This window comes from Variovorax sp. V116 (genome assembly GCF_041154435.1).
GTDB classification, from domain to species: Bacteria; Pseudomonadota; Gammaproteobacteria; order Burkholderiales; family Burkholderiaceae_C; genus Variovorax; species Variovorax paradoxus.
The window spans coordinates 4,465,941-4,519,678 of record NZ_AP028661.1; the positions used below are offsets into that span (position 1 = coordinate 4,465,941).

A 53,738-nucleotide genomic window follows, 5' to 3' on the forward strand; every position below is an offset into this window, starting at 1 on the left:
GCGCATCGCCCACGGCCTGAAGCGGTACGTGCTCGACAACGCAGACCCTTTCATCGTCCCGGTGACGCACTCGGGCAGCGTTCGGGTGCACGACATCCGCGAACCGTTGCGCACCGTGACCACCGCCCAGCGCGGCGAGTTCATGCTCGCGACGCCCGTCATGATCCAAGCCGGCCACGGCGAGGGCAAGCCCGGCGCCAGGCGCTGGAGCTACGGGGCCAAGGACATCCGCGACCCCGTGGGCACCGTCACCGCCAGCGGCGGCGGCCAGGCCATGGCCATCGGCACGCTGGTGCAAACCGGCTACGGCGAGCGCGCCGGCCAGGCGCCGCGCGCGCTCGACATCTCCAAGCCGCTCGGGACCGTGGTCGCTGGCGCCGCAAAGCACGCGCTCGTGACAGCGTTCGTTGAACAGGCGAACGGCGGGCACAACACCACGCCAGCCCGCAGCGCGAACGACCCGCTTTCGACCGTGACCACTGCCGGCAGCCAGCAGCGGCTTGTGACCGCGCACCTTGCGCACCTGCGCGGCAACTGCGACGCGCGCCCGTTGGACGAACCGCTGCGCACGGTCAGCGCCGGCGGCCAGCACCACGGCCTTGTCGAGTACCACCTCGCGCCCGAAGCCGAGGCCGGCGCACTGCGCTGCGCCGCTTTCCTGATCCGCTACTACGGCGAGGGAGGCCAATGGGGCGACGTGCGCGACCCCATGCACACGATCACCACGAAAGACCGCCTTGCGCTGGTCACGGTGTGGCTGCAAGGCGAGCCGTGGGTCATCGTGGACATCTGCCTGCGCATGCTGGTGCCGCGCGAGCTGGCGAACGCCACGGGCTTCCCGCGGCAGTACGTCATCGACCGCGGGCACGACGGCCGCATGTTCACGAAGACGCAGCAGGTCGCCATGATCGGCAACGCGGTTCCGCCAGGGCTGCAGCGCGCCGTCACGGCCGCGAACTACCGCGAGACGTGGCAGGAAAGGGCAGCAGCATGAGCGATGCCTTCACCCTTCACCGCGGCCATTGCGTCGAAATCATGCGCTCGATGCCGGATGCGAGCGTCGATGCGGTCGTGACCGACCCGCCTTATGAACTCGGCTTCATGGGCAAATCGTGGGACGCGAGCGGCATCGCCTACAGCGCCGCGATGTGGGCCGAAGTACTTCGCGTTCTGAAGCCCGGCGGCTACATGCTGGCCTTCAGCGGGTCGCGCACCTATCACCGGATGGTGTGCGCCATCGAAGACGCCAAGTTTGAAATCCGCGATCAGCTGATGTGGATCTACGGCTCGGGATTTCCGAAGGGCACTGACCGCAAAAAGGTACCCGTTGACTGGGCGGGCTGGAATACCGCACTGAAGCCGGCGCACGAGCCCATCGCGCTTGCGCGCAAGGCGCCCGTTGGCCCGCTCTCCCTCAACCTTCAGACGCACGGCACTGGCGCGCTCAATATCGACGCCTGCCGCGTGGGCACCGACGCGCGCACTGCACGCCCTACGGACTTCACGCCCATGCGTGGAAACCGCTTCGGCGATCCCACCGTTTCCGAGAAGCGCGAAGCCCTCGAAGAACGCGTCTATGTCGGCCGCCATCCGGCAAACGTCTTGCACGACGGCAGCGCGGAGGTCCTGGCGGCATTCCCGGACGCGCCAGGTCAGCAAGGTGACATCAGCACCGACACGGAAGCCAGGAAGACGCAGAACACCTACGGCGCGATGCGTCGAGGTCGCGGCGACGAGCCCAGCGCCGACAACGAGAACGGCGGCACGGTCGGCTTCAAGATGCGCCCCGGCGCCCGCCGGCTTGACGAAGGCAGCGCTGCCCGATTCTTCTATTGCGCCAAGGCGAGTGCCGAAGACCGGCACGAAGGACTGCCCGATCCCGGCCCACAGTTCAAGCAGGGCAGCACCCTTCGCGATGCAGAGCGCGTCGGCGCCAGCCGCGGCGGCAACTTCCATCCCACGGTGAAGCCCACCGCGCTCATGCGGTACCTGTGCCGCCTTGTCACTCCCCCCCAAGGGCTGCTTCTCGACCCCTTCATGGGCTCCGGCAGCACCGGCAAGGCCGCAGTGCTGGAAGGCTTTCGCTTCATCGGCATCGAGCGCGACGAAGACGAACAGGGCAACCCACTAGGGTATTTCGAACTCGCCCGCGCGCGCATCGAATTCGCCGCGCGGATGGGCCATCAACCATCACTACTGGAGGCCGCATGAAGCGCCGACTCCCCCGTTCCAACGTCAACCCTGCGACCTGGGCAATGGTCATCGCCGCGCGCCAGGACACACACTCAGGCACTGCAGATGAGGTGATGTTGAAGCTGCACGATGCGTTCTGCCAGCTCAAGGCCGGCACGACCGATGACGACATGTTCGACCGCCTCGCATCGTGCATCAACGTCGGCCTCATTCGCGCCGAGCAGATCGACCCGGTATGCGTCGCGCCCATGGTCGCTGCTCGCGATGCGCTGATCCGCTGCGACGGCATCCGTGGGCGCCATGGACGCTACGGGTTCGACGGCCCCGGCCTGCATGCCATCGTCGCCGGCCTCGAGATCTACGAAGAAATGCTGCGCAACAGCACGCCGCAGCAGATGGCCGAGGCCGCCGCCACCTCCTACCACCTCACGCTGCGCCAGGCCGCAGCAGAACAGCGGGCGACAGCATGAGCAGCAGAACCGCCCTTTGGCGCGTGGTGAAGCGCCTTGCCCCCGAGCTGGCGCCCGCCCGACGCGTGGAGCTAGTCGAGGCGATTCTCGCCACCACCGACGCAATGGCTGCAACAGAGATTGCATGCGCCGGCCCGCTCGTTTCCGTGGCTGGCGTTGATGTCACCGCCAGCCGGATGACTGTCGAGTTCCACAACCCGCATGACCTGCACACGCTGCAGGACGCTGCGCGCCTCGTTCGCCGGTCGGGCTATCCGCTGAGCGCCGAGGCGCTCGAAGGATTACATGCTCGACTTGATGCCGCCGCCGCGCTGCAGCTGCGCCTCCGCCGGATGCTGCAGAAGGAGCCAGCATGATGCCGCCCGAGTTCGTCTGCGCCAGCCACGTGCCGGTCGCCCAGTTCCCGAAAGAGAAGCCCATTCTCTACGCGGGCCCCATGGTGCGCGCCGTACTGCGCGACGCGGACCCGAAGAAGCAAACACGCCGCGAGATCGCGCGCTTGGCTGGTTTTGGCGCCGTGACCGAGTTCGACCGCAGCGACTCGCTCGGCTACGACTGGCACTTTCGGGACTCTGCGATGCGGTGGCACGACATCAGCCACGCACGGCTAATGGAGTGCTGCCCTTACGGTCAGTCAGGCGATCGGCTTTGGGTGCGCGAGACCACCCTGCGCGTCGAAGACCATGGCTACGTTGGGCCGGTGTATGTCGAATCAGACAAAGGGCGGGCATGCCTGGAAGGCGGCTTGGCGCCCTCGGAAGACGACTGCACCGAAGTCGAGCCCTACGAGATCAAGAAGCGCCCGGCCATTCATATGCCCCGCGCTATGAGCCGCATCGACCTCGAAATCAACAGCGTGCGAGTCGAGCGCCTGCAGGACATTGGCGAAGCCGAATCCATCGCAGAGGGCATCGAAAAGACACCGAGCGGCCTGTGGAGTCTGTACGGTCAAGCAGAGGTGGACGGCACTTACTCGCCTCGCGCCTCTTTCCGAGCGCTGTGGGAATCGATTCATGGCCCCGGCAGTTGGACGGCCAATCCATGGGTATGGGTCGTGTCGTTTCGGAGGCTCACGCTGTGACCGTCTACGTCGACAACATGCGCGCCAAGTTTGGCCGGATGGTGATGTGCCACATGCTGGCCGACACCGACGACGAACTACACACGATGGCCGCGAGCATTGGCATTGACCGTAAATGGTGGCAATCGCCAGCCGCCACAAGCGGAAGCCATTACGACATCGCGCTCTCGAAACGCGTGCTCGCGGTAGCCGCTGGCGCCGTCGAAATCACATGGCGCCAGGCCGGCGCCATGAACACCCGCCGCCGGGTCACCGGCGCCCTCGGTCCCGCCGCCGACGCCGAGCAATGGCTAAGCACCCACCGTGCCGCACGAGCCTCCGCACACAACATTCAAGGAACGCCATGAGCGAAAAACTTCTAGTCCCCGCGGCCGAGGCTGCCGCAATGCTCTCGATGGGTCGCTCGACGTTCTGGAACAAGGTCAAGCTGGAAGAGCTTCCGCAGCCCGTCAAGATTGCCGGCCTCACTCGCTGGCGCGTTTCGGACCTTCGTCGTTGCGTTGAGCCGCCTCAAGCCAGTCCGACCACCACTGCATCAGCTCACGTCGCTGCGTGAGGTATTCCGCGCGGTTATATGCCGCGCGGACTGCATCGGTTTCCTTGTGCGCGAGCTGCCGCTCGATCACATCGTGAGCGAAGCCCGAGCGCTCATTGAGCACCGTCGATGCCAACGCCCGGAAGCCGTGCGCGGTCATGCGACCGCGGTAGCCCAGGCGGTACAAGGCAAACAGAAATGTGTTCTCCGATAGCGGGTGTCCGGGACGAATCGGAGAGTCGAGAACCAGCGAGCCGTCGCCGCTCATCTTTCGCAGCGTCGCAAGAATCGCCTGCGCTTGCCGTGACAAAGGCACTACATGGGGAATGCGCATCTTCATGCGCGCTTCAGGCACCACCCACACCGCGCCCTTTTCCTTCAGCTCCCCCCACAGCATGCCGCGCAGCTCGCCCACGCGGACGAACGTGTGAGCCAGCAGCTGCAGGCCGAGCCGAGTCACCGAGTCTTCATAGCCATCAATGGCGCGCATCAGCTCACCGGCCTCTTCCGCCGGAATGCTCGCCATCGGCTTCTTTGTCTTTCTCGCGATGAGCACGCGCGTTAGCCCTGCCGCACCATGCTGCTGAAGCAAGCCCGTATCCTGCGCGAAGTCGAAGACAGCCGAGATGCGACTCGCCACACGATGTCCCGTCTCGATCTTGCCGCCAGCTTGCGCCGCTCGCACCACCGTGACCAACTCCGAGCGCGGGATGGCATTGATCGGCCGCGATCCGAGCAGCGGGAAGGCATACCGCTCCAGCGTGTTCTCGACCTGAATTTGATGCTTGCCGTTGGATAGCGTTGGCAGCTTCGCCTTGAGCCAGTCGCGCGCCACGGTCTCGAAGGTGGGCGCCGCCACCTCGGCCTGCGGCGCCTCACGAGCAGCCGCATGAGCTTTTCGGGCATCCGCCAGGCTCACGGGAGGGTAGAGGCCATACGTCTTTGTCTTTTGCTTTCCGCCCGCGGTGTAGTTCGCACGCCAGCTCTTCGCGCCAGTGGGCGAGACGAACAAATATAGGCCGTGCGCGTCGGTCAGCTTGTAGGCCTTCTCGCGCGGTTTGGCCGCATCAACAGCTTTAACAGTGAGGGTCATGGTATCGGCTCGAAAATACCATGACTGATGCCATGTTTGGTAGCTGGCTAGGGGCGGCCTATCGCAGATTGCGCCGGACTCAAAAGGACGCATCCCCCAATGAAAAAGTCCCGTCGCATGGACTGCACGGGACTTTCAAAAACTGCCAAGGATCGATTCTGGCGGAGAGTGTGAGATTCGAACTCACGGACGCTTTCACGTCGGCAGTTTTCAAGACTGCTGGTTTAAACCACTCACCCAACTCTCCGGAACCGTCGATTTTATGCTGACGCCGGCCCGTTACTCGTCGGGCAGGAAGAGCGACTGCAGGTCGCTCAGGAAGTCCAGCCCGCGCTCGGTGGGCCACACGCGATGCAGGTCGCGCGCGATGAGGCCCTTGCGCTCGGCTTCCTCCAGGCCCTTTTGAATGCTGGTCATGGCCAGCCCGGTGCGTTCGCTGAACTGGGGCAGCGTGAAGCCCTCCTTCAGGCGCAGCGCGTTGAGCATGAACTCGAACGGCAAGTCGGCCAGCGCCACTTCGTCACTTTGCGCCACGGCGGCGCCGGTGCGGGCGTTGTTCATGTACAGGCGCGGCTCGCGAAAGCGTACCTGGCGCACGATGCGGTGCGCGAAGCTCAGCTTGCTGTGTGCGCCGGCGCCAATGCCCAGGTAGTCGCCGAACTGCCAGTAGTTGAGGTTGTGCGCGCAGGCGTGGCCGCTGCGCGCATAGGCCGACACTTCGTAGCGCGACATGCCGCTGGCGGCGGTTCGCTCGGCGATGCGGTCGAGCATGGCGTAGGCCAGGTCGTCTTCGGGCAGCGCCGGCGGAAACTTGGCGAACCAGGTGTTGGGTTCGATGGTGAGGTGGTACACCGAGATGTGCGGCGGCGCGAGCGCCAGCGCCTGGGTCAGGTCGGCGTCCAGCCCCTCGAGCGTCTGGCCCGGCAGCGCATATATCAGGTCGAGGTTGAAGGTGTCGAACGCGCTCGCGGCTTCTTCCATGGCGGCAATGGCCTGGGCGCGGTCGTGCACGCGGCCGAGCGCCTTCAGGTGCTCGTCGTTGAAGCTCTGCACGCCCACCGAAAGCCGCGTGACGCCCGCGCTGCGGTAGGCGCGGAAGCGGTTGCGCTCGAAGGTGCCGGGGTTGGCTTCGAGCGTGATCTCGCATTCGGGCGCCAGCTTGAGGCGGGCGCGCACATCGCCGAGCAGGCGGTCGATGGCCTGCGGCGAAAAAAGGCTTGGCGTTCCGCCGCCGATGAAGATGGTGTGGACGGTGCGGCCCCAGATGAGCGGCAGCGCAGCGTCCAGGTCGGCAATGAGCGCGTCGAGGTACGCCGGCTCGGGAATGCCCTCGGCCTCGGCCTCGTTGGTGGCGCGCCACTCGTGCGAGTTGAAGTCGCAGTAGGGGCACTTGCGCAGGCACCAGGGCAGATGGATGTAGAGCGAGAGCGGCGGCAGCGCCGCGAGCTGCAGCGGGCCGGGCCGCATCCAGTGCAGCACGTCGTTGGCCTGCGGTGCGCCCGCGGGCTGTACGGGCTGGATGGGAACGACAGAGGCCATCGCTCAGAACCAGCGTTCGCGCATCAGCGCCAGCATGGCCTTGGCCGCCTGGCCCCTGTGGCTGTTGGCGTTTTTTACCTCGGGCGGCAGCTGGGCAAAGGTCTTGCCGAAGCCGGGCAGGTACATGACAGGATCGAAGCCGAAGCCGTTGTCGCCGATGGGCGCCTTCGTGATTTCACCGACGACCCGACCGACTGCGATGAGCGGCTCGGGGTCGTCGTGCCCGCGCAGCGCAACCAGCGTGCTGACAAGCGCGGCGCGCCGGTTGGCCACGCCGTCGAGCTGCTCGAGCAGCGCCTTGACGTTGTTGGCGTCGCCCTTGGCATAGCCGAACTGCGTGGCATAGAACGCGGTGTCCACGCCCGGCAGGCCGCCGAAGGCGTCGACGCAAATGCCTGCGTCGTCGGCAATGGCCGGCAGGCCGGTCGCGGCGCTGGCATGGCGCGCCTTGGCCAGCGCGTTTTCGACGAAAGTGCGAAACGGCTCCTCGGCCTCGCCCACGCCCAACGCCGACTGGGGCACGAGCGTCACGGCCAGCTCCGCAAACAATTGCTGGAGTTCGGCAAGCTTGCCGGCGTTGTTGGAGGCCAGGACCAGTTTCATCGCCATCGACCGATCGATCACTTCGAAACGAGGGACTGCTGCTGCAGCACGATCAGTTCGCCAATGCCCTTTTCGGCCAGGCCGAGCAGCAGGTTCATCTCCTCGCGCGAGAAGGCCGCGCCCTCGGCGGTGCCCTGCACTTCGACGAAGTGGCCGGCGCCGGTCATCACGACGTTCATGTCGGTATCGCAGGCGGAGTCTTCGGTGTATTCGAGGTCGAGCAGCGGCGTACCGGCAACGATGCCGACCGAAATGGCCGCGACATGGCCCCTGATGGGCGACGCGGGGATCGTGCCGGCGGCCAGCAGCTTGTTGACGGCGTCCTGCGCGGCGACGAAGGCGCCGGTGATGGCCGCCGTGCGGGTGCCGCCATCGGCCTGCAGCACGTCGCAGTCGAGGTGGATGGTGCGCTCGCCCAGCGCGGCCAGGTCGAACACGGCGCGCATCGAGCGGCCGATGAGGCGCTGGATTTCCTGCGTGCGGCCGCTTTGCTTGCCGCGGGCGGCTTCGCGGTCGCTGCGCGTGTGGGTGGCGCGCGGCAGCATGCCGTATTCGGCCGTGACCCAGCCTTCACCGCTGCCGCGCTTGTGCGGCGGCACGCGCTCTTCGACCGAGGCGGTGCACAGCACGCGGGTCTGGCCGAATTCGATGAGCACCGAGCCCTCGGCGTGGATGGTGAAACCGCGGGTGATGCGCACCGGGCGCAGCTGGTCGGCGGCACGGCCGCCGCTTCGTGTGAAAGCAGTCATTTTTTTGTGAGAGGTATGTGGAACAAAAAGCGCAGACGGCCCGCAAGCCGAAGCAGCCAGGCGATCAGGTTTTCTTGGCTGCCGAACGGCGAATGGCTTCGTTGATTTCGGCAATCGAGCGCTCGATGGCGTCTTCGTCGAGGTCGTCGAGCGCGTCGAGTTCGCCGTCCGCGGGCATGCCGGCCTGGATGGTGGAAGCAAAGACGCCGTCGTCGATGGTCTCGGTGGAAACGCCGCGGTCTTCGCCCGTCGAATCGGGCATTTCCCATTCGAGGGCGATGAGCGTGACGTTGTCGCTGTGCGCGCCGCCCTTGCGCAGCGCCATTTCGGCCAGGTCGGGCGCGGCGTCGGACACCGGCTTGTCGGAGGACAGCGTGTGCACGATGACGGCGTCGTCGAGCACGCCCCAGACGCCGTCGGAGCACAGCATGATGCGGTCGCCGCGCTGCAGCTGCAGCGGGGCCGAAATGTCGAACAGCGGCGTGGTCGGCGAGCCCAGGCAGGTGAGCAGCAGGTTGCGGTTGACCGGCATGTCCGCGCCATGCGGACGCGGGCGCTCGGCATGCGAATGGTCGCGCGTGCGGGTCAGCAGGCGGCCGTCGCGCACCACGTAGAGGCGCGAGTCGCCGCAGTGCATCCAGGTGGCCGTGGTGCCCTGGAGCAGCGCCGCGACGACGGTGGTGCGCGGCGTGTCGAGCATGGCCTTGTGGCTCGCGTACCGCATGATCTGCTGGTGCGCCGCCATGGCCGATTCGGCCAGGAAGGCCTTGACGTCCTTGACGGTGGGGCGCGCTTCGCGCTGGTAGAGGGCCGCGATGGTCTGCAGCGCCAGCTGGGCCGCAACCTCGCCCTCGGGGTGGCCGCCCATGCCGTCGGCCAGCACGAAAAGGCCCGACTCCCGCGTGTAGCAGTAGCCCATGCGGTCTTCGTTCTTGAGACGGCCGCCCTTGCGGCTGACCTGGAATACCGAGAATTTCATGCCGGGCGCGTGGTAGGTGCCGCCGCCCTAGGCAGGGCCTTCTTGTCGAAGGAGCGGATGTTGTCAAATGAAAGCCGCACCTTTTCGCCGACGGTGAGCTTGGTATAGCGGCGCTCGCCTTCGCGGCTGAGCTCCTTTTGCAGCGCAAAGACCGACTGCGGACGCGAGAGCGGATCGAGCGACATGCACCATTCGACCACCTCGATGAGATTGTCGGAGTACACGCCGCGCAGGCGCGACAGCGACAGGCTGAGCCGGTCTTTCTCGATGCGGCGCGGGGCGTCGTTGGGCGGATAGCCCTGCATGCAGGCATAGATGCAGGCACCGATGGCGTAGATGTCGGTCCAGGGACCCATCGACGAGTCGCGCCGGTACATCTCGGGCGCGGCAAAGCCGGGGGTGTACATCGGCCGGATGAAGATGCCCTCCTTGCTGAGCACCTCGCGCGCGGCGCCGAAGTCGATCAGCACCGCCCGGTCGTCGTCGGTGACGAAGATGTTGGCGGGCTTGATGTCCAGGTGCAGCATCTTGTACTGGTGCACGATGCGAAGGCCGCGCAGGATCTCGTCGAACAGCGACCGGATGGTCGATTCGCGGAAGACCTTGGGCCTTTTCAGGTCGCGCGCGGTCACCACGAAGTCCTGCAGGGTGGCGCCCTCCAGGTAGTTCATGACCATGTAGACGGTTTCGTTCTCGCGAAAGAAGTTGAGAACGCTGACCACCGAGGCGTGCGAAATCTGCGCGAGCGAGCGCCCTTCCTCGAAAAAGCTCTTGAGGCCGAGCCGGTAGAGCGAGAGCTTTTCGGGCGCCACTTCGGGCGTCAGCTCGCCCGGCCCGCGCGTGGCGAGCGAAGATGGCAGGTATTCCTTGATGGCAACCTGCTGTCCGCTGGGGTCTATGGCGAGGTAGACAACGCCAAAACCGCCTGCGGAAAGCCGGCGAACGATGCGGTAACCGCCAATGACCGTATCGGGCAGCAGGGGCGAAGGCTTGACCTTTGACATAATCCGGGAGTTTCGCCCGAAGGCGATGGTGCGGCAAGCGAACGCCATGCCGACGCCTCGGTGCTTGCAAGCAAAACCATAGTGAGGCGCAATGCCAGTTTACAGCATGACCGGCTATGCCAGTGGCCAGAACGGCCCCGCCGGCAGCCACTCCGAAGCCGAGGCACGGCCTGCCGCCGCGGGCCGTCTCGGGGTCGAAATCCGCTCGGTCAACAGCCGCTTCCTCGACCTCACCTTCAAGTTGCCGGAGGAACTGCGCCAGCATGAAACCGCGCTGCGCGAGCTGCTCACGGGCAAGCTCAAGCGCGGCAAGGTGGAGGTGCGCGCCGCCATCGAGAACACCGCCCAGGCGGGCGTCGTCGAGCCCTCCGTCAAGCTGCTGCAGCGGCTCAACGGCGTGCAGGACGGCATCAAGGCCTGGCTGCCGGGCGCCCGCGAACTGAGCGTGGCCGACGTGCTGCGCCTGGCCGGCGGCGACAGCGCCGCCCGCGGCGACTGGGGCGGCGACCTGCTCGAGGTGGCCGGCAAGGCGCTGGATGCGCTGATGTCGGCCCGCCAGCGCGAAGGCGCGCGGCTCGCCAAGATGCTGGAGGCCCACCTCGCCCAGCTGCGCGCGCTGGTCGAACAGGCCGGTCCGCTGATTCCGCAGCTGGTCGAGCAGCAGCGCGCTCGTTTCCTGGAGCGCTGGCAGGAAGCCATGGGCCTGACCGGCGGCACCCTGCCCGAGGCCGCCCAGGACCGCGCGCTGACCGAGGCCACCGCCTTTGCCATCCGCATCGACGTGGCGGAAGAGCTCACGCGGCTGAATTCGCACCTCGACGAGATCGAGCGGCTGCTCAAGAAGGGCGGCGAAATCGGCAAGCGGCTGGACTTCCTGATCCAGGAGCTGCATCGCGAGGCCAATACACTGGGCTCCAAGTCGGCCGCGCTGGAGCTCACCCGCATCGGCGTGGACATGAAGGTGCTGATCGAGCAGATGCGCGAACAGGTACAGAACATCGAATGAGCGAGCGAATGGACTATCCAGGCAACATCTTTGTCGTGGCGGCACCCAGCGGTGCCGGCAAATCGAGCCTGGTCAAGGCGCTCATGGAGCTGGACACAGCCGTCCAGCCCTCGGTTTCCCACACCACCCGGCCACCGCGCGGGCAGGAAAAGCACGGCCGGGAGTATTTCTTTACCTCGCCCTCCGAATTCGACGCCATGATCGCGGCGGATGGGTTCGTGGAGTGGGCCCACGTGCACGGGCACCGCTACGGCACCTCCAAGAAAGCCATCGAGGAGCGCATCGCCCAGGGGGCCGACGTCATCCTGGAAATCGACTTCCAGGGCGCCATCCAGATCCGCAAGACCTTCGCCAACGCCGTGATGATCTTCATCCTGCCGCCCAGCTGGGAAGAACTGCGCTCCCGGCTGGAGCGGCGCGGCGAAGACAGCGCGGCCGTCATCGAGCTGCGCCTCAAGAATGCCGCCGAAGAGATGGCCCGGGCGGGGGAATTCGACTTCGTTATAATCAACGAGTTATTTGAGCGCGCGCTTTTCGATCTCAAGGCGATCGTCCACGCTCAGCGGCTTCGGTATTCTGCACAGCGCCGCGCACGTGCCGACACATTCGCCGCCCTGAACATCCCCTGATTTCCTGCTCACCGACCGAAAGACTCCATCATGGCCCGCATCACCGTCGAAGATTGCCTGCTTCAGATCCCCAACCGCTTCCAGCTGGTCCTGGCCGCCACCTACCGTGCGCGCATGCTGAGCCAGGGCCATGCACCCAAGATCGAGAGCAAGAACAAGCCCGCCGTCACGGCCCTGCGCGAAATCGCCGAAGGCAAGATCGGCCTGGAAATGCTCAAGAAGGTGCCGGGCTGATCGTTGTTTCTGACGCAGCCCTGCAACGAAAAGGCACCGCAAAGCGGTGCTTTTTTTACGTCTGGACGCGTCCATAGAGCGGTCACGCTAAAGTGGTAGCCATGAGCGCGGTTGCCAAACATCAGTCCCATGCCCCCACGGGGGGCACGCCCAAGCCGAGCCCGGCGGCGCTGAATGCGGCTGCCGCGAGCTTTGCCGCGCTGACCGCCAGGCTCGACTACCTGAGCCCCGAAGACACCGAGCTGGTGCGCCGCGCCTACCGCTTTGCCGACGAAGCCCACCTGGGCCAGCTGCGCAACAGCGGCGAGCCCTACATCACCCACCCCATTGCCGTAGCGGCGCAATGCGCCGAATGGAAGCTCGACGCACAGGCGCTGATGGCCGCCCTGCTGCACGATGCCATCGAGGACTGCGGGGTCACCAAGCCCGAGCTGATCGAGCGCTTCGGCGCGCCGGTGGCCGAGCTGGTCGACGGGCTCACCAAGCTGGACAAGCTGCAGTTCAACACCCGCGAGGAAAACCAGGCCGAGTCGTTCCGCAAGATGCTGCTGGCCATGGCGCGCGACGTGCGCGTGATCCTGGTCAAGCTGGCCGACCGCACGCACAACATGCGCACGCTCGACGATGCGCCGCGCGAGAAATGGGCCCGGATCTCACGCGAAACGCTCGAAATCTACGCGCCCATCGCGCACCGGCTGGGCCTGAACCAAACGTACCGCGAACTGCAGGAACTGTCGTTCCGCCATCTGAAACCGTGGCGCTATGCCACCCTGTCCAAGGCCGTGGCCAAGGCGCGCGGGCGCCGCCGCGACCTGATCCAGAAGGTGCAGCGCGAGGTCGAGACCGCCTTTGCCAACGCCAACATGACGCTGCGCATCGCGGGACGCGAGAAAACGCTCTATTCGATCTACCGCAAGATGGAGGAAAAGCACCTGAGCTTCGCCCAGGTGACCGACATCTACGGCTTTCGCCTGATCGTGCCGAACGTGATCGCCTGCTACACCGGCCTTGGCATCCTGCACCAGATGTACAAGCCGCTGCCGGGCAAGTTCAAGGACCACATCGCGATCGCCAAGCTCAACGGCTACCAGTCGCTGCACACCACGCTGGTGGGTCCGGCCGGCGTGAACGTGGAGTTCCAGCTGCGCACCGAGGCCATGCACGTGGTGGCCGAATCGGGCGTGGCGGCGCACTGGCTCTACAAGGCGGCCGAGCCGAACGCGGCCAGCAACGACCGGCTCGGCACCAAGTGGCTGCAGTCGCTGCTCGACATCCAGGACGAAACCCGCGACGCCGCCGAGTTCTGGGACCACGTCAAGGTCGACCTGTTCCCGGATGCGGTCTACGTCTTCACGCCGAAGAGCCAGATCCTCGCGCTGCCGCGCGGCGCCACGGTGGTCGACTTTGCCTACGCCATCCACAGCAACATCGGCGACCACACCTCCGCGGCACGCATCAACGGCGACCAGGTGCCGCTGCGCACGGAGCTCAAGAACGGGGACGTGGTCGAGGTCATCACCGCGCCCGTGTCCACGCCCAATCCCGCGTGGCTCGGCTTCGTGCGAACCGGCCGGGCGCGCTCCAAGATCCGCCACTACCTGAAGACCCTGGCCCATGCCGAGTCCGAAGGCCTGGGCGAGAAGCTGCTGGCCCAGGCACTGCGCGCCGAAGGCCTCAGCAAGCTGCCGGCCGAGGACGCCGAGCACCAGGCGCTGTGGGAAAAGCTGCTGCGCTTCACCGGCAACCGCACGCGCGCCGAGCTGCTGACCGACATTGGCCTGGGCAAGCGGATTGCCAGCATCGTGGCAAAGCGGCTGGTGGCCATGCTGTCCGAACTCGGCGAGCGGCCCGATGCGCTGCTGCTGAGCCGCGAGCGCTTCATCTCGCACGAGACCATTTCCCAGGGCGCCGTCACGCTGGATGGCAGCGAGAACTCGTCGGTCCGCTTTGCGCTGTGCTGCCGGCCGATTCCGGGCGACGAGATCGTGGGCTATCTCGGCCATGGCGAAGGGCTGGTCGTGCACACCGAGTCCTGCGGCGTGGGCCAGCGCCTGCGCCACAAGGACAGCGAGCGTTTCTTCGCGGTCGAATGGGCGGACGAGCCGACCCGCACCTTCGAAACCGGCGTGGTCATCACGGTGCGCAACGACAAGGGCGTGCTCGCGCGCGTGGCCGCGACCCTGGCCGACGCCGAAGCCGACATCACGCACGTCGAAATGGCCGACGAGACGCCGCAGGATTCGACCGACCTGCGCTTCGTGATTGCGGTGCGCGACCGCACCCACCTGGACAGCGTGCTGCGTGCCGCGCGGCGCACGGCCTCTGTGCTGACCGCCGCAAGGACGGTTCCCGCGCCCTGACCGGCGGGCAGGAAGGCTAGCGCGCCGTGCCCGGCGCCGGATAGCTGACCGACAGCAGCTCGACCTCATGGGCGCCGCCCGGCGTCACGAGCTTCACCACGTCGCCTTCGCGCGACTTGAGCAGCGCGCGGGCAATCGGGGAGATCCAGCTGACCTGCGACTGGGCGCTGTCCGCCTCGTCGATGCCCAGGATCGTCACGCTGCGCTCGTCGCCCGTTTCGTCCACATAGCGCACTGTTGCGCCGAAGAACACCTGGTCGCTGCCGTGATGGACCGACGGATCGGTCACTTCGGCGATTTCGAGCCGCTTGGTGAGAAAGCGGATGCGCCGATCGATTTCCCGCAGCCGCTTCTTGCCGTAGAGATAGTCGCCATTCTCGGAGCGGTCGCCGTTCTTGGCGGCCCAGTGCACGGCTTCGACGACCTTCGGGCGCTCTTCGTCCATCAGCTGAAGCAGTTCGTCGCGCAGGCGGGCATAGCCGGCCGGCGTCATGTAGTTCTTGCTGCCGCTCGGCAGTGCGGGCGCGGTGCTTTCACCGCCGTCGTCGTCACCGTCGCTCTCGGTTTCCTTGGTGAATGCTTTGCTCAACTTGGTAGAACCTCTGGTCTCAAGGAAGGGATGGGCTTTTCACCGTATTTTCAACATTCGCGACAGGGTGCGCAGCGGCGCCGTCACGCGCCACGAGTTCGAGGCCCGAAGTGCCGTGCATTGCGCTTCCAGGTGCGAGGTGCGCAATCTCGCGCGCTCCAGGTCCTGCGCGAGAACGGCCTGGCTGCGCTGGCATTCGGCGAGTTCATGTTGGCGCGCATCGCGTTCGGCGATTGCCTCGCTCAAATGCTGCTGGCAGGCCGTGCGGCCGGCAATGGCTTCGTCCAGTTCGCGCTGCTGCTCAGCGCGGCAAGCCATTGCCTCGTCGAGTTTCCGCTGGAGCACCGCGCACTCGGACACGGCCTTGTCCAGCTCACGCTTGATCGCCACGCGGTCCAGGGTGGCCTGGGAAGGAAATTCGATGCTGCCCGGCGCCTGCGCGGTGTGGGCAGCAAGCTCCCTGCCCACGCGGACCTTCGACGGCACCGCCGTCTCCCGATGGGCCGACAGCGCCCGCTCCCTGTCGAGCTTCGCACCCAGGACCGGATGCAGCTTGTCGTAGAGATACGCCGGGTCCTCCACGAGACGCGGAAAGTCGAGCATCACCAGCGGCACGTCGTGCTTGACCAGCGTGTGCATCAACTCATGAAAGCCCAGCGCAAGAAGGCGTGCTTCGTCGATCGGGTTGAGCGAATAGACGATGCCGCCCGGCGTGGTCCCCCACGACTCCCAGAGCCGGCAATCGTCCGGCAGGCCCTCCATGGCATACCGTGCGCGCAGCTCGTTGACCACGCGGCTGGTGGAGGCTTCCACGATGCTGCGCATCGGAAAGATCACCGCATCGAGCGCGATGGACGGGTCCGCGAGCAGGCGCGTGGCATAGGCATGCAGCCAGGGCGACTTGATGACGTAGGGCAGATCGGGGTTGTCGAAGGGCAGGTCCTCGAGGCCCGCGTTGGCGTCCCCGTTGTAGGTGCTCGCGTCCGGATGCCTTGCAAGATGCGTGTCCAGCCCGCAAGCCGCCAGGTACTGGACGAGGAAGGTCGTGCCGGCGCGCCCCGTGCCGGCAATCATCAGGTGGTTTTTTCTTGCGGGCGTCATTGATGCAGCGTCCGGGTTGGCGCCGTTCCCTCCAGCGAAGCCATGATCTGCTGCACCGCAGCCGAGACATCGCAGCTGGAAGTGTCGACTGTGAGCGCGGGGTTTGCCGGGGCTTCGAAGATGTCGGACACGCCGGTGAAGCGCGCGATCGCGCCCTGCCGCGCTCGCGCATACATCCCCTTGGGGTCGCGCCGCTCGCAGACTTCCAGGGGCGCGTGCACGAAGACCTCGTGGTACGAAGGGCCGACGATCGAGCGCGCGAGATCCCGGAGCGCCTGCAGCGGTGAAACGACGGCAACGATTGCCACCATGCCCTGCTCGTTCAACAGCCGAGCGATGTGGGCAATGCGGCGGATGTTCTCGTGGCGGTCTTCCGCGCTGAAGCCGAGCCCGTGGTTCAGTCCCTTGCGGACCTCGTCGCCATCCAGCCGCACGGCACCCACGCCCCTGGCGCGCAGCAAGGGCTGCAAGGCGGCGGCGATGGTGGACTTTCCCGCGCCGGACAGCCCCGTGAGCCAAATGACGGGCGGCGGCCGCAGTGTTGTTGTCGAAGCAGGACGATCGGCGTCTGGTTTCTGCAACTGTTCTGGCATCGAAAAACAGGTCTGGCCGGGCGCGGCGCCTCAAGGCAGCGGCTCACCCGGCGTGAAGGAAGACGAAGGTTCTCAAGCGGCTCGTTTTCTTCCGGCTCCTCCGGTGAACAACAAGAATGCCTCAACAGCACCCGAAGGTCGAGGGCGATCCGGCGCAGGATCGATTGCATTGAATGGAGCCCGGAGCGGGAACATTGCCCGTGATCTCGTTGAACGGAAAAATATTCCGCAGAGAGCCGCGCAAAAGAAAAAGGGTTAGGACACGTAATGTCCTAACCCTTCAAAGAGTGGTGCGGCTGGCAGGAATTGAACCCACGACCCCTTGGTTCGTAGCCAAGTACTCTATCCAACTGAGCTACAGCCGCACAGCTATCGATTATAGCATCCATTTTTGGCCCCTGGCGGACCAAGCTCAGAAATGAATGCAATTGGTAGGCCGTGATGGGCTTGAACCATCGACCAACGGATTATGAGTCCGCTGCTCTAACCAACTGAGCTAACGGCCCACGAGAGGCCACGATTCTATTCGCGGCGTCGCTCACTTGCGGTGGCTCAACGCATTGCTGACCAGCCGCGAGGTGATGTCCACGATCTGGATCATTCGCTCGTACGGCATGCGGGTGGGGCCGATCACGCCCAGCGTGCCCACCACCTGCCCGTCGACTTCATAGTTGGCGCTGACGATGGAAAGCTCCTCGATCGGCACCACCTGGCTTTCGCCGCCGATGAAGATGCGCACGCCCTCTGCCTTGCTCGACACGTCGAGCAGCCGCATCAGCTGCGCCTTCTGCTCGAACAGCTCGAAGGCACGGCGCAGCTGCCCCATGTCGCTCGAAAAATCGGTGACGGAAAGCAGGTTGCGCTCGCCGGAGATCACCACGTCGTCTTCCTGCGCCTCGGTGAGCACCTCGGAGCTGACCTTGACCGCCGCCTGCATCAGCGCGGCAATTTCGCCGCGCAGTTTTTCGACCTCGGACTGCAGGCGGTCGCGCACCTGCTCGATGGTCAGGCCCGCGTAGTGGGCATTGATGTAGTTCGATGCTTCCACCAGCTGCGACTGCGTGTAATCGGCTTCCGGAAAGATCACGCGGTTCTGCACGTCGCCGTCGGGCGAGACGATGATCACCAGCAGCCGCCGGTCCGAGAGCCGCAGGAACTCGATCTGCTTGAAGACCGAGGCGCGCCGCGGCGTCATGACCACGCCGACGAACTGCGACAGGTTGGACAGCAGGTTGGCCGCGTTGGCAATCACCTTCTGCGGCTGGTCAGGGGGCAGGTGGCTCGGCGCGTTCATGTGCTCGCGCTGGGCGGTGAGCATGGTGTCGACGAACAGCCGGTAGCCGCGCGCGGTGGGAATGCGTCCGGCCGAGGTGTGTGGGCTGGTGATCAGCCCCAAACCCTCGAGGTCGGACATGACGTTTCGGATGGTCGCGGGAGACAGGTCAAGGCCCGGGGCGCGCGACAAAGTCCGCGACCCGACCGGTTGGCCTTCGGCGATATAACGCTCGACCAGCGTCTTGAGGAGCAACTTGGCACGGTCGTCCAGCATTGCAAGATTTTAGTGTTGTACGTTAAAAATTTCGGTCAGCGGCGGAAGGCAATCTCCCGCCGAACCGCGTCCCTAGCGGCGGTGTAGCTCACACCAAGCAACCCGCCAATCTCCTTGAAACTCAAATTCCCTCGGGTGTAAAGCTCAAAGGCCAATCGGTCTTCAGTCTTGGAAAACATCCGCTGTCGCCCGAATCTAACCCCCCTTGCCCTCGCGGCGACCCGGCCGGCCTCGCAGCGCTCCCGGATGATCGACCGCTCAAACTGGGCAACAGCTCCCAGAATTTGCAGCACCAATTCGCCCATCGCTGACGACGTGTCAACCGGCTCGGTCAGCGATCGCAACGATGCCCCGCCTGAACGCAAACGCTCGAGCAGATGCAAGAGGTCCTTGAGACTCCGAGCGAGCCGATCCACTTTGTAGACCACCAGCGTGTAGCCAGGTCGCAACGCACTTAGCGCCCGGTGCAGCTCTGGCCGAGGGCCAATCCCACTCGTCTTCTCCGCGTAGATCGTGCGGACTCCTGCCGCCTTCAATGCGTCCAACTGGAGCTGCGTTTCCTGTTCATTCGTGGACACCCTCGCATAGCCAACCAACATCAGCCCGCCTCACTAAGCGCTATTGTTTTCATAGCATAGTACATTTGGCAACAACACGTTGAGGAGCGGGAATGGATAGGCATCTTCAGGAACTTCAAAACGCCATGTGGCAAGGTCTGATCTTTCAGGCCGTGATCGGTGCAGTGATCACCACGGCCCTGTTTTATGCGCTGTATCTCGTGGTCAGAACCGCAGTGCGAGACGGAGTCAGAGAAGGCATGGCACAAGGCCGAACCAACGGGAGAAGAGAGCCAGGCAAGGCACCAACGGAAAACCTTCCAGACATGCGGGCAGATTGATCACAGCGACGAATTGCCGGGTACAGGGTGCGCGAGGGTCTTTCCCCCGCAAGCGGGTCCCCGAACTTCCGGCTTAGCAATAAAGGGGCAGGTTCAAGGGGGCGACGAACTGGACCACGGGTGGCGACGGCGGCGCTTGACCGTCCGCCCCGCTAGCGCAGGGCTACCGGCCGGCGCTTGCCCTCGCATATCGAGCCATCACGCCAAGCCGCTCGGCGGGTGGCAACTGACGGCACAGGCTGACGACGCGTGCCCACCCCGGGTCAAAGGTCCTGGGCGCCCGTTTGGCGGGCTTTTGCGGTTTGGTCAAGGCCAACCATGCCTGCGCCCAGAAACCGAGCTTCTCTGGCGCGAGAAAGCGGCCCTCGACATGCCAGGGCGAGAGAACCGAGTGCGTGCCGTGCGGATAGTCGTGCTTGAAGACCTGGCGCGTGTCGTAGCACTTCTCAATGTCCTTGCCGGTGTAGGTCGCGCGGTCCGCGGCCATTTCCTGCGGGTTGGTGCCCATGCGAGCCACAGCCAGGTGGAAGCGCGGGAGATAGCCGGCCTTGTCGCCGAACAGCAGCGCGAGCAGCCAGCCAATGAAGGGCACGCGGACCTTATCGAATCGGGTATGGCGCACGGTCTGCTCAATAAATGCCTCACGCAGCTGTTTGTCGACCTGAAGCACGTTTTGCATGATGTAGTAGGTGTCCCATCCGTGCTTGCGCGCATGCGCGAAGAAATCGAGGGTGGCAGCGCGTTCCTTGTCGGCAAAGGTGCGGGTGTTGAGCCAGGTTCCCATTTCATCGAGAAAGAGCCCGCCGTTGAGATCTTCATCGTAGCTCTCGGGATTGCCATGACCGGCCGCGAGCAGATCGAACGCGGTGGGCTTGTCGGGCACACGCACGTAAGTTTGCTTCGAGTGCACACCGAACATGGCCTTGAGGTCGATGTCGAGATTGGTGGCGCATCGACGCTTGCGCTTGAGGTAACGATCGCGGAACAGCCGGACGGCGTTTTTGCTCTTGCCGGTGCCCTTCTTCCCGGTCAATGCGTAGTCGGTCATTTCGAGAAGTTCTCAATACCGATGCGCTGAATCTTCCAGACGCTGGAAGCGATCCAGACCGAGGCCACGCAGGCCATGACGGCACCGGCGTTCTGCGGGATGAACATGCCGAGGCCCATCCACAAATAGCGGGTCCAGCCTGCGCCACCGCTCACGCTGCCGAGCATGCCGTAGAGCGCCGAACAGCAGACGAAAACGGAGGCGATGAAGACGCCCGCGACGGTAATCCAAGTGACATAGGCCGCGAGCTTGAGCGCAGTGGTGTACGCCATCTGCGTGGCGAACAGCGTAGCCAGGCCACTGGCCAAGGAGCCGATGAAAGCAGCGAGCAAAGGCATGTCAGAAACTCCTCTTGATCATTCCGAGACACAGGAACAAGCCACCACCGGCCCAGACCAGGGCCATCGCCATGCGAACGCCGTCCACCACACCGCAGGGATCGAGCTTCAGACTGCCGACCTGTTGCGGAAGGTCGAAGGTTTCACACGCGGCAACGGGTGGCGCCCAGAACATCGAGCGGACCGGTTCGAAGAAACCCTTGTCACCAGTGCCTGCAGCCTTGGTCAACTGTTCGTCGTTCTTGGTCTTGGTTTCATCGATCTTGGCCTTGGCCGAGTCATAGGTGGTGCCTACGCCCTCGGGTGTGCCTTTCTCGTTGACCTTCACCGCGCATTCCGCCTGCCCAGGTGCACCGCAGGGCGTCGGCGTCTCGCCCGTACCAGTACCACCCGCAGAAGACGACGCCGTGCCCCCAGCACCACCGCCCTTGCCACCCACACCAGCACCGCTAGGACCTCCCCTCGCGTCCCCAGAACCCGTACCAGGCGTGCGCCCTGCACTACCTGTACCCGAACCATCACCACTCGCCGGCTTGCCACCAGCTGGCGGATTGCCGGCATTTGGAGCAGCACCCGGCGCAGCACCCAAAGGAGTAGGCGCTATAGGCTTCGCAGCTGTACCCACGCATGCAGGCTTGCCACCCACCTCACCAACCGAACCAGGGCAATCCGGAGGCGGTGTCTCTTTCTTCGCACCAGCATCAGCTGTACCCATCGTGCACTCTTTGCCAAGACCAAGACTCGGGTAATCCACTGAACGCCGATAGAGGCCGTTAGCCGTAGGCGACTGACTCACATAAGGTTGAACGCCCGGCCCGCTGGTCTGCAAAGAAACGGCGCAACCACCATCGCAAACTTCCCCACTCGACGGCGGCGACATGACCGGACCTACCGCCTGTCGATCACCCTCATCAGGTGTTCGCGTATAGCCCTCCGTCCAATTCAGTATGCTCACAACTCCAGTTTTCGCAGTGCACTGATTCGTGTGCGGCACACACTGCCCACCGCTCTCGTCGTAGCCGGTGTTGCATTGACAACCACCCGTCACTGGTGAGCTATTCAAAGGGCAGCTTGCAGTTCCACTCTTATTGACTTGTCGCAAATAGGTCGATCCCACCCCCCAACGGGTACCCGAATAAAAGCAGTTGTACGTCCAGTTATCCACCTTGCTTGAGCCAACATATGCAGCATTCGGATACTCCGATTGCTTTTCCATCAACCAAAGCTGTGCACTGCACGCGGCATCAGGCGTCGAGAAAACAAACCCGCTACCCGGATACGTTCCGTTCGCACCGCCATTGCCCGGATAGCCCCACAGATAGGCATCCGCGGGAAGCACTGCATGCGCACTTGGCAGGCACGCAAGCAATGTGAGCAAAGCCGTCAATGCGACAGCAAGTAGCCTCACCACACCTGACTCCCGCAAGGCCCAATGACGGTTCCGCATGCACGAATGCGGTCCTTGAATGCGTCGTCGCGACGGTTGGTGGCAGCACAGGCCACGAGGGCGAGAGCGAGAAAGAGAAGCGCGATGCGATCCATGGTTGCTCCAGACGTTTACCAGTGAACACCCGCGAGGGTGCCCACCAGAAAAAGCCCGAGGCTTAAGCGGCGCCGCGAGCGCGCTTGATCCACTTCACGCCGATCATGATCCCGACGACTGTGACGGCCAGGCCGAACATCACGGGGCCGTAGCCGGTGCTGGAACCGGACAGGCTCGAAACCGCCTCCAGGCCGGTGGCCGGATCGACCGCGAAGGCCGACACGGAACCGGCCAGACCGGCTGCACCGGCCGCGATTTGTGCGAAACGCTTGTTCATAGAAAACACTCCTGAAAGAACACGCCAGTAGCCGACTGGCAGCGGTTTGCCGGACGGCAATTTCTAGGCGGCAGCGAGCGTGATGCGGATCATCTTGAGCTTGAAGCCGAGGACGTAGCCGAAGGCCCATGCACTGAGGTACGCAGCAACAAGGGCGGTCATTTCTTGCAGTCCTCTCCGCACTGCGGCATGGAGGGCATCACCGCAGTGACAGGCATGGCGACCTTGCCCCAGGGGTTGTCCCACTTCGATGCAAACGAGTAGCCCGCATACGCCAGGCCCAGGACGATGACCCACGCAACGATTCGCGCTTTCATTGCTGGCCTCCGATGAAGCCGAGCGCGAACAGCAGGACCGCAAGCCCGGCGTTGATGTGCCCAATAAGGTCGGTGAATTGATCGACGGTCATGGCTTGCTCTCAATGCAACGTAGGCTTGTCATCGGGTCGTGCCCACCACGAAAACGGGCCTGACGCATCGACAGTCCGTGGGGTAGTCCGCACTCGGATAAAGCTAGAAAAACCGCCGCCTGTTGGTGCGAACTCAGACGCGAGAAACTCGCCGGTCTGAGCATTGAGGTAGCCGCCTCCCGTCGCAGGGCGGAAGCGGTCGTTGACCGAAGCATTGCCCTGCACATAAGCAGGCCAAAGAACCCAGCGCTTGAAAGCAGCGCCAGGAGCGTCCAAGCCTCCGACGCCGTAAATACGTGAGCCACGTGGAAACCCTCCGATGGTTTTGCTCTCGACCTTGCTGGCGTACTTCATGAGGTACGCCACGGGTGCCGTGGCCTTGAGCGTGTTGGTCATCCCGTGGGGCCACCAGCCTTTGCGATCGGCCTGGGGCATGCGCACCCCCGCGGGGAGGAAAAAGACGGCGTGGTAGTGGATGACGCCACGCTGTTGTAGTTCGGCGACCCAGACGTAGCGCAGGCGTTCACCGGGACAGCGGTCCTTGAACCACTCGCGGACCTTGCGGATGTAGTCGGAGACGTGGCGCGGCTTCCAGTCGCTGTTGTCGCCCCTGTACGTGAGCGTAACCATCACGTTGTTTTCGCAGGGACCTTCGCCGAGGTTCAAAAGCGCTTTCGCGCCGACACCAACACCCTTGCGCAGCCGCGTGACGCGGGACTGGTGGCGATCGATGGTGATGCACTGCTCTGCCCACCGCATGGCGGTTGGGAGAGCAGCAAAACCACTTGTTGATACTGAGACAAGCCCGCGCGCTGCGCGCGCTTCTGCGGTCTGCATATCGCGCGCGGTCTGACGCTGCGAGAACGCGCGGAGCGCTTCCATGGAGGATGCGCGCGCGGCATTGACCGAGGCTTGATGTGCGCCGAGATAGCTCATGCAGGGCACCCCACCAGAACGAGCCCGCGTGCCAACCACATACCGGCCCAAAGGAACGTGCAGCCCGCCGCGAAAATCGCAGCAAGCCCGCAGAACATTGCGATAGCTTCGCCTACCCTTTTCACAGCGCCGCCTCGATCAGCCATGCGGCCTCAGAGCGCAGGCGGTCGGCCATGCGCTGCTCGTAGGGAGAGAGGGAACGATGCTCGGCACCGTCGAGGCCTTCGAGCCAGAAGCGAAGGCGGAGGAAGTTGCGGGCGAAGCTGCTCACCGCGCGCACCCCTGCGTGATGTAGGTCACTTCGTCCACGCCATCGCAAATGTGCTGGCACGACGCGACGGCGAGCGATACGCCGCCAGCGAACACGGCGACGCCGAGCCAGCCCCACCACTTCACAGCGACTCTCCCGAGAGGGAAACGCCGTTGGCCGTATAGGTCACGTCGATCACGACTTGGCCGTCATCGGCCGAGGCTTCGACGCTGATGCCGTCGAGGCCGTCTTCTTGGGCGGCACGCAGGAGGCCGAGCAAAGCGCCCTCCAACGTGGCAAGGTGCGCCGCCTGCATCGCTTCACGCGAGTGCGACATGGTGCACCCCTTCAGCTATTCGACTTGGGGGCCGGTGCGACTGCTCGCGCCAGCCTCGGAGCCACCGAGAGCTTTCCCTTGCTGTCGACGTAGATGCTGGAGGGGTGCAGGAGGTACTCGCCCGGCGCGTAGAACAGCGCCGCGCCGTCCTTGTCCTTGGGCAGCGAGATTTCGACTTTCGTCGGATGAGGGTCGGGGTTGCCCTCGCGGTCGGAGAGGAACATCCACACGTCTTGGAAAGACATGTCGTAGGGCTTGCCGGTGGCTTTGGCGTTGCCCTGCATACGGCGCACCGAAGTGCTCGTGACGGAAACTTTGATCATTGGTGGCTCCTGTTAACGTTACTCAATGTGAATAACGTTGCAGAGCCTACCTTTTCTACACCTTGTATAACAAGCCTGAGCCTATACTTTCCTCACGTTGTGTAACAGTTATACAACATGAGGAATTCACCAGTATGCAAAGCACTCTGCACCTGCTAGACGCCGCGATCAAAGTCCAAGGTCTGTCCGACTGGGCGGCAAAACTGGGCCTTTCGAAGCGCGCCCTTTACACCGCCCGTGATCGCGGGCACCTGTCCCCTGCCATCGCCGGAGCCCTCGCCGAAGAACTCGGCCAGGACGCAAAAGAGTGGATCGTGGTCGCCGCGCTTGAGTCAGAAAGAGACAGCGCATGCAAAACCCGCATGGTCAAGCGAATGGGAAAGGTTTTGATGTTGTAATTTGTAGATGACTTCCCGCTTTCGTCACGTCGCGCTGATCGGCAAATACCAGGCTTCAGGCGCCCGGGCGCAGGCCGATGCCCGCGACGGCGTGATGGAAGATATCGGCGCCTTCCTGGAATCGCAAGGGTGCGAGGTGTTCGTCGAAAAATCGGCGGCCGAGGAGGCCGATGCGGACGCCAGCGTCGGCGGCCGTTACCAGCCGCTCCGCGTCGAGGAAATCGGCCAGCGCTGCGATCTGGGCCTGGTGGTGGGTGGCGACGGAACCATGCTGGGCATCGGCCGGCAACTCGCCTGCTACGGGATTCCGCTGATCGGCATCAACCGCGGCCGGCTCGGTTTCATCACCGACATTCCGCTGGACAACTACCAGGCCACGCTGATTCCCATGCTGGCCGGCGAATACGAGGAAGACCACCGCAGCCTCATGCATGCGCAGGTCATGCGCGACGGCGCCTCGGTCTTCGATGCGCTGGCAATGAACGACGTGGTGGTCAATCGCGGCGCCACCTCGGGCATGGTCGAGCTGCGCGTTTCGGTGGGCCGGCATTTCGTGGCCAACCAGCGCGCCGACGGCCTGATCATCGCTTCGCCCACGGGTTCGACGGCCTATGCGCTCTCGGCCGGCGGGCCGCTGCTGCATCCGGCGGTGCCGGGCTGGGTGCTGGTGCCCATTGCACCGCACACGCTGTCGAACCGCCCCGTGCTGCTGCCCGATGCCGACGAGATCGTGATCGAACTGGTGGCGGGGCGCGACGCCAGCGCCAATTTCGACATGCAGTCGCTGGCCTCGCTCGCGATCGGCGATCGCGTGGTGGTGCGCCGCTCCGACTTCCGCGTGCGCTTCCTGCACCCGCGCGGCTGGAGCTATTTCGACACGCTGCGCAAGAAACTTCACTGGAACGAAGGGGGCTCCTGAAATGGCGCTGCGACGCATCGCATTGCGCGACTTCGTGATCGTGCGATCACTCGAACTCGACCTGTCGGCAGGCTTCACGGTATTGACCGGCGAGACCGGCGCGGGCAAGTCGATACTGATCGATGCGCTCCAGCTGGCGCTCGGCAACCGGGCCGACGCGGGCGCGGTGCGCGAAGGCGCCGAACGGCTCGACGTCAGCGCCGAATTCGACGCCGACCCGGCACTCGCGGCCTGGCTCGACGAGGGCGGCTTCGAAAACGGCGACGCCCTGCTGCTGCGCCGCACCGTCGACCTGCAGGGCCGCAGCCGCGGCTGGATCAACGGCAGCCCGGCCACCGCCACCCAGCTGCGCGAACTCGGCGACCGCCTGCTCGACATCCACGGCCAGCATGCGTGGCAGAGCCTCACGCGCCCCGAGGCCGTGCGCGGCCTGCTCGACGCCTACGCCGGCGTGCGCACCGATGCGCTGGACGCGGCCTGGCAGCACTGGCGCCAAGCGCTTTCCGCGCTCGACCATGCGCGCTCGGCGCAAGACTCGCTGCTGCGCGAACGCGAGCGGCTGCAGTGGCAGATCGCCGAAGTCATGAAGCTGGCGCCGGCCGAAGGCGAGTGGGAAGAGCTTTCGACCCAGCACGCGCGAGTCTCCAATGCGCAGGCACTCATCGATGCGGCGCAGGGCGCGAGCCAGGCGCTCGAAGACGACGACAGCGGCGCGCTCGCCGCCCTGTCGCGCGCCGTCACCCTGCTGCAGAACTGCGAGCACATCGAGCCCGAATTCCGCGCCCTCGGCGAAGTGCTGGCCTCCAGTGTCGCCCAGGCTTCCGATGCCGCCCACACGCTGCACGGCTACCTGCGCGACGCCGAGGCCGATCCGCAGCGGCTGGCCGAACTCGACGAGCGCATGGGGCTGTGGATGTCGCTCGCGCGCCGCTACAAGCGCACGCCGGACGACCTGCCGGCGCTCTTGGCCGGCTGGCAGGCCGAGCTGCAGGCGCTCGATGCGCAGAGCGATCTCGCAGGCCTGGAGCGCGCCGAACAAGGCGCGCAGCAGGCCTACATGAAGGAAGCCAAGGCGCTCGCCAAGGCGCGTAAGCTGGCCGCCCCGCGGCTGGCCGAGGCGGTCACGCAGGCGATGCAGGGGCTCGGCATGCAGGGCGGGCGCTTCGAGGTCGAGCTGCTGCCGCTGGCGCAGCCGGGCCGCGCGGGTCTCGAAGACGTCGCCTTTCTCGTGAGCGGCCATCCCGGAAGCACGCCGCGCCCCATCGGCAAGGTGGCTTCGGGCGGCGAGCTCTCGCGCATCGCACTGGCCATTGCGGTCACCACCAGCCAGCTCGGCGCCGCGCAGACGCTGATCTTCGACGAGGTCGATGCCGGCGTCGGCGGGGCCGTGGCCGAGACCGTGGGCCGGCTCATGAAGCAGCTCGGGCGCGATCGCCAGGTGCTGGCGGTCACCCACCTGCCGCAGGTCGCGGCCTGCGCCGACCACCACCTGGTGGTGGCCAAGCGCCAGACGGCGGCAGCCGGCCAGGACGGCCCGCGCACCGAAAGCGGCGTCTCGCGGCTCGACGACGACACCCGCGCCCGCGAAATCGCCCGCATGCTCGGCGGCGAGAAGCTTTCGCAGACTTCGCTGGCGCACGCCCGCGAAATGCTGGGCCACAAGACTTCGGCGGCGCTGTGATGGACCTCGACCTGGTGCTCATCACCGGCATGTCGGGTTCGGGCAAGTCGGTGGCGCTGCATGCGCTGGAAGACGCCGGCTACTACTGCGTCGACAACCTGCCGCCCGAACTGCTGACGGCCTTCATCGCGCTGCAGCACGAGCAGCAGGCCACGCGCGTGGCCATTGCGATGGACGTGCGCAGCGGCGTGTCGCTGCCAATCGTTCCGCAGCAGCTCGAAGCCCTGCGGCAGGACGGCGTTTCGCTGCGCTCGCTTTTCCTCGACGCGACCACCGACGCACTGCTGCGGCGCTATTCGGAAACCCGCCGGCGCCATCCGCTGTCGCGCCAGGAGGGCCGCAACGACGTGCCCGAACAGGAGCGCGTGCTGGTGCAGGCCATCGAGCTCGAGCGCGAGCTGCTGGCCGACCTGCGCGACGGCGCCGACGTGATCGACACCAGCCTCATTCGGCCGGCCCAGCTGCAGAGCTACATCAAGGCGCTGATCTCGGCGCCGCAGAGCAGCGCATTGACGCTGGTGTTCGAGTCCTTCGCCTTCAAGCGCGGCGTGCCGCTGGATGCCGACTACGTGTTCGATGTGCGCATGCTGCCCAATCCGCACTACGTGCCCGCGCTGCGGCCGCTCACGGGCCGCGATGCGCCGGTGGTCGAATGGCTGCGCGAGCACGACGACGTTGCGCGCATGTACGACGACATCGAGCAGTTCCTCTCGCGCTGGCTCGACGCGCTGGCGCGGGACCATCGCAGCTACGTGACCGTGGCCATCGGCTGCACGGGCGGCCAGCACCGCTCGGTGTTCCTGGTCGAGCAGCTCGCGCGCGCGTTCGGAACGCGCTGGGTCGCGCTCAAGCGGCACCGCGAGCTCGACGCAGGCTGAGTTCGCTCCGTCCGGCTAACCCGCGCTGCTCTCGAGCAGCTTGCGCATCGGCGCCGGCAATCCCAGCCGACCCCACTCCTGCGCATCCACCCAGCGCGCCGCATCGCCTTGCGGCTGGCTGCCCTGCAGCAGCACCGGGTGCAGGTGCAGGTCCTTGTGGGTCAGCACATGCACGAAAGGCGGCAGGTCCTGCACGCCCGCCAGCGCCGCCGGCGGCAGCGCGGCCAGCAACTCTTCTCGGCTATCGAACACGGGCAGGCAGTAGAGCCCGGCCCAGATGCCCTTGGCCGGCCGCTTCTCGAGCCAGACGCGGCCTTGCGCATCGCGCGCGAGCAGCGCCCAGAGCGACTGGGCGCTGCGCTTGAGCTTGCGCGTCTTGATCGGATAGCGCTCGGGCTGGCCCTCGCGCAGCCCCACGCATGTCTTGTTCAGCGGACAGATCATGCAGCTCGGCTTGCGCGGCAGGCAGACCGTGGCGCCCAGGTCCATCACGCCTTGCGTGTAGCTCGCGATCGCTTCCTTCTGCTCGGCCGGCGGCAGCAGCTGGGTGGCCTGGTCCCACAGTGCGCGTTCCTGCGCCGACGAAGACATGTCGCCGCCAAATCCGAGCACGCGCGTCAGCACGCGCTTGACGTTGCCGTCGAGAATCGCGACCCGCTCTCCGAAGCAGAAGGCCGCGATCGCCGCCGAGGTGGAGCGGCCGATGCCGGGCAGGGTCTCGAGCTCGGCGGCCGTGCGCGGAAACTCGCCGCCGAAGCGCGCCACCACCTCCTGCGCGCAGCGGTGCATGTTGCGGGCGCGGCTGTAGTAGCCCAGGCCGCTCCAGAGCCCGAAGACCTCGTCCTCGGTGCCGTCGGCCAGCGCCCGCACGGTCGGAAAGCGTTCGAGAAAGCGCGCGAAGTACCCGAGCACGGTCGAGACCTGGGTCTGTTGGAGCATGACTTCCGACAGCCACACGCGGTACGGATCCCGCGTGTTCTGCCACGGCAGCGCGCTGCGCCCGTGGCTGCGCTGCCAGGCCACGACGCGCTCGGCAAAATCGGCCGGCGCCTGCGGCTGCACGGCCGCAGTCGGCACCGGACGATCAGGCCGCCGCACGCAGCTCGCCGACGGCGGCAGCGGCTGCCGGCCTTCCCTGTTGCGCGATGGCCGAGGTGAATTCATGGAGCCGAAGATGCAGCTCGGCCAGGCTGCTTTCCTGCTGGGCCAGCTCGAGCAGGCGTTCGTCGAGGTTGCCTGCCGCATTCTGGATGCGCTCGATCGCCTCGATGCGCTTGCTGAAATTGCGGCGCCGCTCCTTGAGCTGCGCATCGATCTGGGCGCTGGCACCCTTGCTCCAGCGTTCGACCTCGGTCATGGCCGCTTCGTTGACCAGCCGCAGGCGGCTTGCGAGCGCGCGCACCAGCTTGTCGCAGAAGTCCGCCTGCGCGAGCTTCAGCAGGTTGCCCACGCCCAGGTAGTGGATGTGGCTGCGCTCGATCTGGCTGAGCTCCTGCTCGAAGCTCGTCAGGTCGGGCTCGGCGGGCGCCTGAAGCGTGAAGCCCTGCTCCGCGTTGAGCTGGCGGAAGGTGGCGTGCAGCATCGACTGGATCTCGGCCGTCGTGGCCTGCACTTCACGCAGGTTGTTGCGCAGCGAGTCGAAGGTCTCGCCGTACACCTTGCGCACGTTGAACTTGACGCCCGGGCGCTTGAGCGCGGCCGAAAGCCGCACCATGTCTTCCTTGAGCGCGGTGCGGCCGAGCACGGCATACACCTCGCGCAGCAGCTTGCCCTGCACCGAACGCAGCGCGAGGATGCGCGTGTTGCTGCCCTCGAACTCGGTCTGTTCCTGGTCGATGCGCGCGCGCATGTGCCGAATGACCGACACGTTCTTGCCGCGCAATCCCTGCAGCTCGAGCGCCTGCTCCGACAGGTCGCGCTGGCGCACTTTCAGGATGCGCTCGGCCTCGGTGCGCAACGCGACCATGCCGGCGTCCACCGCGAGCCGCAGCATGGTTTCGCGCTTGCCGAGCACGCCTTCGGCGAGCAGCGCCTCGAAAGCCGGCAGCCGGCTGGCGTCGAGCAGCCGCGCATCGCGCTGGATCTTTGCCTGCAGGCCCTTCTGCGCCGACACCGGCAGCACCTGCACCAGCGGCACCTCGAGGAACTTGGCCGCAACCTCGCGCTGGCGTTCGATCTGGAGCTCGATCTGCGCGGGCGTGCTCAGCGAGTCCCACATGGTGTCGATCTTGTTGAGCACCACGAAGCGCGTGTCGCTGCCTTCGCTTTCGGTGACCAGGTGCTCGCGCCAGATCGACAGATCTGAACGCGTCACGCCCGTTTCTGCGCCCAGGATGAAGACCACGGCATGCGCCTGCGGGATCAGGCTCACCGTGAGCTCGGGCTCGGCGCCGATGGCGTTCAGGCCCGGGGTATCGAGGATCACCAGCCCCTGCTCCAGCAGCGGATGCGGCATGTTCAGGATGGCATGGCGCCAGCGCGGAATCTCGACCCGGCCTTCGGCGTCCTGCACGGGGTTGTCGTCGGGCGTCTCCTCGTTCCAGAAGCCCAGCGCGTGCGCCTCGTCCTTGCTGACCCAGCGCACTTCGGCCACCTTGCTCATGGCCTGCGCCAGCTGGTCGGCATCGGCCACGTCGATCGCAATTTCGGTCCAGCGCCCGGCCTTTTCGCGCCAGTGCGTGAGCGAATGGGGTTCCAGGCGGGTCTCGATCGGCAGCAGCCGCAGCTTCGGCGACAGCGCGGCGTCGTAGCCCAGCTCGGTCGGGCACATCGTGGTGCGCCCGGCGCTGGCCGGCATGATGCGCCGACCGTAGGCCGCGAAGAAGATCGCGTTGATGAGCTCCGACTTGCCGCGCGAGAACTCCGCCACGAAGGCCACCATGACCTTGCTGGTGCGGATCTGCAGCTCGAGGCCGCGCAGGCGCTCGGCCACCGCCTGGTCGAGCAGCTCGTTCTCGGTCAGCCAGCGGGACAGCCACTGCAGGCGGTGCGCGAAATTGCTCCGCCAGGCACCGTGCTGATCGAGTTGTTGATTGAAAGAGCGGCTCAAGGGGAATATGTAAGAAATAACTTACAAATATAGCATTGCAAACTGGGAAGCAGGCGATTGCAGGATATGCCAACCCGGCGGCTAAGACACTATTTTTGACAATTGGGGCAATAGTAAGTGGAACGCTGCCCTTGGCGCAGCAGCCGGATCGGCGTTGCGCAGACCCGACAGGGCTCGCCGGCCCGTCCGTAGACCGTGGCTTCGAGCTGGAAATAGCCGTTCTGCCCATCCACGTTGGAAAAGTCGCGCAGCGTGCTGCCGCCCTTCTCGACCGCCCGGGTCAGGATTTCGCGCACGGCCGCATGGAGCCGGGCTGCCCTCGGCCGGCTGATGCGCGCAGCCGAAAGCGTCGGCCGGATGCCGGCCAGGAACAACGCCTCCGACGCATAGATGTTTCCAACGCCGACCACCACGTCGCCCGCGAGCAGCACCTGCTTCACCGCCGCCTTGCGCTTGCGAAGGCCGGCGTGGAACGCGTCCAGGTCGAAGCCGTCGCCCAGCGGCTCCATGCCGAGGCCGCCGAGCAGCTTGATGGCCCAGGGCGCCGCCTCGTCCTCCACGTAGACCACGGCGCCGAAGCGGCGCGGATCGTTCAGCCGCAGCGTGCCGAGTTCGGTCACCAGATCGAAGTGGTCGTGAACGCCCGGCGCAGGCAGCGCCGCATCGAAGCGCAGGCTGCCCGACATGCCCAGGTGCAGCAGCAGGAGGCCGCGGTCCAGGTCGATCAGCAGGTACTTTCCGCGCCGGCGTACCTGCAGCACGCGGCGACCGACCAGCGCCTCGGGCATCACCATGAGTGCCCAGCGCAAGGGTTTGCCGATGCGGACCGCATCGATGCGTGCACCGGCAATGCGCTCGGCAAAACCGCGCCGCGTCACTTCGACTTCGGGAAGCTCAGGCATGAAATAAAAACTCCGGGCTGCGACGAGGCCCCACGCGGTGCTCGCTCAAAAGCTTGGATTATTATGGTTCGATGATTCCATCGCTCCGCCGACACCGCCTTGCGGCGGCCGCGTCTTTCGTCGTGTTGCTGGCTTGCGCCGCGCATGCGCAAAGCTCCGATCCCGCCGCGCCCAGGAGCCCGGCACCCATCATCGAACGGCCGGCACCCTCCCGCCCCGGCACCAAGCCGGCGCCGGCCGCTGCCGCAGCCGCCGCGAAGCCGGCCGGCGACCCCGAAGCCCAGCGCTCCGCGCTGACGGCCGAGCTGTTCTACGAAATCCTGATGGGCGAGATGACCGCGCGCTCCGGCGACCCCGGATCGGGTTATGCGCTGGTGCTCGATGCAGCCCGGCGGCTGCGCGACGGCAAGCTGTTCCAGCGCGCGGTCGAGATCGCACTGCAGTCGCGCTCCGGCGACGCGGCGCTCGCAGCCTCGCGCGCATGGCAGGAAACGCTGCCCAACTCGCGTGATGCACGGCGCATCGAGCTGCAGATACTGATCGCGCTCAACCGCATCGGCGAAACGGTGGAGCCGCTGCGGGCCGAGATCGCGGCCACGCCGCAGATCGAGAAGCCGCTGCTGATGGCGGTGATCGCGCGCAACTACTCGCGCGCCTCAGACAAGAAGCAGGCCGCCTCGGTGGTCGAGCAGGCGCTGGCCGACGAACTCAAGAGCCCGGCCACCGGTGCGCTGGCCTGGGCCACCATCGGCCGCATGCGCCTGAATGCCGGCGACACCTCGGGCGCACTGGACGCCGCGTTCAAGGGCCAGCAGATGGACCCCGCCTCCGATGCTCCGGCCGCACTTGCGCTCGAGATGATCGACCCCGGCCAGCCGCTCGCGGAGCCGATCGTCACGCGCTACCTGGCCAACAACCCGAAGGCGCCGCCCGACCTGCGCATCGCCTACGCGCGCGTGCTGGTCGAGAACCGCCGCTATGCGGATTCCACCGCGCAGCTGCAGGCGCTCACCGCGGCGCGCCCCGAACTGGCCGAGCCCTGGCTGCTGCTTGGCAGCCTGCAGGCGCAGGCCCGGCAGGACGCGGCAGCCGAAACCTCGCTCAAGCGCTACATCGATCTGGCGGCCAACCAGAAAGACCCGGACGATCGCCAGCGCGGCACCACCCAGGCCTACCTCGTGCTCTCGCAGCTGGCGGAGCGCCGCAAGGACTTCACGGCCGCGGAGCGCTGGCTCGCACGCGTCGACGGCACCGACGAGCTCGTGGTCGCGCAGACGCGCCGCGCGGGCCTGCTGGCGCGCCAGGGCAAGCTGCCGCAGGCGCGCGAACTCGTGCGCGGCCTGCCCGAGCGTGCGCCCGAGGACAAGAAGCAGAAATTCCTCGCCGAAGTGCAGCTGCTGCGCGATGCCAAGCAGTACCAGGCGGCCTACGACATGCTGGCGCAGGCCTCCGCCGCCGCCCCGAACGACAGCGACCTGGTCTACGACCAGGCCATGGTGGCCGAGAAGCTCAACCGCCTCGACGAGATGGAGCGGCTGCTGCGCAGGCTGATCGAGCTCAAGCCCGAGAACCAGAACGCCTACAACGCGCTCGGCTACTCCTTTGCCGATCGCAAGATCCGCCTCGACGAGGCCCGCACGCTGATCCAGAAGGCCGTGCAGCTGGCGCCGGAAGACCCCTTCATCGCGGACAGCCTGGGCTGGGTGGAATTCCGGCTGGGCAACACGACCGAGGCCATCCGCATCCTCGAGACGGCCTACAAGACCCGGCCCGATCCGGAGATCGGCGCGCATTTCGGCGAGGTGCTCTGGGCCACCGGCCAGAAGGATCGCGCGGTCACGATCTGGAAGGAAGCCCTGCTGAGCGACGCCGAGAACGAGACCCTGCAGGAAACGCTCAAGCGCCTGCGGGTCAAGCCGTGAGCGTGCCCGCCCCCCGGCTGGCCGACGGCGGCCGCCGCGCCCTCCTGCTCGCGGGCGGGGCCGCGCTGCTCTCGATGGCCGGCTGCGCCCAGCTGGCGGGCGGCCCCTCCGCGCCCCGAAGCGCGGACAGCTGGAGCGGCCGCATGTCGCTGCGCATCGACAGTCAGCCGGTGCAGACCTTCTCCGCATTGTTCGAATTGCGCGGTTCTCCCGAAGCGGGCGAGCTCTCGCTCACCAGCCCGATCGGCAGCACCCTGGCCCAGTTGCACTGGTCGCCCGGCCAGGCCCTGCTCAAGAACGGCAGCGAGGTGCGGCGCTTCGAATCTGTCGATGCCTTGATCGAGGCCGCCACCGGCGCGGCCATACCGGTCGGTGCGCTGTTCGGCTGGCTCGCGGGCCGCAACGAGCCCGTACCCGGCTGGCGGCCCGACCTCGCGCAGGTCGCGAACGGCCGACTGCAGGCCACCCGCGAGTCTCCCGGCCCCACGGCGGACCTGCGCATCGTGTTCGAGCGGTCATGAAGGCGATCTACGACCTTCCCGCACCGGCCAAGCTCAACCTCTTCCTGCACATCACCGGCCGGCGCGACGACGGCTACCACCTGCTGCAGTCGGTCTTCATGCTGATCGACTGGTGCGACACGCTGCACGTCGAACTGCGCAGCGACGGCCAGCTCAGCCGCGAAGACCTCACGACCGAACTGCCGCCCGACGACCTCGTGCTGCGCGCGGCGCGGGCGCTGCAGGCGCATGCGGCGCCCGGCCAGGGCGCCCACATCGGCATCGCCAAGCAGGTGCCGGCGCAGGCCGGCATGGGCGGCGGCTCCTCGGACGCCGCCACCTGCCTCCTGGCGCTGAACCGCCTGTGGGGGCTGGACCTGCCGCTCTCGCGCCTGGCCGAGATCGGCGTGAAACTCGGCGCCGACGTGCCGTTCTTCCTGGGCGGGCGCAATGCCTGGGTCGAGGGAATCGGCGAGAAAATCAGGCCCGTGGACATCCCTTCCGCGCGGTTCGTGGTGGCCAAGCCACCCCAGGGACTCGATACCCGTTTAATTTTTTCTGCGCCCGACCTTCAACGCGCCACTCCTGTTGCTATAATCTCGGGCTTTGCTGCAGATAGCGAACAGCTTGAAGCCCCAAACCCCGAAAGCAGCGCTTTCAAGGTTTTCGACTTCGGCCACAACGACCTGCAGCCGGTTGCCCAGCGGCTTTGCCCCGCGGTCACCGACGCCATCGAATGGCTCGGCGCCCAAGGATTGAAAGCCCGGATGACCGGCTCCGGAAGTTCGGTTTTCGCGAAAATGCCGCAAGGGCCGCAGGAAGCGGAACTGGCAAAAGCCCCACCGGGCTGGCAGGTTCGCCAATGCAGCAACCTGGCCGTTCATCCACTTTGGGGATGGGCGACCTGAAGATAATCGGATCGTCATGGGTCCGATGCGACATATCGGTTTGTGGCGAAAGCCATCGACCCGTGTAGGGGAGTCGCCAAGCTGGTTAAGGCACTGGATTTTGATTCCAGCATGCAAAGGTTCGAATCCTTTCTCCCCTGCCAAATTTTCAAACTGCGGCCCACCGGCCGCAGTGCTTCTTTTGCAGCATGCCCGCTGCAATAATCGACAGCCCTCGGGCTGCCACGACTCGAACTCTTTGGCGGCTTCCTAAAAGCCAATTCGCACTGCCGGGACGCGCTCATGCAGGCTAATCACCCTGATTTCATGGTTTTCACCGGCAATGCCAATCCTGGCCTTGCCGCAGAAATCGCGCAGAACCTCGGGACCTCGCTGGGTGCCGCGCGCGTTGGACGCTTCTCCGACGGCGAAGTCACCGTCGAGATCAACCAGAACGTCCGGGCGCGCGATGTGTTCGTGGTGCAGTCGACCTGCGCACCGACCAACGAGAACCTGATGGAACTGCTGATCATGGTCGACGCGCTCAAGCGCGCCTCGGCCGAGCGGATCAGCGCGGTGATTCCCTACTACGGCTATGCCCGCCAGGACCGCCGCCCGCGTTCGAGCCGCGTGCCGATCTCGGCCAAGGTGGTGGCCAACCTGCTCGAAACCGTGGGCGTCGAGCGCGTGCTCACGATGGACCTGCACGCCGACCAGATCCAGGGCTTCTTCGACATTCCGGTCGACAACATCTATGCGTCGCCGGTGCTGCTGGGCGACCTGCGCCAGAAGAACTACGAAGACCTGATCGTGGTCTCGCCCGACGTCGGCGGCGTGGTGCGCGCCCGCGCACTGGCCAAGCAGCTGAACTGCGACCTCGCCATCATCGACAAGCGCCGCCCCAAGGCCAACGTGAGCGAGGTCATGAACGTGATCGGCGAAATCGACGGCCGCAACTGCGTGATCATGGACGACATGATCGACACCGCCGGCACGCTGGTGAAGGCGGCCGAAGTGCTCAAGGAGCGCGGTGCGAAAAGCGTCTACGCCTATTGCACGCACCCGATCTTCTCGGGCCCGGCCATCGAGCGCATCACCCACTCCGCGCTCGACGAAGTGGTCGTGACCAACACCATTCCCCTTTCCGACGGCGCCCTGGCGTGCGGAAAGGTCCGACAGCTCTCCGTGGCACCGCTGATCGCCGAAACGATCCAGCGCATTGCCAAGGGCGAGTCGGTGATGAGTTTGTTCTCGGACCAGGACAACCTGTTCTGATCTGGGCAAAAAGCGGGCGCCACCTTCCTTTTCTGGAATGGCGCCCTTGTTGAACCGGAGTCGCACTGGTCGCGGTGGACTCTCACAGGAGTTGTTATGAAATTCGTCGCTTTTGAGCGCGCCAAGCAGGGCACGGGTGCGAGCCGCCGTCTCCGCATCTCGGGCAAGACGCCCGGTATCGTCTACGGTGGTGAAGGCAAGCCCCAGCTGATCGAGCTCGATCACAATGCGCTGTGGCACGCCCTCAAGAAGGAAGCCTTCCACTCGTCGATCCTCGAAATGGAACTCGGCGGCGCCACCAGCAAGGTGCTGCTGCGCGACGTGCAGTACCACCCGTTCCGCCAGCTGGTGCAGCACATCGACTTCCAGCGCGTGGACGCCAAGACCCGCATGCACATGAAGGTGCCGCTTCACTACAAGGGTGAAGAAGAGTCCGACGCCGTCAAGCTCGACCACAACCTCGTGACGCACGTCATGACCGAACTCGAAGTCAGCTGCCTGCCGGCCGACCTCCCCGAGTTCATCGAAGTGGACCTCTCGGGCCTCAAGAAGAACGCCACGCTGCACGTCAACGACATCAAGCTGCCCAAGGGCGTGAAGTTCGTGAGCCACGGCAAGCTGAACCCGGTCATCGTGTCGGCCGTGCCGCCGCTGGTCTCCGAAGAGCCGGCACCCGCCGCCGAAGGCGCAGCACCTGCCGAAGGCGCAGCAGCAGCAGCAGCCGGTGGCAAGCCTGCCGCCAAGACGGCAAAGCCCGCCGCGAAGAAGTAATTTCTCTCGCTTCCCTGCAGAAGGCCCGCCGCGTGCGGGCCTTCTGCTTTTTGGGCGGCGAGATAATTCCCTCATGATCAAGCTGTTTGTCGGCCTCGGGAATCCGGGGCCTGAATACGAAGCTACCCGGCACAACGCCGGCTTCTGGTGGATCGACGCCCTGGCGCGCGACTGGAAGCTCAACCTCGTGCCCGAGCGCAGCTACCACGGCCTTGCGGCACGCACGAACATCGGCGGGCAGAGCGTCTGGCTGCTGGAGCCGCAGACCTTCATGAACCTGTCGGGCAAGTCGGTGGGCGCGCTCGCGCGCTTCTTCAAGATCGCGCCCGAGGAAATCCTCGTGGTGCACGACGAGCTCGACGTGGTGCCCGGCCAGGCCAAGCTCAAGTTCGGCGGCAGCCACGCGGGCCACAACGGCCTGCGCGACATCCATGCGCAACTGGGCACCGGCGACTACTGGCGCCTGCGCCTGGGCATCGGACACCCCGGCGTGAAGTCGGAGGTCATCAACTGGGTGCTCAAGAAGCCACTCAAGGAGCAGCGCGAAGCCATCGAGGACGCCATCGTGCGCACGCTGCACGCGGCGCCCGCGCTGGTGGCGGGCGAAATGGAAAAGGCCACCTTGATCATCCACACGAGCAAACCGCCCCGGCCCAAACCGCCGCGGCGGGAGCCCGGCGACGGAGGCACGCCCGCCACCGCCTAGTCAGCCGGCCAAGAGAGCGCGGGAGAGAAGAGAAAAGGGAGAGAAAAAGAAATGAAAAATAGAACCAGGACCAGGAAAGCAGCGGCTGCCGCCTTGCTTCTGGCGGCCTGCGGCACTTTCTGGATGCCCGCTGCGGCACAGGGAAAGTCCGCGACCTACCGCTGCGGCAACACCTACACCGACCGCCCCTGCGAAGGCGGCAAGCAGCTCGCGCTGGACGACGCGCGCACCGAGGCGGACCGCCGCGCCGCAGAGGCCGCCACGCGCCGCGCCGAGCAGCGCGCCGACCAGCTCGAGCGCATCCGCCTGTCGCAGGAAAGGGAAGCCTACGAGCGCAGCCGCCGCTCGGCGCACGACGCCCGGCAGGCCGCCATGGCCGAACGCCGGCTCGCGGCTTCCGAACAGCTCGCGCGGGCACGCGCCCAAAAACTCGGCGCCGAACCCCGCAAGTCGAGCCCGCGCTTCAGCGGTGCGGCCGACGACGGGCCCGCCGCAGCGCAAGGCGGAAGCCGCAGGAAAAAGCGCAACGGTTCAAGCGCCGGCTGAGGGCGCAGGCGGCTCGGCAGCCGCGGCCTTTGCCTTGGCCGCGGCGAGCCGCTCGAACTTCTGCCAGAGCGTCTCGCGGCTTTCCACGTGAGCCGGGTTGATCGGGATGCACGCCACCGGGCACACCTGCACGCACTGCGGCTCGTCGAAGTGGCCGACGCATTCGGTGCACTTGTGCGGGTCGATCTCGTAGAACTCCGCGCCCATGTAGATCGCATCGTTCGGGCACTCGGGCTCGCAGACATCGCAGTTGATGCATTCGTCGGTGATCATGAGAGCCATGCCCCGATTATCGCGAACAAGGCACGGTTGTTGCACGAGTCGGGTTATGCTGCGCCCCGCCCCATGAGTCTGTTCATTTTCAAGCGCCTCGCCACGCTGATCGCCACGTTGATCGGCGCCTCGGTCATCGTCTTCCTCGTTCTCGAGATCCTGCCCGGCAATGCCGCGCAGATGCTCATGGGGCCCGACGCCGCGCCCGAGGCGGTGGCCGCGCTGGCCACCAAGCTCGGCCTCGACCAGCCGGCCTGGACGCGCTACTGGCACTGGATCGCGGGCCTTCTGACCGGCAACCTGGGCGACAGCTACGCCTACAGCTCGCCGGTGCTCGACCTCATCCTCGAACGGCTGGCGCTCACCGTGCCGCTCGCGCTGCTCGCGATGGCCTTCACCACGGTGCTCGCGCTGCTGGTGGGCGTGACCGCCGCCGCGCGCCACAACAAGCTCGGCGACGTGGGCCTGATGGGTCTCACCCAGGTGGGCATCGCCATTCCCAATTTCTGGTTCGCGATCCTGCTGATCCTGGTGTTCTCGGTGCAGCTGCAGTGGTTCTCGGCCGGCGGCTTCGAGGGCTGGGGCGAAGGCATCTTCGCGGGCCTCAAGTCGCTGCTGCTGCCGGCCCTGTCGCTGGCGGTGGTGCAGGCCGCGATCCTCGCGCGCATCACGCGCTCGGCGGTGCTCGAGGTGATGCGCGAAGACTTCGTGCGCACCGCGCGCGCCAAGGGCGTTTCGCAGCGCGCGGTGCTCTGGACCCATGTGCTGCGCAACGCGATGATCCCGGTGGTCACCGTGATGGGCATGCAGTTTTCCGAGCTGCTGGCCGGCACCATCGTGGTGGAGAACGTGTTCTACCTGCCGGGCCTGGGCCGGCTGATCTTCCAGGCCATCAGCAACCGCGACCTGATCGTGGTGCGCAATTGCGTGATGCTGCTCGCGGCCCTGGTGGTCATCGTGAACTTCGTGGTCGACGTGCTCTATGCCGTGATCGATCCGCGCATCAAGGCAAGCGACATATGAGCACCACCACCATTCCGAGCGCGGCCGCGCTCAAGGTGCCTGGGTTCTGGCGCCGCGCGCTCCGGCACCGCAGCTTCGTGCTCGGCGGCGTGCTGACGCTGCTCCTGCTGCTGGCCGCCGCCCTCTCGCTGGTGTGGACGCCCTGGTCGCCCTACGAGATGGACATGGCCAGCAAGCTCAAGCCGCCCTCGGGCGCGCACTGGCTGGGCACCGACACCTTCGGGCGCGACGTGGCCTCGCTGCTGCTGGTGGGGGCGCGCGCGTCCATCCTGGTGGGCGTGATCGCGGTGGGCATCGGCCTTGTCGTGGGCACCGCGCTGGGCCTGCTCGCCGCGGCGCGGCGCGGCTGGGTCGAGGAAGCGATCATGCGGCTCACCGATTTCTCGCTCGCGTTTCCGGCCATCCTGTCGGCCATCATGATGACGGCGGTGTTCGGCGCCGGCATCGTCAACGCGATCATCGCGATCGGCATCTACAACATCCCGACCTTTGCACGCATCACGCGCGCCTCGGCCAATGCCATCTGGTCGCGCGAATACGTGGCCGCCGCGCGGGCCTGCGGCAAGGGCTCGTTCGCCATCACGATGCAGCACGTGCTGCCCAACATCTCGGCCGTGCTGATCGTGCAGATCACGATCCGCTTCGCCATTGCCATCCTGGCCGAGGCCGCCCTTTCCTACCTTGGCCTGGGCACGCAGCCACCGCAGCCCTCGTGGGGCCGCATGCTGAGCGAGGCGCAGACCATGATGTTCCAGTCGCCGCTGCTCGCGGTGTTTCCGGGCATGGCCATTGCCATGGCGGTGCTCGGCCTCAACCTGCTCGGCGACGGGCTGCGCGACCTGCTCGACCCGCGCCTTGCGCGCGCCCGCTAAGCGATATGCCACTGCTCGAAGTCAAAGACCTGCACGTCGAACTGCAAACGCAGCGCGGCCCCGCCGAGGCCGTGCGCGGCATCGGCTTCACGCTGGAGCGCGGCGAAACGCTGGGCATCGTGGGCGAATCGGGCTGCGGCAAGTCGATCACGGTGATGTCGCTGATGGGCCTGTTGCCATCGACCGCCAAGGTCAGGGGCAGCATCCGCTTCGACGGCACCGAGCTCGTCGGCCTCGGCGAAAAGGCCATGTGCCAGATCCGCGGCAACCGCATCGGCATGATCTTCCAGGAGCCGATGACGGCGCTGAACCCGGTGCACACCATTGCGCGCCAGGTCGGCGAACCGCTGCGGCTGCACCGCGGGCTCACGGGCGCCGACGCGCGCAAGGAAGTGCTGGCGCTGCTCGATCGCGTGGGCATTCCCGATGCGGCTTCGCGGCTCGATGCCTATCCGCACCAGTTCTCGGGCGGGCAGCGCCAGCGCATCGGCATTGCCATGGCGCTGGCCTGCGGCCCCGACCTGCTGATTGCCGACGAGCCCACCACCGCGCTGGACGTCACCATCCAGAAGCAGATCCTCGAACTGATCCAGGGCCTGGTCGCGGAGCGCGGCATGGCGCTGATCCTGATCTCGCACGACCTGGGCGTGATCGCCCAGAGCGTCTCGAAGATGCTGGTGATGTACGGCGGCAGCGTGGTCGAGAGCGGCCCGACTGACACCGTGTTTGCCGAGCGCGCGCATCCCTACACGCAGGGCCTGTTTGCGGCGCGGCCGGCGCTTGGCGCGCCGCGCGGCATTCGCCTGGCCACCATCCGGGGCAGCGTGCCCGAGCTGGTCGACCTGCCGCCGGGCTGCCCCTTCGCGGGCCGCTGCAAGTACACGGTCGACGCCTGCCACACGATGCGGCCGCTGCCGACCGTGCTGCGGCACGCGCATGCGGTGCGCTGCATCCGGCTCGAGGAAATTGCGGCGGAAGGCGCGCTCGAATCATGAACCAACCCGCCAGCACGCAGCCCCTGCTCGAGGTGACGGACCTCGTGCGCCACTACGCGCTGCCGCGCGAAAAGCTCTTCGGGCCGCCGCCGCTGGTGAAGGCGCTCAACGGCGTGAGCTTCAGCGTCGCGGCCGGCCGCAGCCTGGGCATCGTCGGTGAATCGGGCTCGGGCAAGTCGACCATCGCGCGCCTGGTGATGGCGCTCGACACGCCCACCTCGGGCAGCGTCCGCATGCTGGGCCGCGACCTGCACCGGCTGCCCAAGGGCGAGCTGCGCGCGGCGCGGCGCGATTTCCAGATGGTGTTCCAGGACCCGTACGGCTCGCTCGATCCGCGCCAGACGGTGGCGCGCATCGTCGCCGAGCCGCTCGAAGCACTGGCCGAAACCAGCCGCGCCGAACAGCGCGAGCGCGCCTCCGAGGCGCTGGCCGCCGTGGGCCTGCGCACCACCGACATGGACAAGTACCCGCACGAATTCTCGGGCGGGCAGCGCCAGCGCATCGCGATCGCGCGCGCGCTCATCACGCGGCCCAAGCTCATCGTGGCCGACGAGCCCGTGAGCGCGCTCGACGTGTCGGTGCAGGCCCAGGTGCTCAACCTCATGCAGGACCTGCAGCAGCAGTTCGGCGTGAGCTACCTGCTCATCAGCCACGACCTCGCGGTGGTGAACCACCTGTGCGACGAGGTCTGCGTGGTGTGGAAAGGCAAGATCGTCGAGCAGGGCCCGCCCGGCGATCTCTTTCGCAATGCGCAGCATCCCTACACGCGCACGCTGCTCGACGCGGTGCCGCGCACGCCCGCCGGGGGCACGCTGCTGGCGGCCTGACATCGAGGCTTCGCGGACTGGTCCTAGGATAGGAGCGTCATAAGCATCTGGTTGCGCGGCCGCCTGCCTGCGCGCAAGATGCCTGCCCCCCCGTTCCGAGGACACCGCTTCATGCTCAAACGACGCACCCTGCTCGCCACCGGCGCCGCAGCCCTGGCTCCTCTCGCGCTGCCGGCGACCGCCTTCGCGCAGAGAAAGAAGGACGCGCTGGTGCTGGCGCTCACGCTCGAACCTACAGGGCTCGACCCCACGGCCAAGGCTGGCGCCGAGATTGCGGAGGTGGTGCTCTACAACGTCTTCGAGACGCTCACCAGGATCAATTCCGATGGCAGCGTTTTGCCCCTGCTGGCCGAGCGCTGGGAAATCTCGCCCGACCTCAGGACCTACACCTTCCAGCTGCGGCGCGGCGTGAAGTTCCACAACGGCGAGCCCTTCGACGCGAACACCGTCAAGTTCTCGTTCGACCGCGCCGCCGCGGCCAACAGCACCAACAAGGACAAGCGCACCTTCACCAACATCGCCGCGCAGGTGGTGGACGCGCACACGGTGGTGCTGATCAGCAAGGAGATCGAGCCCGAACTGCTCTTCCTGCTGGGCCAGGCCTCGGCCATCATGGTCGAGCCCAGGACGGTGGAGACGAACGCCGTCAAGCCCGTGGGCACAGGCCCTTACCGGCTCGACAGCTGGGCCAAGGGATCGGCCATCGTGCTCGCCAAGTGGGAGGGCTGGCGCAACGCCGACGCGGTGCAGATCCGCAAGGCGAGCTTCCGCTTCATCTCCGAGCCAGCCGCGCAGACGACGGCGCTGCTCTCGGGCGATGTCGACCTGTTCCCGCACGCCTCGGTCTCGCGCAGCCTGCCGCAGTTCCAGAACGACAAGCGCTTCCAGGTGGTGTTCAACGCCTCGCGCGGCAAGACCATCCTGGCCATCAACAACAGGCGCAAGCCGCTCGATGACGTGCGCGTGCGCCGCGCCATTGCCGCGGCCATCGACCGCAAGGCGGTGATCGAGGCCGCCGCGGACGGCCGCGGCGTGCCCATCGGCAGCCACTACGTGCCGGGCGCGCCGGGCTACGTCGACACCACGGGCATCAACCCCTACAACGTCGAGAAGGCGAAGCAGCTGCTGGCCGAGGCGGGCGTGAAGACGCCGCTCGAACTCGACCTGGTGCTGCCGCCTCCGCCCTATGCGCGGCAGGGCGGCGAGCTCATTGCCGCGCAGCTGGCCAAGGTGGGCATCGTCGCCAAGGTCCAGAACGTCGAGTGGGCGCAGTGGATCAGCGGCACCTACGGCAACAGGAACTACGACCTCTCGCTGATCCTTCACGTGGAGCCCTTCGACCTCGTGAACTACACCAAGCCCGAGTACTACTGGGGCTACCAGTCGGCCAGGTTCAACGAGCTGTTCGACAAGGCGCGCAACAGCGCGCGCACCGCCGACCGGCTGCGCTACCTGGGCGATGCGCAGCGCCTGCTGGCCGAGGACGCGGCCAATGTCTTCCTCTACCAGCCGCAGTTCATCACGGTGGCGGCGCGCGGCCTGCGCGGGCTCTGGAAGGACACGCCGATCTTCGTCAACGACATCGCCGCGCTCTCCTGGAGCTGAGCCCGGCATCCGGGAACGTCCCGAGGAAATAGCGCCTGCGCGGACCAGCGCCGAAGCCTGCGCTGCGAGAGAATGGCTCGCTGCCCGCGCGTGGCATCTTTCGTGCTGCGTGTCCTTCCTTCGTGCCGCCGCGCCTCCATTCGGGGCGCGCCGCGCATGGGAAGCAGCCATTCGCATCCATCGTTTTTCCGGAGATCACAACGTATGTTGAACCGTCGCACCCTCCTTGCCACTGCCGGCGCCACCGTGGCGCTGGCCTCTCCCATCGCCGGCATGGCGCAGGGGCGGAAGGACGCCATCGTGATCGGCATGGCGCTCGAGCCGCCGGGCCTGGACCCGACCGCCGGCGCCGCGGCCGCCATCGCGGAGGTGGTGCACTACAACATCCTGGAGACGCTCACCAAGATCAACGCCGACGGCAGCGTCACGCCGCTCCTGGCCGAGAGCTGGGAAGTCTCGCCCGACCTGAAGACCTACACCTTCAAGCTGCGGCGCGGCGTCAAGTACCAGAACGGCGAGCCCTTCAATGCCGCCGCCGTGAAATTCTCCTTCGACCGCGCCGGCGGCGAGAAGAGCACCAACAAGGACAAGCGCACCTTCGCGAACCTGAGCACGCAGGTGGTCGACGACTACACCGTGGTGGTCATCAACAAGGAAATCGACCCCGACCTGCCCTTCGTGCTGGGCCAGGCCACGGCCGTGATCGTCGAGCCCAAGAGCGCCGACGGCAACGCCACCAAGCCGGTCGGCACCGGCCCCTACAAGCTCGACAACTGGGCCAAGGGCTCGTCGATCACGCTGAGCAAGTGGGAGGGCTTCCGCAGCCCGGCCACGGCCAGGATCAACAAGGTCACCTTCCGCTTCATTTCCGACACGGCCGCGCAGGCCGCCGCGCTGATGGCCGGCGACGTCGACGTGTTCACGCGCATCGGCACGCGCGCGGTGCCGCAGTTCAAGATGAACCCGCAGTTCCAGGTGATCCTGGCCGGCTCGCGCGCCAAGACCATCCTGTCGATCAACAACAGGAAGAAGCCGCTGGACGACGTGCGCGTGCGCCGCGCCATCCTCGCGGCCATCGACCGCAAGGCCGTGATCGAAGGCGCGGCTGACGGCTTCGGCGTGCCGATCGGCAGCCACTACGTGCCGGGCGCCGCGGGCTATGTCGACACCACGGGCATCAACCCCTTCGACCTCGAGAAGGCCAAGAAGCTGATGGCCGAGGCCGGCGTGAAGACGCCGCTCGAACTCACCATGACGCTGCCGCCGCCACCCTACGCACGCCAGGGCGGCGAGGTGATCGTGGCGCAGCTCGCCAAGATCGGCATCACGGTCAAGGTGCAGAACGTGGAGTGGGCGCAGTGGCTCAGCGGCACCTACGGCAACAAGGACTACGACCTGTCGATCGTCTCGCATGTCGAGCCCTTCGACCTCGGCAATTACGCCAAGCCCGACTACTACTGGGGCTACCAGTCGAAGGCCTTCAACGCGCTGTTCGACAAGATCAAGGCGACGGCCAATGCGGCCGAGCGCAACAAGCTGCTCGGCGAAGCGCAGAAGATGCTGGCGGCCGATGCGGCCAACGGCTTCCTCTACCAGCCGCAGTTCCCCACCATCGCGAAGAAGAACGTGAAGGGCCTCTGGAAGGAGAACCCGATCTTCGTGAACGACCTCTCTGCGCTGTCGTGGGGATGAGTGCCGACGTGTCCTCCTCTTCTTCCTCTTCTTCATTGAACGAGCTTTCCGCCCAGGAACTCTCCGCCGCCTACCGCGACAGGCGCCTGTCGCCTGTCGAAGTCACGCAGGCCGTCATCGCGCAGATCGAGCGCTGCGAGCCCAGGCTGCAGGCCACCTGGCTCTTCAGGCCCGAAGCCGCGCTCGAGCAGGCGCGCGCTTCGGAAGCGCGATGGCAGCGCGGCGACGCGCTCGGCCCGCTGGACGGCGTGCCGGCCACCATCAAGGAAAACATCGCGACCCGCGGTGATCCGATGCCGGCCGGCACGGCCGCCGTCGACCTGAAGCCCGCGGCCGCCGATGCACCGCCCGCCGCGCGCCTGAAGGAGGCCGGCGCGGTGATCGTGAGCAAGACCACCATGCCGGACTACGGCATGCTGTCTTCGGGGCTATCGAGCTTCCACACGCTGGCGCGCAACCCGTGGGACCTGAGCCGGACCCCCGGCGGCTCGAGCGCCGGCGCCGGTGCCGCGGCCGCCGCGGGCTACGGCCCGCTGCACATCGGCACCGACATCGGCGGGTCGCTGCGGCTGCCCGCGAGCTGGTGCGGCATCTTCACGCTCAAGCCGAGCCTGGGCCGCATCCCGATCGACCCGCCCTACATGGGCCGCGCGGCCGGCCCGATGACGCGCAGCGTCGGCGATGCGGCGCTGATGATGCAGGTGCTTTCAAAGCCCGATGCGCGCGACAGCATGAGCCTGCCGCCGCAGGACATCGACTGGGAGAGCTTCGACGTATCGCCCGACCATCTGCGCGGGCTGCGCATCGGCCTGCTGCTGGACGCGGGCTGCGGCCTGGCGGTCGAGCCCGAGATCCAGGCGGCGGTCGAGCATGCGGCGCGTCTGTTCGAAAAGGCCGGCGCCATCGTCGAGCCGATGCAGCCGTTCATGTCGCAAGCCATGCTCGACGGCATGGACCACCTGTGGCGCATGCGCTCGCTGGTGGACATGAAGGCCCTGCGCCCCGACCAGCGCGCCAAGGTGCTGCCCTACATCCGCGAGTGGGCCGAGAGCGCGGCCGAGTTCAGCGGCGAGCATGTGTTCCGCGGCTTCAGCCAGTTCCATGCGACCCGCGTGGCCACGGTGCAGGCCTGCGCGCGCTTCGACTACGTGATCTCGCCGGTGTCGCCGAACATGCCGGCGGCCGCGGAGGCGCCTTCGCCGACCAACGATCCGCTGCGGCCGCTGGAGCACATCGGATTCACGGTGCCGTTCAACATGTCGGAGCAGCCGGCGTCGTCGGTGAACTGCGGGTACTCGGCGAGCGGGCTGCCGATCGGGCTCCAGATCGCCGGGCAGCGCTTCGATGACCTCGGTGTGCTGCGCGTGTCGCGCGCGTTCGAGCAGATTCGGGAGCCGCAGCGGCCCTGGCCTGTGGCGCATTGAACGGTGGGACAGCCGCTGTTGTTCAGGGCGCGCTCCCGCCGACGGGAGCGTTGGACAGAGCACCGGTTGATCAGCGGTGCGCAACGAGCGTGCCCTGTGCCCAGGGCATCGGGTGCTCCCCGCAGCGAAATAAAGGAGGAGGGGCGTAGCCCCGGGGGACATTCGCGGAGGGGAGTACCCGGTGGCCTGGGCACGCGCCCTGAAAAGCAGCAGCGCCCGAACAAAACAGCAGCAGCAACAGGAAATCAAGTCGCAGCGTAGCGCCCCGGCTTGTGGTTGATCCACAGAAAAAGCCCCATCACCACCGCAGCCAGCACCGACCATCCCACGCGCTGCGGCGGAATCACGAACAACGCGAGCAGCACCACCGTGCAGTCGATGCCGATCTGCACCTTGCCCGCGGGCCAGCCGCGCTTTTCCTGCAGGTACAGCGTCAGCACCGTCGCGCCGCCCAGGCTCGCGCGGTGGCGCGCGAGGAACAGGCAGCCGGTGCCCAGCAGCAGGCCGCCGAGCACCGCTGCGAAGGCCGGGTGCAGCGAATCGATCGAGATGTAGCGCGGCGCCCAGTCGGTCATCACCGACAGCAGCGCGATCGCCGAAAAGGTCTTGACCGTGAAGGCCCGGCCCATGTGGCGCCATGCGAACCAGTAGAACGGCAGGTTCACCAGGAAGAACACCTTGCCGAAGCTCACACCCGTGGCGTAGTGCAGGAGAAACGCGACACCCGCCGTACCGCCCGTGAGCAGCCCCGCCTGGCCGAACAGCATCATGGCGATGGCGACGAACAGGGTGCCCGAAAAGATGGCCTGCGCATCGTCGAAACGCGAGTGGCGCAGCAGTTCCGGCTGCGTGGCGGGTTGTTGTGGCGCATCCATGGCGGGCCTGACGCAAATCCCGCGCCACCTGGCGGCCTCAGACCAGGTGGGTGGCCAGCATCTCCCGCGCCCGCGTCACGAATTCGGTCTCTCCGCGGCGCGCGGGCAGGAACTGGAACGCAACCCGGGGCAGGGCCGGCAGGCCGTGCGGCGGCGCGAGCCGGGCGACCCCCTCGCACACCGCCGACTCGTTCAGGCAGGCCACGCCCAACCCCGCAGCCAGCGCCGACTGCAATCCCGCCACGCCCGACGCCACGTGCGCCAGCACATACGGCACGCGCCGCCGCCGCAACAGCGCCACCGTGTACTGGTGCAGCGAGCAGGTGTCCGGCAAGGCCAGCAGCCGGACCGGCTCGCCGCGCGCGAGCCGCATGCCGGCCGCGCCGAGCCACGCGAGCGATTCGCGCCGGATCACCGGAGCCTTCGCGCCCGGCTCGGTCGTTGGCGACGTCCCGGCGATGTTCATCGCCAGCCCCACGTCGAAATCGCCGTGCGCATAGGCGGCCCGCAGCGCGTCGCTCTTCATGATGCTCACGTGCAGCCGCACCTGCGGATAGCTCTCGCCAAGGCGCCCCAGCAGCCGCGTGAGATCGCCGGGGCGAAAGTAGTCGGTCACGGCGAGCCGCAGTTCGCCCTGCAGCGTCTCGCCATGCAGATCGCGGAACGCCTCGTCGCTGAGCGCGAGGATGCGGCGCGCATAGGCCAGGAGCCGCGTGCCGGCCTCGGTCGGCGCCACGCCGGCCTTGCTGCGCGTGAGCAGCGACTGCCCTGCCCGCTCCTCGAGCTTGCGGATCTGCTCGCTGACCGACGACTGCGACAAAAACACGCGCGGCGCCGCGGCCGTGAGGCTGCCGGCATCGATCACCGCGGCCAGGGTGCGAAGCTGCTCCAGGTCGAAGGTCTGCATGGTTCGTCCATCCGTTTATCCGATGGATTCCATCATATCTTCCCGCTTTTCCGATGTTCGAGGAGTTCCCACAATAGCCCCATCGTTCACTCATTCCTTCATGGAGTTCCCTATGCCGCACATCGTTGTCCACCTCTCGGGCGAACCCGACGCCCAGCTCACGCGCAAGACGGTCGACGTGGTCGCCGAACTGACCCAGAGCGTGCTCGGCAAGCAGCTGCCGGTGATCGCCATCACCGTGCAGTACATCGCCGCCGACACCTGGTTCATCGGCGGGCAGTCGCTGGCCTCGCTCGGCAAGTCGGCCTTCCACCTCGACATCAGCATCACGGACGAGACCAACACCAAGGCGGAAAAGGCGCGCTACCTGCGCGAGGTGCATGCCGCCATGGCGCGGCTGCGGCCCGACCTGCACGAGGTTTCGTACATCCACGTGATCGACGCCCGCGGCGCGGCCTACGGCTACGGCGGAAAGACGCAGGAGTACCGCCACCAGCAAGCGGGCGTTTGAAGCCCGCGGCGGGGCATGGCACCATCCGGCCATGCCTCCAGCCACCCTGCATGCCGACAGCTTCGGCAACCCGCTCACGCTCGACGATGCCGCCAGCCTGCCGCTGGTCGAAGACTTCGCCATGGGCTTCGTCTCGACCGAGGCGCGCGCGGTCAACCTGCTGGCCCTGGCCGACAGCGACGCGAGCCCGATGGTGCAGGCCTACTGCGCAACGCTGCACCTCTTCGCCGAATCGCGCGATGCCGCGGCCAATGCGCGGCCCTTTCTTGCCAAGGCGCGCGCCGCAGCCGAACGCGCCACGCCGCGCGAACGGCGCTACATCACGGCCATCGAAGCCTGGGCCGAGGGCGACATCGCCAAGGCCATCGCCCTGCACGCCGAGCAGGCTCGGGAGCATCCGCGCGACCTCGTGTCGGTGAAGCTGGGGCAATACCACTGCTTCAACACCGGCGACTGCCCGGGCATGCTGCGCCTGGCGCTCGCCGCGCTGCCGGCCGCGTCCGACGTGCCGTACGTGCATGGCATGGCCGCCTTCGGCTACGAGCAGTGCCACCTGATGCGCGAGGCCGAGGCCAGCGCGCGCCGCGCCATCGGCATGTGCCGCAAGGAGCCGTGGGCGCACCATGCGCTGGCGCATGTGATGCTCACCGAAGGCCGGCTCACCGAAGGCCTGGCCTTCATGCAGGGCGTGAGCGACACCTGGAGCGGACTCAACTCGTTCATGGTCACGCACAACTGGTGGCACGTGGCGCTGTTCCTGATCGAGCTCGGCCGCGACGGCGAAGCGCTCGCGCTCTACGACCGCGAGGTGTGGGGCGTGGTGAAGGACTACTCGCAGGACCAGATCAGCGCCGTCTCGCTGCTGGCGCGCTTCGAGCTCGCGGGCATCGGCGTGGGTGCGCGGTGGGACGACGTGGCGAGCCACCTGCTGCAGCGCACGGCCGACCACGTGCTGCCCTTCCTCGACCTGCAGTACCTGTATGGCCTGGCGCGCGCCGGGCGGCCCGAAGCGGACACGCTGCTGCGCAACATCGAAGCCCATGCGGCGCGCGCGCCGCTCTCCACGCGCGCCGCCTGGCAGAGCGTGTGCGTGCCGGCCGCGCGCGGGCTCGTTGCCCATGCGCGCGGCGATTTCGCCGCCGCCATCGAAGGACTCGGCAGCGCCCTGCCGCGCCTGGTCGAGATCGGCGGCAGCCATGCGCAGCGCGACCTGTTCGAGCAGGTGTACCTCGATGCGCTCGTGCGCACCGGCGGCCAGGCCGCGCTCGCGGGTGCCCAGGGCATCCTGCAGCAGCAGCTCAACGGCCAGCCCGAATCGCTGCGCCTGCGGCGCCAGGCCGGCGAGGTCTATGCGCGGCTCGGCCTCGGGCAGCTGGCTTCGCGCATCCGGGAAACCGGCCGCTGAACAGAGCTGCCTTGCTTTGCCCGCCCGGGGCGGCTCAGCTCTTCTTCAGATGCCGCCGCTGGTCGTAGGTCGGCTGCGGCGGCAGGTCGGCCAGGTGCCGCGTGTCGGCCCAGTCGAGGATCTCGATGGCGTCGGGCATGGCCGGGTCGGCAATGCGGATGCGGTTGAAGCCGGCGTTGGGAATGTCGCTCTGGCGCGGCCCGCTGAGGCTGAGCCCGCGCGCGGTGCGCCACACCATGTCGAGCACGCCGCCGTGCGTGACGACCACCAGCCGCTGCCCCCGGTGCGCAGCCGCCAGCGCGCCGATCGCCGCGACGATGCGCGTGTGGAATTCGCGCGCCGTCTCGCCTTCGGGCATGGCGTGGTCCTCGCGGAACTCCAGCCATTGCTCCCAGGCTCGCGGATGCAGCGCCTGGATCTCGTCGGCCCGCATGCCTTCGACAATGCCGAAATACTGCTCGCGCAAGCCCACCGACGTGACCACCGGCAGCGACAGCTGCTGCGCGGCCGGCGCGGCGGTCTGCTGCGCGCGCATGAGGTCGCTGCTGATGATGTGCTGCGCGGTGTCGCCCGCCAGCCGCAGCCCGAGGCGGCGCGCCTGCTCGTGGCCGATGTCGTTGAGCGGCACGTCGGCATGCCCCTGGAAGCGCAGCTCGCGGTTCCAGGCGGTTTCGCCGTGGCGGATCAGGATGAGTTCGGTCGCGGAGTCGGGTGGAGGCGTGGGCATGGAACGCCCATTCTCCACTGCGTGCGTGACGCTCGGGACCTGGGTGGCGGCATCTGTTGCAGCGCCGCCACCTGCAGCTCGAACGGGGCCGCACTCGCCGCGCCGGCGATGGCGCAAAATCCGGCCATGCCCCACCTTGTCCTGCTGCCCGGCCTTGCCTGCGACGAGCGCATCTGGGAGGCCCAGCTTCCCGCGCTCGAGCCCCTGTTCGAAACGCGCGTGACCGATGCCCACATGCGGCACGACACCATCGAAGCCATGGCCGCGGCCGTGCTGCGCGAGAACCCCGGCCCGCTCCTGCTCTGCGGCGCGTCGATGGGCGGCATGGTGGCGATGGAAGCTGCGCGGCAGGCGCCCGAACGCATCGCGGGGCTCGCGCTGCTGGGCACCAACGCACGGCCCGAGGCGCCCGAGATGTACGAGCTGCGCGAAAGCGCGATCGAACTGTTCGAACGCGGCGAACTGCGCGACGTGATCGAGCCCAACGTCGTGTTCGCCTTTCACCCGGCGCAGGCCGCCGACGAGGCGCTGGTGCAGCGCTATGTCGAGATCGTGCTGGATGCCGGCACGCAGCAGCTCATCACCCAGAACCGCGCGGTGATGCGGCGCCCCGACGCGCGCACCCACCTGCCCTCGCTGCGTGCGCCGGTGCTGCTGGTGTGCGGCGACACGGACCGGCTGACCCCGCCCGACTGCACGCGCGAGATCGCGGCGCTGGTGCCGCATGCCGAAGTGGTGTGGGTGCCGCAATGCGGCCACATGCTGACGATGGAGCAGCCCGCTTCCGTGAATGCGGCGCTGCTCGGCTGGCTCGCTCAGTGGAGCTGACCGCCGGTTTCGGCCACGTCCTTTTCAACAGCCAGCGCGGTCGCCACCGCGATGCGCAGCGCCTCGACCATGGTGGCCAGCGACATGCTCGGCGCGCCGGGAAAACGCGCCGCCTGCTCGGGCAGGTAGGGAATGTGGATGAAGCCGCCGCGCAGCCCCGCCGCCGGATGCGTGGCGATGCGGTGCATCAGGCCGTAGAAGATGTGGTTGCAGACAAAAGTCCCGGCCGTGTTCGAGACCGACGCCGGAATGCCTGCCGCACGCAGGTCGCGCACCATGGCCTTGATCGGCAGCGTCGAGAAATACGCCGCGGGCGCGCCGGGCACCACGGGCAGGTCGATCGGCTGGCGGCCCGCGTTGTCGGCGATGCGGCCGTCGTCGATGTTGATGGCCACGCGCTCGGGCGTGATCTCTGCGCGGCCGCCGGCCTGGCCGATGCACAGCACCAGCCGGGGCTGCAGTTCGTCCATCGCACTTGCCAGCGCCTCGATGGCCTGGCCGAACACGCAGGGCATCTGGCGCGCATGCACGGTGGCGCGGCCGCACTGCCAGCCATCGAGCGCGCGCACGGCCTCCCATGAAGGATTGAGCGCTTCGCGGTCGAACGGATCGAAGCCGGTCAGAAGGACGTTGGTTCGCTGCGCCATGGCTTGAATCAGGCCATCGCGCGAACC

61 protein-coding genes and 4 tRNA genes (2 of these 65 cut by a window edge) are annotated in these 53,738 nt (G+C 66.7%); 33 read left to right on the top strand and 32 right to left on the bottom strand.

What is annotated here, in order from left to right; translation table 11 throughout:
• The 6 genes in view from ACAM58_RS21305 to ACAM58_RS21330 are tightly spaced (each overlapping or abutting the next) and all read left to right on the top strand, a layout consistent with a single transcriptional unit that may run on beyond the window.
• On the top strand, positions 1-994 hold the 3' portion of the coding sequence (locus tag ACAM58_RS21305) for a DNA cytosine methyltransferase (protein WP_369663524.1). It extends 812 nt beyond the left edge of the window; only the last 994 of its 1,806 coding nucleotides appear in the window; its start codon lies off the left edge, out of view; its stop codon occupies positions 992-994.
• Entirely contained in the window at positions 991-2,211 is a 1,221-nt protein-coding gene (locus ACAM58_RS21310; RefSeq protein ID WP_369663525.1) for a site-specific DNA-methyltransferase, read from the top strand. The genes ACAM58_RS21305 and ACAM58_RS21310 overlap by 4 nt, the downstream gene beginning before the upstream one ends.
• The gene (locus ACAM58_RS21315; RefSeq protein WP_369663526.1) at positions 2,208-2,663 is read left to right on the top strand and encodes a hypothetical protein; all 456 of its coding nucleotides are present in this window, start codon (positions 2,208-2,210) and stop codon (positions 2,661-2,663) included. The genes ACAM58_RS21310 and ACAM58_RS21315 overlap by 4 nt, the downstream gene beginning before the upstream one ends.
• Complete coding sequence (locus ACAM58_RS21320) at positions 2,660-3,019, top strand: hypothetical protein (protein ID WP_369663527.1); 360 nt, start codon at positions 2,660-2,662, stop codon at positions 3,017-3,019. Before ACAM58_RS21315 ends, ACAM58_RS21320 begins: the two co-directional genes overlap by 4 nt.
• Positions 3,016-3,744, top strand: a complete 729-nt coding sequence (locus tag ACAM58_RS21325; RefSeq protein WP_369663528.1) for a hypothetical protein — start codon at positions 3,016-3,018, stop codon at positions 3,742-3,744. The genes ACAM58_RS21320 and ACAM58_RS21325 overlap by 4 nt, the downstream gene beginning before the upstream one ends.
• Positions 3,741-4,091 (top strand): DUF4031 domain-containing protein, encoded by a 351-nt coding sequence (locus tag ACAM58_RS21330; RefSeq protein WP_369663529.1) that lies wholly within the window; start codon positions 3,741-3,743, stop codon positions 4,089-4,091. Before ACAM58_RS21325 ends, ACAM58_RS21330 begins: the two co-directional genes overlap by 4 nt.
• Before the next feature lie 117 nt (positions 4,092-4,208).
• Here the strand turns inward: ACAM58_RS21330 and ACAM58_RS21335 are convergent, their stop codons facing one another.
• From ACAM58_RS21335 to ACAM58_RS21365, 7 genes are all read right to left on the bottom strand, one after another.
• Entirely contained in the window at positions 4,209-5,372 is a 1,164-nt protein-coding gene (locus tag ACAM58_RS21335) for a tyrosine-type recombinase/integrase (protein ID WP_369663530.1), read from the bottom strand.
• A 159-nt stretch (positions 5,373-5,531) separates the two neighbouring features.
• A tRNA-Ser gene (locus tag ACAM58_RS21340) sits at positions 5,532-5,619 on the bottom strand.
• Positions 5,620-5,651: 32 nt separating this feature from the next.
• A complete protein-coding gene (gene hemW / locus ACAM58_RS21345) occupies positions 5,652-6,911 on the bottom strand; it encodes a radical SAM family heme chaperone HemW (RefSeq protein WP_369663531.1) in 1,260 nt (419 codons plus the stop codon).
• A gap of 3 nt (positions 6,912-6,914) precedes the next feature.
• Positions 6,915-7,514, bottom strand: coding sequence for a non-canonical purine NTP pyrophosphatase (locus ACAM58_RS21350; RefSeq protein ID WP_028256406.1), 600 nt, complete (start codon positions 7,512-7,514; stop codon positions 6,915-6,917).
• Positions 7,515-7,531: 17 nt separating this feature from the next.
• Positions 7,532-8,263, bottom strand: a complete 732-nt coding sequence (rph, locus tag ACAM58_RS21355; protein WP_015867095.1) for a ribonuclease PH — start codon at positions 8,261-8,263, stop codon at positions 7,532-7,534.
• Between the two features lie 64 nt (positions 8,264-8,327).
• Positions 8,328-9,242, bottom strand: coding sequence for a PP2C family serine/threonine-protein phosphatase (locus ACAM58_RS21360; RefSeq protein WP_015867096.1), 915 nt, complete (start codon positions 9,240-9,242; stop codon positions 8,328-8,330).
• A complete protein-coding gene (locus ACAM58_RS21365; RefSeq protein WP_015867097.1) occupies positions 9,239-10,246 on the bottom strand; it encodes a serine/threonine-protein kinase in 1,008 nt (335 codons plus the stop codon). The genes ACAM58_RS21360 and ACAM58_RS21365 overlap by 4 nt, the downstream gene beginning before the upstream one ends.
• 91 nt (positions 10,247-10,337) lie before the next feature.
• Here ACAM58_RS21365 and ACAM58_RS21370 point away from each other — a divergent pair, with 91 nt between their 5' ends.
• From ACAM58_RS21370 to ACAM58_RS21385, 4 genes are all read left to right on the top strand, one after another.
• A complete protein-coding gene (locus ACAM58_RS21370; protein ID WP_027730611.1) occupies positions 10,338-11,252 on the top strand; it encodes a YicC/YloC family endoribonuclease in 915 nt (304 codons plus the stop codon).
• A gap of 8 nt (positions 11,253-11,260) precedes the next feature.
• Positions 11,261-11,881, top strand: a complete 621-nt coding sequence (gene gmk / locus ACAM58_RS21375) for a guanylate kinase (protein ID WP_015867099.1) — start codon at positions 11,261-11,263, stop codon at positions 11,879-11,881.
• A 30-nt stretch (positions 11,882-11,911) separates the two neighbouring features.
• A complete protein-coding gene (gene rpoZ / locus ACAM58_RS21380) occupies positions 11,912-12,115 on the top strand; it encodes a DNA-directed RNA polymerase subunit omega (protein WP_015867100.1) in 204 nt (67 codons plus the stop codon).
• 101 nt (positions 12,116-12,216) lie between these two features.
• Entirely contained in the window at positions 12,217-14,475 is a 2,259-nt protein-coding gene (locus ACAM58_RS21385) for a bifunctional (p)ppGpp synthetase/guanosine-3',5'-bis(diphosphate) 3'-pyrophosphohydrolase (protein ID WP_018907216.1), read from the top strand.
• 16 nt (positions 14,476-14,491) lie between these two features.
• Here ACAM58_RS21385 and greB read toward each other — a convergent pair whose 3' ends face one another.
• The 7 genes from greB to ACAM58_RS21420 all read right to left on the bottom strand — a co-directional run bounded on the left by greB (position 14,492) and on the right by ACAM58_RS21420 (position 18,906).
• Complete coding sequence (greB, locus tag ACAM58_RS21390) at positions 14,492-15,064, bottom strand: transcription elongation factor GreB (RefSeq protein WP_319427543.1); 573 nt, start codon at positions 15,062-15,064, stop codon at positions 14,492-14,494.
• Positions 15,065-15,103: 39 nt separating this feature from the next.
• Entirely contained in the window at positions 15,104-16,165 is a 1,062-nt protein-coding gene (locus ACAM58_RS21395) for a hypothetical protein (protein WP_369663532.1), read from the bottom strand.
• Positions 16,162-16,758: an adenylyl-sulfate kinase gene (gene cysC / locus ACAM58_RS21400; RefSeq protein ID WP_369663533.1), complete on the bottom strand. Its 597-nt coding sequence runs from the start codon at positions 16,756-16,758 to the stop codon at positions 16,162-16,164. Before cysC ends, ACAM58_RS21395 begins: the two co-directional genes overlap by 4 nt.
• A gap of 288 nt (positions 16,759-17,046) precedes the next feature.
• A tRNA-Arg gene (locus tag ACAM58_RS21405) sits at positions 17,047-17,123 on the bottom strand.
• Positions 17,124-17,187: 64 nt separating this feature from the next.
• Positions 17,188-17,264: transfer RNA gene (locus ACAM58_RS21410), tRNA-Ile, on the bottom strand.
• Positions 17,265-17,296: 32 nt separating this feature from the next.
• Positions 17,297-18,307 (bottom strand): heat-inducible transcriptional repressor HrcA, encoded by a 1,011-nt coding sequence (hrcA, locus tag ACAM58_RS21415; RefSeq protein ID WP_015867105.1) that lies wholly within the window; start codon positions 18,305-18,307, stop codon positions 17,297-17,299.
• A gap of 35 nt (positions 18,308-18,342) precedes the next feature.
• Positions 18,343-18,906 carry a recombinase family protein gene (locus ACAM58_RS21420; protein ID WP_369663534.1) on the bottom strand — a complete coding sequence of 188 codons (564 nt, stop codon included), beginning with the start codon at positions 18,904-18,906 and terminating at the stop codon, positions 18,343-18,345.
• Between the two features lie 71 nt (positions 18,907-18,977).
• Here ACAM58_RS21420 and ACAM58_RS21425 point away from each other — a divergent pair, with 71 nt between their 5' ends.
• Positions 18,978-19,205 carry a hypothetical protein gene (locus ACAM58_RS21425; RefSeq protein ID WP_369663535.1) on the top strand — a complete coding sequence of 76 codons (228 nt, stop codon included), beginning with the start codon at positions 18,978-18,980 and terminating at the stop codon, positions 19,203-19,205.
• 163 nt (positions 19,206-19,368) lie between these two features.
• Here the strand turns inward: ACAM58_RS21425 and ACAM58_RS21430 are convergent, their stop codons facing one another.
• From ACAM58_RS21430 to ACAM58_RS21470, 9 genes are all read right to left on the bottom strand, one after another.
• The gene (locus tag ACAM58_RS21430; protein ID WP_369663536.1) at positions 19,369-20,253 is read right to left on the bottom strand and encodes a zonular occludens toxin domain-containing protein; all 885 of its coding nucleotides are present in this window, start codon (positions 20,251-20,253) and stop codon (positions 19,369-19,371) included.
• Complete coding sequence (locus ACAM58_RS21435) at positions 20,250-20,591, bottom strand: hypothetical protein (RefSeq protein ID WP_369663537.1); 342 nt, start codon at positions 20,589-20,591, stop codon at positions 20,250-20,252. Before ACAM58_RS21435 ends, ACAM58_RS21430 begins: the two co-directional genes overlap by 4 nt.
• 1 nt (position 20,592) lies before the next feature.
• Positions 20,593-20,919, bottom strand: coding sequence for a hypothetical protein (locus ACAM58_RS21440; protein WP_369663538.1), 327 nt, complete (start codon positions 20,917-20,919; stop codon positions 20,593-20,595).
• A 1,276-nt stretch (positions 20,920-22,195) separates the two neighbouring features.
• Positions 22,196-22,411 carry a major coat protein gene (locus tag ACAM58_RS21445; protein ID WP_369663539.1) on the bottom strand — a complete coding sequence of 72 codons (216 nt, stop codon included), beginning with the start codon at positions 22,409-22,411 and terminating at the stop codon, positions 22,196-22,198.
• A gap of 158 nt (positions 22,412-22,569) precedes the next feature.
• On the bottom strand, positions 22,570-22,728 hold the full coding sequence (locus ACAM58_RS21450) for a hypothetical protein (RefSeq protein WP_369663540.1): 159 nt from the start codon (positions 22,726-22,728) through the stop codon (positions 22,570-22,572).
• A gap of 101 nt (positions 22,729-22,829) precedes the next feature.
• Positions 22,830-23,756: a hypothetical protein gene (locus ACAM58_RS21455; protein WP_369663541.1), complete on the bottom strand. Its 927-nt coding sequence runs from the start codon at positions 23,754-23,756 to the stop codon at positions 22,830-22,832.
• Positions 23,757-23,877: 121 nt separating this feature from the next.
• Positions 23,878-24,027, bottom strand: coding sequence for a hypothetical protein (locus ACAM58_RS21460; RefSeq protein WP_369663542.1), 150 nt, complete (start codon positions 24,025-24,027; stop codon positions 23,878-23,880).
• Positions 24,028-24,148: 121 nt separating this feature from the next.
• Complete coding sequence (locus ACAM58_RS21465; RefSeq protein ID WP_369663543.1) at positions 24,149-24,343, bottom strand: hypothetical protein; 195 nt, start codon at positions 24,341-24,343, stop codon at positions 24,149-24,151.
• Between the two features lie 11 nt (positions 24,344-24,354).
• Complete coding sequence (locus ACAM58_RS21470) at positions 24,355-24,666, bottom strand: single-stranded DNA-binding protein (RefSeq protein WP_309928182.1); 312 nt, start codon at positions 24,664-24,666, stop codon at positions 24,355-24,357.
• 134 nt (positions 24,667-24,800) lie between these two features.
• Here ACAM58_RS21470 and ACAM58_RS21475 point away from each other — a divergent pair, with 134 nt between their 5' ends.
• Genes ACAM58_RS21475 through rapZ form a run of 4 tightly spaced genes read left to right on the top strand, consistent with a single transcriptional unit; the run spans position 24,801 to position 28,542 of the window.
• Positions 24,801-25,064 (top strand): hypothetical protein, encoded by a 264-nt coding sequence (locus ACAM58_RS21475; RefSeq protein ID WP_028256300.1) that lies wholly within the window; start codon positions 24,801-24,803, stop codon positions 25,062-25,064.
• 7 nt (positions 25,065-25,071) lie between these two features.
• Entirely contained in the window at positions 25,072-25,983 is a 912-nt protein-coding gene (locus tag ACAM58_RS21480; protein ID WP_028256299.1) for an NAD kinase, read from the top strand.
• A gap of 1 nt (position 25,984) precedes the next feature.
• Positions 25,985-27,664, top strand: a complete 1,680-nt coding sequence (recN, locus tag ACAM58_RS21485; protein ID WP_028256298.1) for a DNA repair protein RecN — start codon at positions 25,985-25,987, stop codon at positions 27,662-27,664.
• Positions 27,664-28,542 carry an RNase adapter RapZ gene (gene rapZ / locus ACAM58_RS21490; protein WP_015867108.1) on the top strand — a complete coding sequence of 293 codons (879 nt, stop codon included), beginning with the start codon at positions 27,664-27,666 and terminating at the stop codon, positions 28,540-28,542. The genes recN and rapZ overlap by 1 nt, the downstream gene beginning before the upstream one ends.
• A 15-nt stretch (positions 28,543-28,557) precedes the next feature.
• Here the strand turns inward: rapZ and mutY are convergent, their stop codons facing one another.
• From mutY to mutM, 3 genes are all read right to left on the bottom strand, one after another.
• On the bottom strand, positions 28,558-29,619 hold the full coding sequence (mutY, locus tag ACAM58_RS21495) for an A/G-specific adenine glycosylase (protein ID WP_028256297.1): 1,062 nt from the start codon (positions 29,617-29,619) through the stop codon (positions 28,558-28,560).
• A 7-nt stretch (positions 29,620-29,626) separates the two neighbouring features.
• Positions 29,627-31,591: a dynamin family protein gene (locus ACAM58_RS21500; RefSeq protein WP_028256296.1), complete on the bottom strand. Its 1,965-nt coding sequence runs from the start codon at positions 31,589-31,591 to the stop codon at positions 29,627-29,629.
• Positions 31,592-31,680: 89 nt separating this feature from the next.
• Entirely contained in the window at positions 31,681-32,493 is an 813-nt protein-coding gene (mutM, locus tag ACAM58_RS21505) for a bifunctional DNA-formamidopyrimidine glycosylase/DNA-(apurinic or apyrimidinic site) lyase (RefSeq protein ID WP_028256295.1), read from the bottom strand.
• 71 nt (positions 32,494-32,564) lie between these two features.
• Between mutM and ACAM58_RS21510 the strand changes: the two genes are divergently transcribed.
• The 8 genes from ACAM58_RS21510 to ACAM58_RS21545 all read left to right on the top strand — a co-directional run bounded on the left by ACAM58_RS21510 (position 32,565) and on the right by ACAM58_RS21545 (position 39,100).
• Positions 32,565-34,415 carry a tetratricopeptide repeat protein gene (locus ACAM58_RS21510; RefSeq protein ID WP_015867112.1) on the top strand — a complete coding sequence of 617 codons (1,851 nt, stop codon included), beginning with the start codon at positions 32,565-32,567 and terminating at the stop codon, positions 34,413-34,415.
• On the top strand, positions 34,412-34,936 hold the full coding sequence (locus ACAM58_RS21515; RefSeq protein ID WP_015867113.1) for a lipoprotein insertase outer membrane protein LolB: 525 nt from the start codon (positions 34,412-34,414) through the stop codon (positions 34,934-34,936). The genes ACAM58_RS21510 and ACAM58_RS21515 overlap by 4 nt, the downstream gene beginning before the upstream one ends.
• On the top strand, positions 34,933-35,823 hold the full coding sequence (gene ispE, locus ACAM58_RS21520; protein WP_028256294.1) for a 4-(cytidine 5'-diphospho)-2-C-methyl-D-erythritol kinase: 891 nt from the start codon (positions 34,933-34,935) through the stop codon (positions 35,821-35,823). The genes ACAM58_RS21515 and ispE overlap by 4 nt, the downstream gene beginning before the upstream one ends.
• A 66-nt stretch (positions 35,824-35,889) precedes the next feature.
• Positions 35,890-35,966, top strand: a tRNA-Gln gene (locus ACAM58_RS21525).
• 139 nt (positions 35,967-36,105) lie between these two features.
• Positions 36,106-37,077 carry a ribose-phosphate pyrophosphokinase gene (locus ACAM58_RS21530; protein WP_015867115.1) on the top strand — a complete coding sequence of 324 codons (972 nt, stop codon included), beginning with the start codon at positions 36,106-36,108 and terminating at the stop codon, positions 37,075-37,077.
• A 96-nt stretch (positions 37,078-37,173) separates the two neighbouring features.
• Complete coding sequence (locus ACAM58_RS21535) at positions 37,174-37,848, top strand: 50S ribosomal protein L25/general stress protein Ctc (protein WP_015867116.1); 675 nt, start codon at positions 37,174-37,176, stop codon at positions 37,846-37,848.
• A gap of 73 nt (positions 37,849-37,921) precedes the next feature.
• A complete protein-coding gene (gene pth / locus ACAM58_RS21540) occupies positions 37,922-38,554 on the top strand; it encodes an aminoacyl-tRNA hydrolase (RefSeq protein WP_015867117.1) in 633 nt (210 codons plus the stop codon).
• 51 nt (positions 38,555-38,605) lie between these two features.
• A complete protein-coding gene (locus tag ACAM58_RS21545) occupies positions 38,606-39,100 on the top strand; it encodes a hypothetical protein (protein WP_369663544.1) in 495 nt (164 codons plus the stop codon).
• Here ACAM58_RS21545 and ACAM58_RS21550 read toward each other — a convergent pair.
• Positions 39,086-39,382 (bottom strand): YfhL family 4Fe-4S dicluster ferredoxin, encoded by a 297-nt coding sequence (locus ACAM58_RS21550; RefSeq protein WP_028256292.1) that lies wholly within the window; start codon positions 39,380-39,382, stop codon positions 39,086-39,088. The two genes, ACAM58_RS21545 and ACAM58_RS21550, sit on opposite strands and share 15 nt — an antisense overlap.
• 63 nt (positions 39,383-39,445) lie before the next feature.
• Between ACAM58_RS21550 and ACAM58_RS21555 the strand changes: the two genes are divergently transcribed.
• The 7 genes from ACAM58_RS21555 (at position 39,446) to ACAM58_RS21585 (ending at position 47,811) form a co-directional block, all read left to right on the top strand.
• Positions 39,446-40,396 (top strand): ABC transporter permease, encoded by a 951-nt coding sequence (locus ACAM58_RS21555; protein ID WP_015867120.1) that lies wholly within the window; start codon positions 39,446-39,448, stop codon positions 40,394-40,396.
• Positions 40,393-41,268: an ABC transporter permease gene (locus ACAM58_RS21560; protein ID WP_015867121.1), complete on the top strand. Its 876-nt coding sequence runs from the start codon at positions 40,393-40,395 to the stop codon at positions 41,266-41,268. Before ACAM58_RS21555 ends, ACAM58_RS21560 begins: the two co-directional genes overlap by 4 nt.
• A gap of 5 nt (positions 41,269-41,273) precedes the next feature.
• Positions 41,274-42,263: an oligopeptide/dipeptide ABC transporter ATP-binding protein gene (locus ACAM58_RS21565; RefSeq protein WP_028256291.1), complete on the top strand. Its 990-nt coding sequence runs from the start codon at positions 41,274-41,276 to the stop codon at positions 42,261-42,263.
• A complete protein-coding gene (locus ACAM58_RS21570; protein WP_028256290.1) occupies positions 42,260-43,090 on the top strand; it encodes an ATP-binding cassette domain-containing protein in 831 nt (276 codons plus the stop codon). The genes ACAM58_RS21565 and ACAM58_RS21570 overlap by 4 nt, the downstream gene beginning before the upstream one ends.
• A 111-nt stretch (positions 43,091-43,201) precedes the next feature.
• Positions 43,202-44,695, top strand: a complete 1,494-nt coding sequence (locus tag ACAM58_RS21575; RefSeq protein WP_028256289.1) for an ABC transporter substrate-binding protein — start codon at positions 43,202-43,204, stop codon at positions 44,693-44,695.
• Positions 44,696-44,899: 204 nt separating this feature from the next.
• The gene (locus ACAM58_RS21580; protein WP_369663545.1) at positions 44,900-46,387 is read left to right on the top strand and encodes an ABC transporter substrate-binding protein; all 1,488 of its coding nucleotides are present in this window, start codon (positions 44,900-44,902) and stop codon (positions 46,385-46,387) included.
• Positions 46,384-47,811 (top strand): amidase, encoded by a 1,428-nt coding sequence (locus ACAM58_RS21585; protein WP_369663546.1) that lies wholly within the window; start codon positions 46,384-46,386, stop codon positions 47,809-47,811. Before ACAM58_RS21580 ends, ACAM58_RS21585 begins: the two co-directional genes overlap by 4 nt.
• 245 nt (positions 47,812-48,056) lie before the next feature.
• Here ACAM58_RS21585 and ACAM58_RS21590 read toward each other — a convergent pair whose 3' ends face one another.
• Positions 48,057-48,686 (bottom strand): YitT family protein, encoded by a 630-nt coding sequence (locus tag ACAM58_RS21590; protein WP_018906731.1) that lies wholly within the window; start codon positions 48,684-48,686, stop codon positions 48,057-48,059.
• A 37-nt stretch (positions 48,687-48,723) separates the two neighbouring features.
• Positions 48,724-49,593, bottom strand: coding sequence for a LysR family transcriptional regulator (locus ACAM58_RS21595; RefSeq protein ID WP_018906730.1), 870 nt, complete (start codon positions 49,591-49,593; stop codon positions 48,724-48,726).
• Positions 49,594-49,705: 112 nt separating this feature from the next.
• Between ACAM58_RS21595 and ACAM58_RS21600 the strand changes: the two genes are divergently transcribed.
• Positions 49,706-50,104: a tautomerase family protein gene (locus ACAM58_RS21600; protein ID WP_018906729.1), complete on the top strand. Its 399-nt coding sequence runs from the start codon at positions 49,706-49,708 to the stop codon at positions 50,102-50,104.
• Between the two features lie 31 nt (positions 50,105-50,135).
• Entirely contained in the window at positions 50,136-51,509 is a 1,374-nt protein-coding gene (locus ACAM58_RS21605; RefSeq protein ID WP_018906728.1) for a tetratricopeptide repeat protein, read from the top strand.
• A 34-nt stretch (positions 51,510-51,543) separates the two neighbouring features.
• Here ACAM58_RS21605 and ACAM58_RS21610 read toward each other — a convergent pair whose 3' ends face one another.
• A complete protein-coding gene (locus ACAM58_RS21610) occupies positions 51,544-52,236 on the bottom strand; it encodes a histidine phosphatase family protein (RefSeq protein ID WP_018906727.1) in 693 nt (230 codons plus the stop codon).
• Positions 52,237-52,362: 126 nt separating this feature from the next.
• Between ACAM58_RS21610 and ACAM58_RS21615 the strand changes: the two genes are divergently transcribed.
• Positions 52,363-53,064 carry an alpha/beta fold hydrolase gene (locus ACAM58_RS21615; protein WP_230537949.1) on the top strand — a complete coding sequence of 234 codons (702 nt, stop codon included), beginning with the start codon at positions 52,363-52,365 and terminating at the stop codon, positions 53,062-53,064.
• Here ACAM58_RS21615 and pcp read toward each other — a convergent pair.
• Positions 53,052-53,711 (bottom strand): pyroglutamyl-peptidase I, encoded by a 660-nt coding sequence (gene pcp, locus ACAM58_RS21620; protein ID WP_018906725.1) that lies wholly within the window; start codon positions 53,709-53,711, stop codon positions 53,052-53,054. The two genes, ACAM58_RS21615 and pcp, sit on opposite strands and share 13 nt — an antisense overlap.
• 8 nt (positions 53,712-53,719) lie before the next feature.
• Positions 53,720-53,738, bottom strand: partial view of a 5-oxoprolinase subunit PxpA gene (gene pxpA, locus ACAM58_RS21625; RefSeq protein ID WP_015867135.1) — the 3' portion only. Its footprint extends 722 nt past the window's final position; only the last 19 of its 741 coding nucleotides appear in the window; its start codon lies beyond the right edge, outside the window; it ends in the stop codon at positions 53,720-53,722.

Coding starts and splice junctions, on each gene's coding strand:
- ACAM58_RS21310 (WP_369663525.1), top strand. CDS start 991: ATGAGCGATGCCTTCACCCTTCACCGCGGCCATTGCGTCGAAATCATG.
- ACAM58_RS21315 (WP_369663526.1), top strand. CDS start 2,208: ATGAAGCGCCGACTCCCCCGTTCCAACGTCAACCCTGCGACCTGGGCA.
- ACAM58_RS21320 (WP_369663527.1), top strand. CDS start 2,660: ATGAGCAGCAGAACCGCCCTTTGGCGCGTGGTGAAGCGCCTTGCCCCC.
- ACAM58_RS21325 (WP_369663528.1), top strand. CDS start 3,016: ATGATGCCGCCCGAGTTCGTCTGCGCCAGCCACGTGCCGGTCGCCCAG.
- ACAM58_RS21335 (WP_369663530.1), bottom strand. CDS start 5,372: ATGACCCTCACTGTTAAAGCTGTTGATGCGGCCAAACCGCGCGAGAAG.
- hemW (WP_369663531.1), bottom strand. CDS start 6,911: ATGGCCTCTGTCGTTCCCATCCAGCCCGTACAGCCCGCGGGCGCACCG.
- ACAM58_RS21350 (WP_028256406.1), bottom strand. CDS start 7,514: ATGAAACTGGTCCTGGCCTCCAACAACGCCGGCAAGCTTGCCGAACTC.
- rph (WP_015867095.1), bottom strand. CDS start 8,263: ATGACTGCTTTCACACGAAGCGGCGGCCGTGCCGCCGACCAGCTGCGC.
- ACAM58_RS21360 (WP_015867096.1), bottom strand. CDS start 9,242: ATGAAATTCTCGGTATTCCAGGTCAGCCGCAAGGGCGGCCGTCTCAAG.
- ACAM58_RS21365 (WP_015867097.1), bottom strand. CDS start 10,246: ATGTCAAAGGTCAAGCCTTCGCCCCTGCTGCCCGATACGGTCATTGGC.
- ACAM58_RS21370 (WP_027730611.1), top strand. CDS start 10,338: ATGCCAGTTTACAGCATGACCGGCTATGCCAGTGGCCAGAACGGCCCC.
- gmk (WP_015867099.1), top strand. CDS start 11,261: ATGGACTATCCAGGCAACATCTTTGTCGTGGCGGCACCCAGCGGTGCC.
- rpoZ (WP_015867100.1), top strand. CDS start 11,912: ATGGCCCGCATCACCGTCGAAGATTGCCTGCTTCAGATCCCCAACCGC.
- ACAM58_RS21385 (WP_018907216.1), top strand. CDS start 12,217: ATGAGCGCGGTTGCCAAACATCAGTCCCATGCCCCCACGGGGGGCACG.
- ACAM58_RS21395 (WP_369663532.1), bottom strand. CDS start 16,165: ATGACGCCCGCAAGAAAAAACCACCTGATGATTGCCGGCACGGGGCGC.
- cysC (WP_369663533.1), bottom strand. CDS start 16,758: ATGCCAGAACAGTTGCAGAAACCAGACGCCGATCGTCCTGCTTCGACA.
- hrcA (WP_015867105.1), bottom strand. CDS start 18,307: ATGCTGGACGACCGTGCCAAGTTGCTCCTCAAGACGCTGGTCGAGCGT.
- ACAM58_RS21420 (WP_369663534.1), bottom strand. CDS start 18,906: ATGTTGGTTGGCTATGCGAGGGTGTCCACGAATGAACAGGAAACGCAG.
- ACAM58_RS21425 (WP_369663535.1), top strand. CDS start 18,978: ATGGATAGGCATCTTCAGGAACTTCAAAACGCCATGTGGCAAGGTCTG.
- ACAM58_RS21430 (WP_369663536.1), bottom strand. CDS start 20,253: ATGACCGACTACGCATTGACCGGGAAGAAGGGCACCGGCAAGAGCAAA.
- ACAM58_RS21435 (WP_369663537.1), bottom strand. CDS start 20,591: ATGCCTTTGCTCGCTGCTTTCATCGGCTCCTTGGCCAGTGGCCTGGCT.
- ACAM58_RS21445 (WP_369663539.1), bottom strand. CDS start 22,411: ATGAACAAGCGTTTCGCACAAATCGCGGCCGGTGCAGCCGGTCTGGCC.
- ACAM58_RS21450 (WP_369663540.1), bottom strand. CDS start 22,728: ATGAAAGCGCGAATCGTTGCGTGGGTCATCGTCCTGGGCCTGGCGTAT.
- ACAM58_RS21455 (WP_369663541.1), bottom strand. CDS start 23,756: ATGAGCTATCTCGGCGCACATCAAGCCTCGGTCAATGCCGCGCGCGCA.
- ACAM58_RS21465 (WP_369663543.1), bottom strand. CDS start 24,343: ATGTCGCACTCGCGTGAAGCGATGCAGGCGGCGCACCTTGCCACGTTG.
- ACAM58_RS21470 (WP_309928182.1), bottom strand. CDS start 24,666: ATGATCAAAGTTTCCGTCACGAGCACTTCGGTGCGCCGTATGCAGGGC.
- ACAM58_RS21475 (WP_028256300.1), top strand. CDS start 24,801: ATGCAAAGCACTCTGCACCTGCTAGACGCCGCGATCAAAGTCCAAGGT.
- ACAM58_RS21480 (WP_028256299.1), top strand. CDS start 25,072: ATGACTTCCCGCTTTCGTCACGTCGCGCTGATCGGCAAATACCAGGCT.
- recN (WP_028256298.1), top strand. CDS start 25,985: ATGGCGCTGCGACGCATCGCATTGCGCGACTTCGTGATCGTGCGATCA.
- rapZ (WP_015867108.1), top strand. CDS start 27,664: ATGGACCTCGACCTGGTGCTCATCACCGGCATGTCGGGTTCGGGCAAG.
- mutM (WP_028256295.1), bottom strand. CDS start 32,493: ATGCCTGAGCTTCCCGAAGTCGAAGTGACGCGGCGCGGTTTTGCCGAG.
- ACAM58_RS21510 (WP_015867112.1), top strand. CDS start 32,565: ATGATTCCATCGCTCCGCCGACACCGCCTTGCGGCGGCCGCGTCTTTC.
- ispE (WP_028256294.1), top strand. CDS start 34,933: ATGAAGGCGATCTACGACCTTCCCGCACCGGCCAAGCTCAACCTCTTC.
- ACAM58_RS21530 (WP_015867115.1), top strand. CDS start 36,106: ATGCAGGCTAATCACCCTGATTTCATGGTTTTCACCGGCAATGCCAAT.
- ACAM58_RS21535 (WP_015867116.1), top strand. CDS start 37,174: ATGAAATTCGTCGCTTTTGAGCGCGCCAAGCAGGGCACGGGTGCGAGC.
- pth (WP_015867117.1), top strand. CDS start 37,922: ATGATCAAGCTGTTTGTCGGCCTCGGGAATCCGGGGCCTGAATACGAA.
- ACAM58_RS21545 (WP_369663544.1), top strand. CDS start 38,606: ATGAAAAATAGAACCAGGACCAGGAAAGCAGCGGCTGCCGCCTTGCTT.
- ACAM58_RS21550 (WP_028256292.1), bottom strand. CDS start 39,382: ATGGCTCTCATGATCACCGACGAATGCATCAACTGCGATGTCTGCGAG.
- ACAM58_RS21555 (WP_015867120.1), top strand. CDS start 39,446: ATGAGTCTGTTCATTTTCAAGCGCCTCGCCACGCTGATCGCCACGTTG.
- ACAM58_RS21560 (WP_015867121.1), top strand. CDS start 40,393: ATGAGCACCACCACCATTCCGAGCGCGGCCGCGCTCAAGGTGCCTGGG.
- ACAM58_RS21565 (WP_028256291.1), top strand. CDS start 41,274: ATGCCACTGCTCGAAGTCAAAGACCTGCACGTCGAACTGCAAACGCAG.
- ACAM58_RS21570 (WP_028256290.1), top strand. CDS start 42,260: ATGAACCAACCCGCCAGCACGCAGCCCCTGCTCGAGGTGACGGACCTC.
- ACAM58_RS21575 (WP_028256289.1), top strand. CDS start 43,202: ATGCTCAAACGACGCACCCTGCTCGCCACCGGCGCCGCAGCCCTGGCT.
- ACAM58_RS21580 (WP_369663545.1), top strand. CDS start 44,900: ATGTTGAACCGTCGCACCCTCCTTGCCACTGCCGGCGCCACCGTGGCG.
- ACAM58_RS21585 (WP_369663546.1), top strand. CDS start 46,384: ATGAGTGCCGACGTGTCCTCCTCTTCTTCCTCTTCTTCATTGAACGAG.
- ACAM58_RS21590 (WP_018906731.1), bottom strand. CDS start 48,686: ATGGATGCGCCACAACAACCCGCCACGCAGCCGGAACTGCTGCGCCAC.
- ACAM58_RS21595 (WP_018906730.1), bottom strand. CDS start 49,593: ATGCAGACCTTCGACCTGGAGCAGCTTCGCACCCTGGCCGCGGTGATC.
- ACAM58_RS21600 (WP_018906729.1), top strand. CDS start 49,706: ATGCCGCACATCGTTGTCCACCTCTCGGGCGAACCCGACGCCCAGCTC.
- ACAM58_RS21605 (WP_018906728.1), top strand. CDS start 50,136: ATGCCTCCAGCCACCCTGCATGCCGACAGCTTCGGCAACCCGCTCACG.
- ACAM58_RS21610 (WP_018906727.1), bottom strand. CDS start 52,236: ATGCCCACGCCTCCACCCGACTCCGCGACCGAACTCATCCTGATCCGC.
- ACAM58_RS21615 (WP_230537949.1), top strand. CDS start 52,363: ATGCCCCACCTTGTCCTGCTGCCCGGCCTTGCCTGCGACGAGCGCATC.
- pcp (WP_018906725.1), bottom strand. CDS start 53,711: ATGGCGCAGCGAACCAACGTCCTTCTGACCGGCTTCGATCCGTTCGAC.